46 protein-coding genes and 1 tRNA gene (2 of these 47 running past the window's edge) are annotated in these 57,671 nt (G+C 38.9%); 29 read left to right on the forward strand and 18 right to left on the reverse strand.

Features of this window, described 5'->3' with window-relative positions; all coding sequences use genetic code 11:
- The 14 genes from hemB to B9A18_RS12020 all read left to right on the forward strand — a co-directional run.
- On the forward strand, window positions 1-370 hold the 3' end of the coding sequence (hemB, locus tag B9A18_RS11955; protein WP_084289521.1) for a porphobilinogen synthase. 599 nt of this gene lie to the left of the window's left edge; only the last 370 of its 969 coding nucleotides appear in the window; its start codon lies off the left edge, out of view; its stop codon occupies window positions 368-370.
- A 48-nt stretch (window positions 371-418) separates the two neighbouring features.
- Window positions 419-1,792: a glutamate-1-semialdehyde 2,1-aminomutase gene (hemL, locus tag B9A18_RS11960; RefSeq protein WP_084289522.1), complete on the forward strand. Its 1,374-nt coding sequence runs from the start codon at window positions 419-421 to the stop codon at window positions 1,790-1,792.
- A 35-nt stretch (window positions 1,793-1,827) separates the two neighbouring features.
- Window positions 1,828-2,694: a sensor histidine kinase gene (locus B9A18_RS11965; RefSeq protein ID WP_084289523.1), complete on the forward strand. Its 867-nt coding sequence runs from the start codon at window positions 1,828-1,830 to the stop codon at window positions 2,692-2,694.
- A 2-nt stretch (window positions 2,695-2,696) separates the two neighbouring features.
- Window positions 2,697-3,401, forward strand: coding sequence for a response regulator transcription factor (locus B9A18_RS11970; RefSeq protein ID WP_015809248.1), 705 nt, complete (start codon window positions 2,697-2,699; stop codon window positions 3,399-3,401).
- The gene (locus B9A18_RS11975) at window positions 3,401-3,916 is read left to right on the forward strand and encodes a hypothetical protein (protein WP_084289524.1); all 516 of its coding nucleotides are present in this window, start codon (window positions 3,401-3,403) and stop codon (window positions 3,914-3,916) included. Before B9A18_RS11970 ends, B9A18_RS11975 begins: the two co-directional genes overlap by 1 nt.
- Before the next feature lie 28 nt (window positions 3,917-3,944).
- Window positions 3,945-4,967: a uroporphyrinogen decarboxylase gene (hemE, locus tag B9A18_RS11980; protein ID WP_084289525.1), complete on the forward strand. Its 1,023-nt coding sequence runs from the start codon at window positions 3,945-3,947 to the stop codon at window positions 4,965-4,967.
- Between the two features lie 5 nt (window positions 4,968-4,972).
- Window positions 4,973-5,521 carry a protoporphyrinogen oxidase HemJ gene (hemJ, locus tag B9A18_RS11985; protein ID WP_084289526.1) on the forward strand — a complete coding sequence of 183 codons (549 nt, stop codon included), beginning with the start codon at window positions 4,973-4,975 and terminating at the stop codon, window positions 5,519-5,521.
- A gap of 120 nt (window positions 5,522-5,641) precedes the next feature.
- The gene (locus B9A18_RS11990) at window positions 5,642-6,208 is read left to right on the forward strand and encodes an RNA polymerase sigma factor (RefSeq protein ID WP_084289527.1); all 567 of its coding nucleotides are present in this window, start codon (window positions 5,642-5,644) and stop codon (window positions 6,206-6,208) included.
- Window positions 6,198-6,869 carry a hypothetical protein gene (locus B9A18_RS11995; protein WP_084289528.1) on the forward strand — a complete coding sequence of 224 codons (672 nt, stop codon included), beginning with the start codon at window positions 6,198-6,200 and terminating at the stop codon, window positions 6,867-6,869. Before B9A18_RS11990 ends, B9A18_RS11995 begins: the two co-directional genes overlap by 11 nt.
- An 8-nt stretch (window positions 6,870-6,877) precedes the next feature.
- On the forward strand, window positions 6,878-7,702 hold the full coding sequence (locus B9A18_RS12000) for an outer membrane beta-barrel protein (protein ID WP_084289529.1): 825 nt from the start codon (window positions 6,878-6,880) through the stop codon (window positions 7,700-7,702).
- 28 nt (window positions 7,703-7,730) lie between these two features.
- Window positions 7,731-8,723 (forward strand): ABC transporter ATP-binding protein, encoded by a 993-nt coding sequence (locus tag B9A18_RS12005; protein ID WP_084289530.1) that lies wholly within the window; start codon window positions 7,731-7,733, stop codon window positions 8,721-8,723.
- 162 nt (window positions 8,724-8,885) lie between these two features.
- The gene (locus B9A18_RS12010; RefSeq protein ID WP_084289531.1) at window positions 8,886-11,456 is read left to right on the forward strand and encodes a DUF5686 and carboxypeptidase-like regulatory domain-containing protein; all 2,571 of its coding nucleotides are present in this window, start codon (window positions 8,886-8,888) and stop codon (window positions 11,454-11,456) included.
- Between the two features lie 71 nt (window positions 11,457-11,527).
- On the forward strand, window positions 11,528-11,836 hold the full coding sequence (locus B9A18_RS12015) for a GNAT family N-acetyltransferase (protein ID WP_084289532.1): 309 nt from the start codon (window positions 11,528-11,530) through the stop codon (window positions 11,834-11,836).
- 6 nt (window positions 11,837-11,842) lie between these two features.
- Window positions 11,843-13,003: an exo-beta-N-acetylmuramidase NamZ family protein gene (locus tag B9A18_RS12020; protein WP_084289533.1), complete on the forward strand. Its 1,161-nt coding sequence runs from the start codon at window positions 11,843-11,845 to the stop codon at window positions 13,001-13,003.
- A gap of 142 nt (window positions 13,004-13,145) precedes the next feature.
- Here B9A18_RS12020 and B9A18_RS12025 read toward each other — a convergent pair whose 3' ends face one another.
- The 16 genes from B9A18_RS12025 to atpD form a co-directional block, all read right to left on the reverse strand.
- Entirely contained in the window at window positions 13,146-13,562 is a 417-nt protein-coding gene (locus B9A18_RS12025) for a hypothetical protein (RefSeq protein ID WP_084289534.1), read from the reverse strand.
- A 113-nt stretch (window positions 13,563-13,675) separates the two neighbouring features.
- Window positions 13,676-14,923, reverse strand: coding sequence for a threonine ammonia-lyase IlvA (gene ilvA / locus B9A18_RS12030; protein WP_084289535.1), 1,248 nt, complete (start codon window positions 14,921-14,923; stop codon window positions 13,676-13,678).
- Between the two features lie 82 nt (window positions 14,924-15,005).
- Window positions 15,006-16,064, reverse strand: coding sequence for a 3-isopropylmalate dehydrogenase (leuB, locus tag B9A18_RS12035; protein ID WP_084289536.1), 1,059 nt, complete (start codon window positions 16,062-16,064; stop codon window positions 15,006-15,008).
- Window positions 16,065-16,184: 120 nt separating this feature from the next.
- Entirely contained in the window at window positions 16,185-17,705 is a 1,521-nt protein-coding gene (locus B9A18_RS12040; protein WP_084289537.1) for an alpha-isopropylmalate synthase regulatory domain-containing protein, read from the reverse strand.
- 92 nt (window positions 17,706-17,797) lie between these two features.
- Window positions 17,798-18,394, reverse strand: a complete 597-nt coding sequence (gene leuD, locus B9A18_RS12045) for a 3-isopropylmalate dehydratase small subunit (RefSeq protein WP_084289538.1) — start codon at window positions 18,392-18,394, stop codon at window positions 17,798-17,800.
- A 17-nt stretch (window positions 18,395-18,411) separates the two neighbouring features.
- Window positions 18,412-19,827, reverse strand: a complete 1,416-nt coding sequence (gene leuC, locus B9A18_RS12050) for a 3-isopropylmalate dehydratase large subunit (RefSeq protein ID WP_084289539.1) — start codon at window positions 19,825-19,827, stop codon at window positions 18,412-18,414.
- 39 nt (window positions 19,828-19,866) lie between these two features.
- Complete coding sequence (locus tag B9A18_RS12055) at window positions 19,867-21,030, reverse strand: 2-isopropylmalate synthase (protein ID WP_084289540.1); 1,164 nt, start codon at window positions 21,028-21,030, stop codon at window positions 19,867-19,869.
- 12 nt (window positions 21,031-21,042) lie between these two features.
- On the reverse strand, window positions 21,043-22,536 hold the full coding sequence (locus tag B9A18_RS12060; RefSeq protein WP_084289541.1) for an ATP-binding cassette domain-containing protein: 1,494 nt from the start codon (window positions 22,534-22,536) through the stop codon (window positions 21,043-21,045).
- Window positions 22,537-22,593: 57 nt separating this feature from the next.
- On the reverse strand, window positions 22,594-24,075 hold the full coding sequence (gene ilvC / locus B9A18_RS12065; RefSeq protein ID WP_084289542.1) for a ketol-acid reductoisomerase: 1,482 nt from the start codon (window positions 24,073-24,075) through the stop codon (window positions 22,594-22,596).
- A gap of 34 nt (window positions 24,076-24,109) precedes the next feature.
- Window positions 24,110-24,577, reverse strand: coding sequence for a DinB family protein (locus B9A18_RS12070; protein WP_159452651.1), 468 nt, complete (start codon window positions 24,575-24,577; stop codon window positions 24,110-24,112).
- A gap of 10 nt (window positions 24,578-24,587) precedes the next feature.
- A complete protein-coding gene (gene ilvN / locus B9A18_RS12075) occupies window positions 24,588-25,199 on the reverse strand; it encodes an acetolactate synthase small subunit (protein ID WP_084289544.1) in 612 nt (203 codons plus the stop codon).
- A gap of 9 nt (window positions 25,200-25,208) precedes the next feature.
- Window positions 25,209-26,948: a biosynthetic-type acetolactate synthase large subunit gene (gene ilvB / locus B9A18_RS12080; protein WP_084289545.1), complete on the reverse strand. Its 1,740-nt coding sequence runs from the start codon at window positions 26,946-26,948 to the stop codon at window positions 25,209-25,211.
- Window positions 26,949-26,984: 36 nt separating this feature from the next.
- Window positions 26,985-28,682, reverse strand: coding sequence for a dihydroxy-acid dehydratase (gene ilvD, locus B9A18_RS12085; protein WP_084289546.1), 1,698 nt, complete (start codon window positions 28,680-28,682; stop codon window positions 26,985-26,987).
- Window positions 28,683-28,719: 37 nt separating this feature from the next.
- The gene (locus tag B9A18_RS12090) at window positions 28,720-29,610 is read right to left on the reverse strand and encodes a branched-chain amino acid transaminase (protein ID WP_084289547.1); all 891 of its coding nucleotides are present in this window, start codon (window positions 29,608-29,610) and stop codon (window positions 28,720-28,722) included.
- A 752-nt stretch (window positions 29,611-30,362) separates the two neighbouring features.
- Entirely contained in the window at window positions 30,363-30,605 is a 243-nt protein-coding gene (gene atpC / locus B9A18_RS12100) for an ATP synthase F1 subunit epsilon (protein ID WP_084289549.1), read from the reverse strand.
- A 115-nt stretch (window positions 30,606-30,720) separates the two neighbouring features.
- Window positions 30,721-32,223, reverse strand: a complete 1,503-nt coding sequence (gene atpD, locus B9A18_RS12105; RefSeq protein WP_084289550.1) for a F0F1 ATP synthase subunit beta — start codon at window positions 32,221-32,223, stop codon at window positions 30,721-30,723.
- Window positions 32,224-32,442: 219 nt separating this feature from the next.
- On the opposite strand from atpD, the gene B9A18_RS12110 reads away from it, so the two are divergent.
- The 3 genes from B9A18_RS12110 to B9A18_RS12120 all read left to right on the forward strand — a co-directional run bounded on the left by B9A18_RS12110 (window position 32,443) and on the right by B9A18_RS12120 (window position 34,314).
- On the forward strand, window positions 32,443-33,354 hold the full coding sequence (locus B9A18_RS12110) for an SDR family oxidoreductase (RefSeq protein WP_084289551.1): 912 nt from the start codon (window positions 32,443-32,445) through the stop codon (window positions 33,352-33,354).
- Between the two features lie 322 nt (window positions 33,355-33,676).
- On the forward strand, window positions 33,677-34,141 hold the full coding sequence (locus B9A18_RS12115) for a redoxin domain-containing protein (protein WP_084289552.1): 465 nt from the start codon (window positions 33,677-33,679) through the stop codon (window positions 34,139-34,141).
- 99 nt (window positions 34,142-34,240) lie between these two features.
- A tRNA-Arg gene (locus B9A18_RS12120) sits at window positions 34,241-34,314 on the forward strand.
- Here B9A18_RS12120 and B9A18_RS12125 read toward each other — a convergent pair.
- On the reverse strand, window positions 34,304-34,510 hold the full coding sequence (locus tag B9A18_RS12125; protein WP_084289553.1) for a hypothetical protein: 207 nt from the start codon (window positions 34,508-34,510) through the stop codon (window positions 34,304-34,306). The two genes, B9A18_RS12120 and B9A18_RS12125, sit on opposite strands and share 11 nt — an antisense overlap.
- A gap of 162 nt (window positions 34,511-34,672) precedes the next feature.
- Window positions 34,673-35,695 carry a GntR family transcriptional regulator gene (locus tag B9A18_RS12130; protein ID WP_084289554.1) on the reverse strand — a complete coding sequence of 341 codons (1,023 nt, stop codon included), beginning with the start codon at window positions 35,693-35,695 and terminating at the stop codon, window positions 34,673-34,675.
- Window positions 35,696-35,891: 196 nt separating this feature from the next.
- Between B9A18_RS12130 and murQ the strand changes: the two genes are divergently transcribed.
- From murQ to B9A18_RS12190, 12 genes are all read left to right on the forward strand, one after another.
- Complete coding sequence (murQ, locus tag B9A18_RS12135) at window positions 35,892-36,701, forward strand: N-acetylmuramic acid 6-phosphate etherase (protein ID WP_084289591.1); 810 nt, start codon at window positions 35,892-35,894, stop codon at window positions 36,699-36,701.
- Between the two features lie 10 nt (window positions 36,702-36,711).
- Window positions 36,712-37,974 carry a sugar MFS transporter gene (locus B9A18_RS12140; RefSeq protein ID WP_084289555.1) on the forward strand — a complete coding sequence of 421 codons (1,263 nt, stop codon included), beginning with the start codon at window positions 36,712-36,714 and terminating at the stop codon, window positions 37,972-37,974.
- A 158-nt stretch (window positions 37,975-38,132) separates the two neighbouring features.
- Window positions 38,133-38,729, forward strand: coding sequence for an RNA polymerase sigma factor (locus B9A18_RS12145; RefSeq protein ID WP_084289556.1), 597 nt, complete (start codon window positions 38,133-38,135; stop codon window positions 38,727-38,729).
- 108 nt (window positions 38,730-38,837) lie between these two features.
- Window positions 38,838-40,043 carry a FecR family protein gene (locus B9A18_RS12150; protein WP_084289557.1) on the forward strand — a complete coding sequence of 402 codons (1,206 nt, stop codon included), beginning with the start codon at window positions 38,838-38,840 and terminating at the stop codon, window positions 40,041-40,043.
- 275 nt (window positions 40,044-40,318) lie between these two features.
- Window positions 40,319-43,675, forward strand: coding sequence for a TonB-dependent receptor (locus B9A18_RS12155; RefSeq protein WP_159452652.1), 3,357 nt, complete (start codon window positions 40,319-40,321; stop codon window positions 43,673-43,675).
- 23 nt (window positions 43,676-43,698) lie between these two features.
- Window positions 43,699-45,441, forward strand: a complete 1,743-nt coding sequence (locus B9A18_RS12160; protein ID WP_084289559.1) for a RagB/SusD family nutrient uptake outer membrane protein — start codon at window positions 43,699-43,701, stop codon at window positions 45,439-45,441.
- A 61-nt stretch (window positions 45,442-45,502) separates the two neighbouring features.
- Window positions 45,503-48,046, forward strand: coding sequence for a hypothetical protein (locus B9A18_RS12165; protein ID WP_084289560.1), 2,544 nt, complete (start codon window positions 45,503-45,505; stop codon window positions 48,044-48,046).
- 315 nt (window positions 48,047-48,361) lie between these two features.
- Window positions 48,362-50,638: a hypothetical protein gene (locus B9A18_RS12170; RefSeq protein WP_084289561.1), complete on the forward strand. Its 2,277-nt coding sequence runs from the start codon at window positions 48,362-48,364 to the stop codon at window positions 50,636-50,638.
- A 509-nt stretch (window positions 50,639-51,147) separates the two neighbouring features.
- Window positions 51,148-51,696 carry an RNA polymerase sigma-70 factor gene (locus B9A18_RS12175; RefSeq protein ID WP_084289562.1) on the forward strand — a complete coding sequence of 183 codons (549 nt, stop codon included), beginning with the start codon at window positions 51,148-51,150 and terminating at the stop codon, window positions 51,694-51,696.
- Between the two features lie 57 nt (window positions 51,697-51,753).
- Window positions 51,754-52,692 (forward strand): FecR domain-containing protein, encoded by a 939-nt coding sequence (locus tag B9A18_RS12180; protein ID WP_084289563.1) that lies wholly within the window; start codon window positions 51,754-51,756, stop codon window positions 52,690-52,692.
- A 271-nt stretch (window positions 52,693-52,963) separates the two neighbouring features.
- Window positions 52,964-56,371, forward strand: a complete 3,408-nt coding sequence (locus B9A18_RS12185) for a TonB-dependent receptor (RefSeq protein ID WP_084289564.1) — start codon at window positions 52,964-52,966, stop codon at window positions 56,369-56,371.
- A 12-nt stretch (window positions 56,372-56,383) separates the two neighbouring features.
- Window positions 56,384-57,671 carry the 5' portion of a RagB/SusD family nutrient uptake outer membrane protein gene (locus B9A18_RS12190; protein WP_084289565.1) on the forward strand. It continues 206 nt past the right edge of the window, so 1,288 of the gene's 1,494 nt are visible here — the first part of the coding sequence; it begins with the start codon at window positions 56,384-56,386; the stop codon falls past the right edge of the window.

Here is a 57,671-nt window from a genome sequence, read left to right on the forward strand (position 1 = left end):
ACCATTTAGAGAGGCGGCAGACTGTGCACCGAGTAAAGGTGACAGGAAAGCTTATCAGATGGATTTCAGGAATGGGACTGAGGCTTTAAGAGAAGCATTACTGGATGAAAGTGAAGGCGCAGATGTATTAATGGTGAAGCCAGCTTTGGCTTATCTGGATATTATGCAAAACTTGAAGCAACATACTGATTTGCCTATTGCCTGCTACAATGTATCCGGAGAGTACTCGATGGTAAAGGCAGCTGCGCAAAAAGGCTGGATAGATGAACAAAAAGTGGTGATGGAAACGATGCATGCTTTCGCACGCGCTGGAGCAAGTATCATTACTACCTATCATATTAGGGATATTGTTGAAAAGAATTGGATGTAAGTAGTATCTTGTTGGGAACCACAGGATACACAGAATTGAAATAAGCATATGTTAGAATCTTTAAAAAAAATGTTTTCAGGAAATGAAGGCGATTTACCTGTAAACACAGGCAGTAAACCGGATATTTCCAGAGAGAAGTCGGCAGAACTATACGAAAAGGCTAAAAACTATTTCCCGGGTGGTGTAAACTCACCGGTAAGAGCTTTTAAATCCGTTTATGGAACTCCTCTTTTTATTCAAAAAGGAGATGGTTGCTTTGTATGGGACGCAGACGGCAATCAATTTATAGATTTTTGTGCTAGCTGGGGTCCATTGATCCTGGGTCACAATAATGCAAAGGTTAGGGAAAAGGTTACTGAGGTGATGCAGAACGGCATGAGCTTCGGTGCACCAACAGCATTGGAAAATGAGTTGGCCGAACTGATCATTAAGAATAACAGGTTTGTTGAAAAAATACGCTTTACCAGCTCGGGTACAGAAGCTGTTATGTCTGCTATCAGATTGGCACGCGGATATACCGGCAGGGATAAGATTATTAAATTTGAAGGTTGCTACCATGGCCACACTGATTCACTTCTGGTAAAAGCTGGTTCAGGGCTGGTTACATTTGGTGAAACTTCATCTGCGGGTGTACCTAAGTCTTTTGCCCAGGAGACCATCGTGTTGCCGTTAAATGATACAGAAGCTTTAAAACAGGCTTTCGATCAATTTAAAGATCAGGTAGCTGCGGTTATTATTGAAGGTATTCCGGCAAATAACGGATTGTTGATGCAGGATGCTGCCTATATTGAGTTCTTGCAGGGCATCTGTAAAGAGAATAATGCCTTGTTGATATTTGACGAGGTAATTACCGGTTTCAGATTAGGTTTTGAAGGGGCTGCTGCTCATTATGGTGTTAAACCTGATATTGTTACTTATGGTAAAATTATAGGTGGGGGCTTGCCGGTAGGTATGTATGGTGCTTCTGCTGAAATTATGGGACATATTTCGCCTGATGGGGGAGTTTACCAGGCTGGTACACTTTCCGGTAATCCGGTGGCTATGGCTGCGGGAATTGCTCAGCTTACTGAATTGTTGCGTTCTGGTTTTTATAAGGACCTGAATAATAAAACCAGTGAGTTTGCAGAAAGCATTCAGCGTTTTGCAACTGCTAGAAATTATAAAATAAAGGTATTTTATATAGGTTCAATCTTCTGGATTGCATTTACTGATAAAGATAAAATCCAGACTGCAGCGGATATTGACCACAACAGTATGGAGAAATTTAAAGTGATGCATAGAGAGTTATTGAATAGGGGAATCTATTTAGGTCCTTCGGGATATGAGGTAGGTTTTGTTTCTGCTGCGCATACAAAAATAGAACTTGAAAAAGCTAAAAGGGCCATATTTGACAGCCTTGATGTTGTTTTCAGGAACAAGTAATTAATGGTATATTTATAGGGTAAATACAGGTAATCTTGAAAAAGTCGATCGTTATATTTTATTTCATGCTGCTTTATGCTCTGGTACAATTGATCTCCTGGGGAACACTGGTAGTGAGGTTGGAACCTGCCAGAATGGCAATGGTCATGGGAGAGGGATCAGTGTTTTTATTTTTACTTTGTATAGGTGCTTATTTTTTGCACCGCTCTATAAAAAAAGAAGAACGCTTGCGTGAACAACAACAGAACTTTTTGTTATCTGTTACGCATGAGTTGAAATCTCCATTGGCCGCCATAAAATTGTCTATTCAAACGATCGTAAAGCGCGATCTGGATAAGGCCAGACAAACCTCATTGTTGAGCAATTCACTGAAAGATATTGAACGTTTAGACGATCTGGTAGAAAATATGTTGCTGGCTACCAAGATCGAAAACCGCTCTTATTCGTTTCCTAAGGAACAATTTGACTTTTCTGACCTGGTAACTAAGATTACGGATAGGTTGCAGGTGCATTCATGTGGATGTGAGCAATTGATCACTCCGAAAATCAAACCGGGCATTAAAGTGATGGGCGATCAGTTTGCACTTTCATCAGTAGTGACAAACCTTGTGGAGAATGCCGTGAAGTATTCCGGACCTTGTGCTGATGTTGAGGTTGAGTTAACTGAGAAAGATGGACATGCTTTTTTAAAGGTGTCTGACAAAGGACCTGGTATTCCTGATGCCGAAAAGATGCTTATTTTCGATAAATTTTACCGCGTTGGTGATGAGAATGTCAGAAAATCAAAGGGAACAGGTTTAGGCCTGTTTATTGTTAAGGAAGTATTACAAAGCCACGACGCTGATATCAGCGTTAGAGATAACGTACCGCAAGGTGCTATTTTTGAAATAACATTTAGTTGATTATGCAACAGAAATTAAGAATACTGCTGGTTGAAGATGAAGACCATTTATTAGATGCGATAAAATTAAACCTTGAGCTTGAAGGTTACAAAGTACATGCTGTAAAAGACGGTAAAACGGCCTTAAAGGTTTTTAAGGAAGAACGTTTTAACCTGATCATTCTGGATGTAATGCTTCCTGAAATGGATGGTTTCCAGGTGTGTGAAACCATCAGATTGGAAAATACTGAAGTGCCAATTCTTTTCTTAACTGCTAAAAATACCAGCGAAGACAGAGTTATGGGCCTTAAAAAGGGTGCCGATGATTACCTGGTAAAACCATTCAACCTGGAAGAACTGATTCTAAGGGTAGGTATTCTGGTTAAACGCAGTATGAAAGCTGACGACTTAAAAGAAATAAATTCATATAAAATTGGTGACAAAACCATTTATTTCAATTCATTTGAGTTGAAACAAGATGATGGAGTTATTGTTCCTTTAACCAAAAAGGAGACCATGCTGTTGAAATTGCTGATAGAGCGTAAAAATGAAGCTGTATCGCGTGAGCAGATCCTGGAAACAGTATGGAATTACGACGTTTATCCTTCTACCAGGACAATCGATAACTTTATTTTAACCTTCCGTAAATATTTTGAACCAGATCAGAAAAATCCGGTTTATTTTCATTCGATCAGAGGCGTAGGTTATAAATTCACGGATATTCATTAATGTATAATTCAAAAGGCAGGTATGCCCTGATGATAGTTTTTGCTATCGCCGGTTTGGTGTGCCTTTTTTACGATCAATATCAGCTGGCATTTCTTGCCGGCTTTTTGTTTGCATTTGTGTTATGGAGCCATTTTAAACAAAGCTCTATACTGCTGGCTTCAAAGTATTTTAAAAACGGTGATCATGCACGTGCTGAAAAGCTGTTAAATGAAGTGCCAAATGCAGACAGGTTGGCCAGGAATAGACGTGGCTATTACGAGTTCATGCGTGCCAATATCGCTTTGAAAAAAGAGGATTATGAGGCCGCAGAATTTCACTTTCAAATCGCCAGCCGTTTTCCGCTAGGTGGAAAGAATGATAAAGCTTTTGTTATGATTCATTTGGCTAATCTGGCATTGAGAAAGAAAGATAAGGTGCGTAGCAGTGCCTATCTTGAAAAAGCAAAAGAGCTGGCGCTAACAGCAAAGGCTCAGGATATAATTAGTAAGATAGAGAAAGAAGTAAACAGTTTATAAAAAGAAATAGAGGATAAATTAAGAAGAGATGAACACGTTATTTTTAGATGCAGCATTTTCAAAGCAAACAGAACGTCCACCAGTATGGATGATGCGCCAGGCAGGTCGTTTTATGCCGGAATATTGGGAGATTAAAAACAAATACTCCTTTTTGGAAATGTGCAAAACACCTGAAATTGCTGCTGATGTAACGATGTTGCCGGTTGATTTGTTAGGTATAGACGCTGCTATTTTATTTTCAGATATCCTGGTTACAGGTGAAGCAATGGGTGGTGATCTAAGCTTTACACAAGGTGTTGGTCCGAAATATGCCAATCCTGTGCGTACACTGAAAGATGTGGATGCTTTGGAGGTAGATGTATTGGACAAATTACAATATGTTGCTGATGCGATTAAAGTAATACAACAACGTTTAAATGGAAGTATTCCTCTAATCGGCTTTGCTGGTGCACCATTTACCGTAATGAGTTACCTTGTTGAAGGCGGTTCATCTAAAGATTTTAAATTAACCAAGTTGTTAATGCACAATCAGCCTGAGGTGGCGCATAAATTGTTGGCTAAAATTGCAAAGGTTACTGCTGATTATCTGAATCTGCAAATCGCGGCTGGTGTAAACGCTATTCAAATCTTTGATAGCTGGGCATTGGCTTTATCATGGAACGACTATCAGGAGTTCTCTCACCGTTATATCCAGGAAATTATAGCTAACCTTAACAGAAAAGATATTCCTGTAATTTCTTTCTGTAAAGGAAGTTCTGTATTTGCTCCAATTATGGCTGAAGCTAAGCCGGATGTAATTTCGGTAGATTGGAATGCAGATCTCCTAAATATTAAGAACAGTCTGCCTGCCGGTATTGCTGTACAAGGTAATATGGATCCTCATATTTTGTATGCAGACAAGCCTGTAATTAAGAAAGAGATTCTCAGATTATTTGAGCGCATGCGCGGTCAGGATGGCTTCATTTTTAACTTAGGTCATGGTATTATGCCAGATATTCCTTTTGACAACGTAAAATACGCTGTTGAAGTAATTAAGGACTTTAAATATTAAGCTTAATGGAGAAATACTATTTATACGTCATGTCTGTCCATATCATCTTTGTGGTGAGCTGGATGGCAGGATTGTTTTATAGTGTACGTTTATTCATTTACCATACTGAAGCCGAGGATAGGCCTGAAATTGAACGTAATATCCTGCAAAGGGAATATGAAAAAATAGAGCGTAAACTTTGGCATATCATCACAACGCCTGCAATGGTGCTTACTGTACTTGCCGGCATTGGAATGGTTTGTATCAGACCAGGCTTGCTTCAGGCCCCCTGGTTGCATGTAAAACTAGGTTTTGTTGCGGCATTATTAGTGTATCATTTTATTTGTCAGAATATTATGAAGCAGCTAAAGTATGGCACATGTAAAATCAGTTCATTTCAATTGAGACTTTGGAATGAAGTAGCTACTATACTCCTGGTAGCGATAGTATTTACAGTAGTTTTAAAAAGTGCCGTAGATTGGGTTTATGGGCTTATTGGTTTAATTATTTTTGCTGTTGTGATTATGGTGGCGGTAAAATGGTATAAGCACTATAGGAAAAAGCACGATTGCTAACAAATTCAAATATTATTAGAATAGCTCCTGAATAGGGGCTATTTTTATTTTATAACTTTTTTTTTAACCACGTGCAACCTTTTCAATAATTCCTTCATCTTCTATATACCAAACACACAAATGGAATTGACGCAATATAGTATAGATGAGCTACTAAAGGGATGCAGAGCCGGTAACCGGCAGCTGCAGGAAGCGCTTTACAGGCAGACGGCAGCTAAAATGCTGGCTGTTTGTATGCGCTACACCGGAGACAGAATGGAAGCTGAAGATGCATTGCAGGTTGGTTATGTTAAGGTATTTGAAAAGATAAAGGAGTATCGTGGTGAAGGTGCATTTGAAGGTTGGATAAGGAGAATTATGGTGAATACTGCAATTGAGAGTTACCGTAAAAATATAAGAATGATGAATGTGGTACCCATTGAAGAGGCTTATGATCAACCCTCGACTGGTTTTGATTTTAGCAGATTGGGTATACAGGATTTAATGAAATTGATACAAAAGCTTTCAGATGGATATCGGATCGTATTTAATATGTATGCCATTGAAGGTTACTCTCATAAAGAAATTGCCACAGAACTGGGGATTTCTGAAGGGGCAAGCAAATCACAATTATCAAGGGCAAGAGCTATACTAAAAGCCGAGGTTATAAAAATGGAGGGCATAAATTATGCAACACATGAAGGATAGAGAATTTGATCAGCTGTTTAAGGATAGATTGGAAGACGCAGAGGTACAACCTTCGGCAAATCTATGGGATAAGCTAGAAAAGGAATTAAAGCCCCGTAGAAAGCGTGTATTCCCTATCTATTGGATAGCTGCTGCAGTAGCCGTAATTGTACTGTCAGTGGTTTTAATGGTTCCGGACAGAGAAAAGATCAGACTTCAGGGGACAGTTGCGACTGTAAATGTGGAGTCTTCGTCAGTTGAAGGAAGTCATGATTCTTTATATGCGGATTCAAAAGCGGTGGCGGATATAGAAACAAAAACGTATGAAAGTACGCCATTGATTATCGCGCCGCGTTTAAATGAAGCTACTGCAGAGAAAGAGTTTACTGCAGTGCAACGAAAAGTAGCTGCCTCTCGTCCAGTTGTAAAACAGTCTGATAGCAGTAGGGTAGTAAAGAAACCTACGAGCCTGCCCGGTATTGTTGATCAGGATGTAGTAATAGCAAAGGCGGATGTACATGATGAAATTAATGCAAATGTGATCAAAGAGGTTGATTATGTAGCCGCTAAAGCTGATAGAAGAGCATATAAATTTTTGAAATTTGACACCGATAATGATGAGTCCTCTTTGGTGGGAATTAACCTGGGATTTATAAGATTGAATTTAAAAAGAGATAAATAAACCACGATATGAAGCGAATATTAACAGCAGCACTTTTGGCAAGCGTACTTGGGCTTTGGGGACAAAGCGCATTTGCACAAACGGATACAGTAGAGACTAGCACCACTGATAAGAAAGCAAAGGGTTCTAAAACATTTTCAATGCGTGTTGGAATTGCTGGAAAAGAAATTAGCTGGAGAGATACGACTAAGCGTATAGAAGCTAGTAAAGGTAAGTTTATTGGAGGAATTACCTTTACCCGTATAGATTTAGGGTTTAGCAGGCTGATAGATAATGGTAGTTTTACTTTATCTCCCGAAAACGATTTTTTAGATTATAAGGGAGGTAAAACGAGTACTTTCTCTTTTGATATTGTGCAGTTTGGCTATCGTTTTAATCAGAATTTTAAAATTTATGTGGCGGGTGGTTTTGATTGGACGCATATTCGTTTACGTAAAGATATTACCATTCAGGAGAATACGCCAGAACTTACCTATGTAACCGATGATGTACATTTTTCTAAGAACCGTTTCTCTAGCAGTTATGTTCACATCCCTTTAAACTTTGAATTGAGGACCTCTGAAAATAGTAATGGCAAACGGTTTTATTTTATAGCCGGACCTGAAGTTAGTTTTCTTTTAAACGGTAAGGTTAAACAAATTAGTGAAGAGCGTGGAAAACAAAAGTTTCGTGATGACTACAATTTTCAGGTTTTTAGATATGGTGGGTCGGTAAGATTTGGTTACAATGGTATTGGTTTATTTACTAAGGTTTACTTTAATGATATGTTTGCCAGCAATCCTCAAAAAGGATTGACAAATATGTCATTCGGACTAACTTTTGGATTAAACTAAACCTCATTTTTCTTTTATCTTTGCTGATGTGGAAGAATCAATCATATCTGTAAAGCACTTAACAAAGCAACATCAAGCTGAACAAGCTTCTGGCGTTAGTGATGTTAGTTTTGACATCAAAAAAGGAAATGTTGTTGCTATTCTTGGCGAAAGTGGTAGCGGAAAATCGACCTTGCTAAAATGTATTTATGGCTTATTAAAGGTAGACAGTGGGGAGGTTACTTTTAAAGGGAAACGAATTTTGGGGCCCGATGAACAGTTGATACCTGGCCATAAGGAAATGAAAATGGTTACGCAGGACTTTTCGCTAAACATCTACGCTAAGGTTTACGATAACATAGCTTCCATGCTCTCGAATACCAATGTGCAGGCCAAGCAGGAGAAGACTATGGAAATGATGCGTCATTTGCACATAGAACACCTGAAGGATAAGAAAATTACGCAATTGAGTGGCGGTGAACAGCAACGAGTAGCCATAGCCAGGGCAATGGTGAGTGATACTTCCGTTTTATTGCTTGATGAGCCCTTTAGCCAGGTTGACGCCTTATTGAAAAATCAGTTACGTGCTGATATTAAAAGAATTGCTGCTGAAACAGGTGTTACGGTAATCATGGTTTCTCATGATCCGGCTGATGGATTATTTCTCGCAGATGAATTACTCATTTTAAAAGACGGTAAACTGCTGCAAATAGGTAATCCGGCTTATGTTTATAATCATCCTGAAGCTATTTATACCGCGCAGCTTTTGGGTAATGCCCTGGCACTAAATGCAGCTGATGCGGAGAAACTTGGTTTGGACATAAAAACTGGTACAGCTGTTTTCTATCCTGAATGGGTAGAGCTGAAAAGCTCATGGAATAGCCGTCGCTTTGAAGTAAAGGATGTGTATTATAAAGGCTTTTACGAAGAACTGCTGTTGGAAAGGAATGGAGTAACCATCAGAGCGATCCAATTAAACAGAGGCGAGCATAAAAAGAACGATCATGTTCAAGCCAATATCACGCGTTTTTTAACTTTGTAAAAGGGCAAAAAAGCAATTTTTAGAATCCCTTTTTTCATTTTCGTGTCACAACTTTGATTATATACTATATCCTGACTTTTTTACTTAAATATTCAGAAGTTGAGTATTAACTTTGTCGCGCTTAATCAGTTTAGGCGCTAACAAATTAAAGCAGGGTAGCAGATGTATAAAAAACTTACTCATTCGATAATAGTAAAGTCTATTTTTATGTTCATGATGACGTTGTATGGTTTTTCCGCTTTTGGGCAGAAGACCTCCGTTAAAGGAACTGTTATTGATGCGACCACGAAAGAAACTATTCCATATGCATCTTTTATCATTACCGGCAGTGGTAAAGGTGGAAAAACGGATGTCAATGGACAATATAACATTACCATTGAAGGTAATTATACCCAGCTTAAATTTAGTTATATAGGTTATAAAAGTCAGCTGAGAACCGTTAAGCCTGGTATCGCTCAAACTATTAATGTTCAATTGCAATCAGAAGCGATGCAGATGAATGAGGTTGTGATTAAGGCAGCGAAAAGACCTCCTTATCGCAATAAAAACAATCCCGCTGTAGAACTGATCCGTAATGTAATTGCCAATAAGTCGAAAAATCGTATGGAAAGCTATGATTATGTAGCTTATAAAAAGTATGAAAGGATGTTGTTTTCTATGAGCAACCTTTCAGATAAGTTTAAAAGTAAAAAGATATTCCGCAATTATCAGTTCCTGTTTCAGGAGCAGGATTCTACTAAAATTGGTGGAAAAAACCTATTGCCTGTTTTTCAACAGGAAAAGCTTTCAGAGAACTATTTCCGTAAAAATCCGGAGAAGATGAAAACAGTGGTTATTGCTGATAAACAGGTGAATTTTGATGAAAAGTTTGTGGATAATCAAGGTCTGAGTTCTTATTTCGACAGAATGTATCAGGATATTGATATTTACGACAACAATATTTCTGTAGTCAGCAACCTGTTATTAAGTCCGATAGCTGACGGAGCACCGACCTTCTATAAATTCTTTATTACAGATACCATCAAAACTGAGCAGCCTCAATTGATTGAGCTTTCATTTACACCGAGAGGGAAAATGGACATGTTGTTTGAAGGTAAGCTATACGTAACGATGGATGGAAATTATGCTGTTCAAAACGCATACCTGACCGTTAATAAGTCTATTAATCTGAATTTCGTTCGTGGACTTGAAGCCAAGCTTGAATTTGAACAAAATCCTGATAAGCGTTATCATCTGAGCAAAAGTAATCTGATTGTTGATTTTGGAATCACTAAGAAAAGTGGGACAGGGTTTACAGGCGAGCGTACGGTCACTTTTAAGGATTATACAATTAATCAACCTCCCGTGGATAGCATATACAAGACTGCAGCTCCTTTGGTTGTAGTTCCCGATGCTACTCAGAAATCCGATGAGTTTTGGGCTAGTAACCGTCCTGAAGCGCTTAGTTTGAGTAGTAATAGGGTGTACCATAACTTAGATACCTTGCAGACTATTCCATCTTTTAAAAGAACTTTGGATATTGTTACCTTATTTTTTGCCGGATACAAGGATTTTGGGCCTTTTGAAATGGGTCCCGTAAATACTTTTTACAGTTTCAATAGTGTAGAGGGATTTCGTGCACGTTTGGGCGGTAGGACAACTACTGCGCTAAGTAAACGGTATTATTTCGAAACTTATGCGGCCTATGGTGTTGAAGATAAGAAATGGAAGTACTTTTTAAGTGGAACGTATTCTTTAAACAATAAGTCTATTTACGCTTTTCCGCAAAGTTATGTTCGTGCCAGTTTTCAGCGTGATACCAAGATTCCGGGACAAGAATTACAGTTTGTGCAGGAAGATAATTTCCTTTTATCGTTTAAAAGAGGAGAGAATAACATGATGCTGTATAATGATTTTTACAGAGTGGATTATGTTCGTGAGTTTGAAAACCACTTTTCTTATACTGTAGGTTTGCGCAAATGGAGTCAAACACCGGCCGGATCCTTGTATTTTAATAATTCATCGGAGACTCTTTTTTCAAGAACCAATCAAATTAATACTTCTGAGATTAGTGTAAATTTAAGATATGCTCCGCATGAAAGATTTTATCAGGGGAAGGTTTATCGCACGCCCTTAGTTGACAAATACCCTATATTTAATCTTCGCTATACAGCAGGCTTAAAGGGTGTACTGGGTGGTGAATACAATTACCATAATTTTATGGCGAGCGCCGATAAACGCTTTTATCTTTCGCAATTTGGTTATACCGATGTGACTTTAGAGGGTGGTTATAATGTAGGTAAACTGCCTTTCCCACTATTGTCAATTCATAGGGCCAACCAAACGTATGCATATCAGTTGCAATCTTATAACCTGATGAATTTCCTGGAATTTGTGAGCGATCATTATGCTAGTGTGAATATAGATCAGAATTTCAATGGGTTCTTTTTTAATAAAATCCCATTGATACAACACTTGAAATTAAGAGAGGTGATGTCGTTTAAAGCAATGTACGGCGGCTTACGTAACGAAAATAATCCTAATAAAAACACTGATGCTATGCAATTCGTACGCAACACTGATGGGCAAACAATAACCCATGCCCTGGATAATGGTCCTTATATTGAAGGAAGTGTTGGTGTCGGAAACATCTTTAAAATACTAAGGGTGGATGCTGTAAAACGTTTTAGCTATCTGGACAATCCCGGAGTTTCAGATTGGGGAATACGTGCGAGGGTAAAATTTGATTTTTAATTATTTTATGTTTCTGTGCATTTATTAAGTTAAATTAGGGTGTAAAATTTTCAACCCTAATTTAAGCTACTATGAATGAGGAATATCTGGACATGCCGTTGGTTAAGAATCAGGTGGGTATGCGTTTTGAATTAAAAATAGGTGATTATACCGCGTTTATCGACTATAAAGAACATGGGGAAAAGATCTGGCTCATTCATACCGAAGCTCCTGAAGAATTGAAAGGCAAAGGCGCTGCAACAGCTATAATAGAAAAAGCACTGTCGTATATTAAAGACAATGGTTACAAACTTATTCCATTATGTCCGTTTGTAGCTGCTTATCTGAAAAGACATCCTGATTGGGAAAGGATTCTGGATGAAAGTGCAAAACCTTTTTAGTTTCTAATGGTCAGATTTGGTGCGGATGTTTTGATTGCTCAAAACCCCGACTGGAAGAAACAGCGGATTGCTTTAGTTACCAATACTGCGGCAACAACAAACCAATACGAGCCTGTTAGCCTGGCGCTGTTAAAAGCGGGTTTTAATTTAGTCAAATTGTTCTCACCAGAACATGGATTTAATGCCAAAGGTGCTGATGGAGTTAAAATGCAAGATGGGGTGGACCAGGCAACGCAGTTGCCTGTCATTAGTTTATATGGAGACCATTTTTCACCAACGAAAACCGACTTGCAGGATGTTGATAGGATTATGTTTGACATCCCGGATGTGGGTGTTAGATTTTATACTTATTTATGGACTTTAACTTATGTTTTGCAGGCTAGTGCGGATTATAATAAACCATTAATCATTCTAGACAGACCTAATCCAATTTCAGGGAATTTGGAGCTCTGCGAAGGGCCGATGCTAAATGAACAATATTGTTCGTCTTTTATAGGCAGATGGAATATACCACTAAGACATAGCTGCACTTTAGCTGAACTTGCTCTTTTCTTTAATACGACAAAAAATATCAATGCCGATTTAACGGTTATACAATGTGAGAATTGGGATAGAAATAAATTCCAACCGGAATGGGATATGGATTTCCTGCCTACTTCACCAGCTATCAGGAATATTAACGCAGCCATGCTTTATCCCGGATTAGGTTTACTGGAAGCAACTAATATTAGCGAAGGGAGAGGCACCAGTATGCCATTTGAAATCGCTGCATCACCCTGGATGAATGATCTTGACTTCCTGGAAGAAGAGAAGCCGGATGGTGTCAGGTTAGAAAGTATAAGGCTTAAACCAAATGAGGGAAAGTATGCAAGCCAGGATTGTTTAGGTGTACAGTTTACACTAAAAGAATATGATCATTTCAAATCAGTGTACCATGGACTGCTACTGATTAAGTTAATTAAAGATCATTATCCCGCATACTTTAAATGGTCAACTTACCCTACAAACGTGAATCCTGAGGGTACTGGTCATCTTGATAAATTGTTAGGATTGCCCCAAAGTGAAGCTTTTTTTGAATTGCCTGTGGCAAAATTTAAAGCCACTATGATCAAAGCTTGTGATGCCACTGAATGGCCGGGGATAATAAAGCCTTATTTGCTTTATTAATTTTAAACAATATATGGTGATGTAAACATTAAATAGATGTTAATTGATCTTACATATACAATTGTTTTTTACAACAGTTAAAAAGAAAAGGGTGGCTTCTTATTAAGAAATCACCCTTTTTATCAATTAAAAATCCCTAAACCTAATCAGCATAAAGAGATGGAATCACAACAACTTTAGCCACAATCGCTCTTGTTGGTCTGATTGGTTGGACGTCCTGATTATCGGAACTCTGAATATCAATAGCTACACCTCCATTGAATAGTTCATAGCTATATGCATCAACATTAAATGTGTACGGGAGTTGTATATAGCTGTTTGAATTTATAGGATGAGATAGGTACACTAAAACCCCTTCATCATCAACAGTAATCTGATCAATGGCATTGTGTCTCCATTCATAGGTGTAAGTTAGACCGTCTTGACTCAATACCCATTGATTAGGTTGGATCGTAAAATTGTACGTTCTGTTTGGAGTATCCTGGATAATAGTGTCCTTCTTGCACGATACCAGGCCCAGCGTGGCTGTACATAAGAGTAAGATTATAAATTTTTTCATGTGTTTGTGTGTTTGCAATATTATAGCAAATTTATTGCCACAATATAACGTTCTATATCTTTACTTATTTTGTAATTAAAATGTTATCCAGAATTTCATTCTATAAAATAAAACTAAACCAAATATTCAAATAAAGTCTGGTCGTTATTGAGTTCAATAATCTCGAACTTATATTCCTTCATCCGCTCTACTAAGGATTCATAATCGGCACGGTTAGCCAATTCAATACCTACCAATGCAGGACCGCTTTCTTTATTGGTTTTTTTGATGAATTCAAAACGGGTAATATCATCTTGAGGTCCCAGAACATTATTCACAAATAATTTCAGTGCACCTGGTCTTTGTGGAAAACGAACAATGAAATAGTGCTTCAAACCTTCATACAGCAAGGATTTCTCTTTGATCTCCTGCATGCGTTCAATATCGTTGTTCCCACCACTTATCACACAAACTACCTTTTTGCCCTTTATTTTATCTTTATACGCATCAAGTACGGCTACTGATAATGCACCTGCCGGTTCAACAACAATGGCGTCCTCATTGTATAGTTTTAAGATGGTGGTACAAACTTTTCCTTCGGCAACCAATAACACATCATCCAAAACCTTTGTGCAGATCTCGTAAGTTAGCTTGCCTACACATTTTACAGAAGCGCCATCTACAAAACGATTGATTTCAGGTAAAGTAATCGGACCGCCATGCTCAAATGCTTTTAGCATAGAGGGAGCGCCCTCAGGCTCAACACCTGCAAGTAATATGCCTGGCTTTTCACCTTTTAAATAGCTACCAACGCCGGCCGAAAGTCCGCCACCGCCAATGGGCATAATTACAACCTCAACATCAGGTAAGTCTTCTAATATCTCTACGCCAACTGTGCCCTGACCTTCAATGATACTGTAATTATCAAATGGAGGGATAAAGGTCATGTTATGTTTTTGTGTATAAGCCAATGCTTCTTTAAGACAATCGTCAAAAGTATCACCTACTAAAACAAGCTCTACACTACCATTTCCAAACATTTCTGTTTGTTTTACCTTTTGTTTTGGGGTAATCTCAGGCATAAATATTACTCCTTTTGTGCCTAGCTTATCGCAAGAAAAAGCAACGCCCTGAGCATGGTTACCCGCGCTTGCGCAAACAATCCCTCTGCTTAATTCTTCCTGGCTTAATTGGCTGATCATATTGTATGCACCACGTAGCTTGTAGGAACGTACAATTTGCAAATCTTCACGTTTCAGGTATATTTCGCAATCGTATTTTTCAGAAAGCTTCGAATTGAAGATTAGTGGGGTATGTTTAACAACATTTTCCAATCGCTGCGATGCAGCTTTGGAATTTAGTTTAGAATTGAAGTCAGTCATTTTTTTATGAAAAATAGAACCGCCACCCGAATAACAGATGGCGGTTTTTTCTGTTTACCCAAATATAGGGTAAAACAAAGAATTATATGTTATTAGCTAACCAGTCGCCAACTTCACTTGTTTTGTAAGCTTTGTTTTTTCCTGATAAATCTTCAGTTACAATGCCTTCTGCAAGAGATTTGTTTACCACCGTTCTGATCAGTTCTGCTTCTTCTTTTAATCCGAAAGCATCTTCAAACATCATGGCTGCCGACAATACAGTAGCCAAAGGATTTGCAATGTCTTTACCTGCTGCTTGTGGATAAGAACCGTGAATCGGCTCAAACAACGAAGTATGAACACCAATTGAGGCAGATGGCATCAAGCCCATAGAACCCGAAATTACAGACGCCTCATCAGTTAAAATATCACCAAACAAGTTTTCTGTAATCATTACATCATAAGAGTTTGGCCATTGTACCAAACGCATAGCTACAGCATCAACAAATTCATAGCTAACTGTAACTTCTGGATAGTCTTTTTCCATATCCTGTACAGTTTCTCTCCACAAACGTGAAGTTTCCAAAACGTTTGCTTTATCTACGCAGCAAAGTCTTTTACTACGTGTCATCGCCATTTCGAAACCTAATTTAGCTAAGCGTTGTACTTCTTCTCTTGTATAAGTACAAGTGTCAAAAGCAGTGTTGCCATTGTCTTTTCTTCCTCTTTCGCCGAAATAAATACCACCTGTTAATTCGCGTAGAATAATCAGATCCGTACCTTCAATACGCTCTCTTTTTAACGGTGAGTTGTCAATTAATGAAGGGAATGTAAATGTTGGACGAACATTTGCAAATAAGCCTAATTTCTGACGCATTTTCAATAAGCCTTGCTCAGGACGAACAGTAGCTTTTGGATCATTGTCAAAACGTGGGTGTCCGATTGCTCCAAAAAGAACAGCATCAGCAGCCATACAAATTTCATGCGTTGAATCAGGGTAAGGCTCGCCAACCTCATCTATAGCAGCTGCACCGGTTAATCCAGCTGTCCAGGTAATTTCATGGTTAAATTTCTTTGCTACTGCATTTGATACTTTAACAGCCTGGTCAATAACCTCTGGCCCAATTCCATCTCCTGCTAATAGAGCAATATTAAGTTTCATCTTTTATTTTGTTTTTAAGTTGTCAGTAGGAGCCTTCTATGATTTTAATCCTGTCAGGTTCTTATATTTCGTAATGGTATTTAATTCTAATTAATCGTGTTTTTGCTGTTAATGCTCAGCCTAAATAATGTTTAACATTTTCTGGGTAGCCTTAATTGCGCAAACTGTTTGGTCTGAATCCAGACCCCTGGTGATAAATATCTTCATGTTATCCGTTTCCCAGGTAATGATTGTTTCACACAAAGCATCCGAGTTACTGCCCGGTGCTATCCTTACTGCATAGTCAATCAGCTTTGGCAAGCTTCTTTCCTTCTTGTTGTAAACTTTAGTCAGTGCATTCATAAAAGCATCAAACTGACCGTCACCTTGTGCGTTCTCTTCAAACTTTTCTCCCTCAATTACGACAGAGATTGTAGCAGATGGGCGTAAACCCATAGAGTTCATCAATACGTAAGATTCAACAACAACTTTCTCTTCGTAAAGATTGCTATCCAACACATCAGAAATGATATATGGCAGATCCTCTTTAGTTACCGTTTCTTTTTTGTCGCCCAATTCAATAACCCTTTGGGTAACTTTCTTAAGATCGGCATCATTTAGCTTTAAACCCAATTCCTGCAGGTTTTTTTCAATATTAGCTTTGCCTGAAGTTTTTCCAAGGGCATAGCTACGTTTTCTGCCAAAACGTTCTGGAAGCAGGTCATTAAAGTATAAATTGTTTTTGTTGTCACCATCAGCATGGATTCCAGCAGTTTGGGTAAACACGTGGTCGCCAACAATTGGTTTGTTAGAAGGAATTCTAACTCCAGAAAATGTTTCTACCAGCTTACTCACCTTGTAAATTGACGACTCTTTAATTTGTACATCAACTTCAGCGGCAAAATCTTTAATTACGGCAACAGCGCTGGCCATTGCTGCATTTCCTGCTCTTTCACCCATACCGTTTACTGTTAAGTGTAAACCGCTGATACCACATTTTACTGCTTCCAGAACATTAGCCGTGCCCAGGTCGTAATCATTATGCGCATGGAAATCAAAATGAACCTCTGGGTATTTTGATTTAATATCAGTAATGAATTTAGCAGTTTCACCAGGTGTTAAAATGCCAAGTGTATCCGGCAATAATATCCTTTTTATAGCTTGTGTAGCTAAAAAGTCTAACATCTGGTAAACATACTCAGGAGAGTTGCGCATGCCATTACTCCAATCTTCTAAATAAACATTGGTGGCAATATTGTTACTGCCTGCAAGGTCTATAACATGTTTAATCTCTGCAAAATGTTGTTCAGGCGTTTTTTTAAGTTGATGTGTTAAATGGTTTAATGAACCTTTGGTCAATAAGTTCTGCACTTTAACACCCGCATTTATCATCCAGTCGATAGAAACACCATTGTCCACAAAAGACAATACTTCTATACGATCTGCATATCCATTAGTCTCAGCCCAGCTAAGAATAGATTTTACAGCCTGGAACTCTCCATCAGATACACGTGCAGAAGCAATTTCAACCCTGTCTACATGAAGTTCTTCTAATAATAATTGGGTTATGGTTAACTTTTCTGAAATGGAAAACGACACACCGGATGTTTGTTCACCATCACGAAGTGTAGTATCCATTATTTCTATTTTCCTTCTTTCCATGTATCGGGTCTAGTGTTGGTTTCTGGTTGGTTCTATGGTTGATCAGGCAAAATTGAAGGACTACCTCAGTTTTGCCTGATGTTTTTTATATCCTAAAGCGGAAGGTGCAATGCAAACTCCTCAATTTCAGGTTTAATGCTTTGCAGATAATCGATGTCATCAAAGCCGTTCAACATATTGTCCTTTTTGTAAGGGCTGATTTCGAAAGTTTCTTTTTCTCCGGTTGCTAAAAGTGTAATCGTTTGCTCAGGTAAGTTTACTTCCAATTCTGTATTCGGATCTGCCTGAATTGCAGCAAAGATCTTCTCAGAAAATTCAGGACTAACCTGTACTGGTAATACGCCAATATTTAAGCAGTTGTTTCTAAAAATATCAGCAAAGAAGCTAGATACTACGCATCTGAATCCGTAATCATAAACAGCCCATGCAGCATGCTCTCTGGATGAACCCGAACCGAAATTCTTGCCACCAACAAGTATTTTACCACTGTAAATTGGATTGTTTAATACGAAATCTGCTTTAGGTGTATTGTCAGGATTGTATCTCCAGTCGCGGAAAAGGTTATCACCAAATCCAACGCGTTCTGTCGCTTTTAAAAAGCGTGCAGGAATCAATTGGTCGGTATCCACGTTTTCTATTGGAAGTGGAACCGCAGTGCTTTTAAGTATATTAAATTTATCGTAAGCCATTTTAATCTTTTTTTGTGTTAGACAAGTTCTTTAATGCTCTCTATTAATGTTCTAGGGTCTGTAACTACACCTGTAACAGCAGCAGCAGCAGCAACTAGCGGACTGGCAAGCATGGTTCTTGAACCAGGACCTTGTCTTCCTTCAAAGTTTCTGTTCGAAGTACTTACTGCATATTTTCCTGCAGGTATTTTATCGTCGTTCATGGCTAAACAAGCAGAACAACCAGGCTGGCGTAAAGTAAAGCCGGCTTCAGTTAAAATATCCAATAAACCTTCTTCTTTAATTTGTGCCTCAACAATATGAGATCCGGGAACTAACCAAACGGTAACACCATCAGCTTTATGTCTGCCTTTAACAATAGATGTAAATGCTCTGAAATCCTCAATACGACCATTGGTACAGCTACCCACAAAAACGAAATCAACTTTCTTACCAATCATCGAATCTCCTTCATGGAAGCCCATGTAACCCAATGACTTTGCATAAGTTGCAGCACCACCTTCTACCTGGTCGGCATTCGGGATTTCATGAGAAATACCCATACCCATTCCAGGGTTAGTACCGTAAGTAATCATTGGCTCAATGGTTGAACCATCGAAAGTTAATTCTTTATCAAAAACTGCATCAGCATCAGTTTTTAAGGTTTTGTAATAAGCTAATGCTTTATCCCATGCTTCACCTTTAGGGCTAAACTCGCGACCTTTAACATAGTTGATGGTTGTTTCATCCGGAGCGATCATACCACCACGGGCACCCATTTCAATACTTAAATTACAAACCGTCATACGGCCTTCCATAGTCATGTTTTCGAAAACATCACCAGCATATTCAACAAAATATCCCGTTGCGCCAGAAGTAGTCAATTGCGATATAATGAACAAAGCAACGTCTTTAGGCGTAACACCTACACCTAATTTGCCGTTCACGTTAATACGCATTTTCTTAGGCTTTGGCTGCATGATACATTGTGTAGAAAGCACCATTTCAACCTCAGAAGTACCGATACCAAAAGCGATAGCACCAAAAGCACCGTGAGTAGAAGTATGTGAGTCGCCACAAACAATAGTAGCACCAGGTTGTGTAATACCATACTCAGGACCAACAACGTGAACGATACCATTTTTTTGGTGACCTAAGCCCCAGTGACTGATACCATATTCATTAGAGTTCGACTCCAATGCTTTTAACTGGTTTGCAGAAAGCGGATCTGCAACCGGTAAATGTTGGTTAATTGTTGGTGTGTTGTGATCTGCCGTAGCAAATGTACGCTCAGGGTATAATACTTTAATTCCTCTGCTTTTTAAACCTAAAAAGGCAACAGGGCTGGTTACTTCGTGAATAAGATGGCGATCAATAAAAAGCACATCAGGGCCACCTTCTATCTTACGTACTACGTGAGTGTCCCACACCTTATCAAATAATGTCTTGCTCATTTTTTTCTGTTTTATAAATTTCTTTCTTTTAAAAAATGGTTAGGCTAATTGTTGTTTAGCCATCATCGATAAAAGATCCTGGTCATTAATATCTAATTTACTATCTGCTACGGTAAGGAAACGGTGATAAACCTCGCCCAATTCCTCTTTGCTTAAATTAAAGCCTAAGCGCTCCAAATGGAACTTTAACGCATGTCTTCCGCTACGTGCGGTAAGCACAATACTTGCGTCAGGGAAACCAACATCTTCCGGACGTATAATTTCATAGTTCTCACGGTTTTTCAAGAAACCATCCTGGTGTATACCAGAACTATGTGCAAAGGCGTTGCTACCAACAATAGCCTTATTAGGCTGTACCGGCATACGCATCTGTGAGCTTACCATGCGGCTTAACTCATAAAAGTTCTTCGTATTGATATTGGTATGCAAACCTAAAGCCTGGTGTGTTTTTAAGATCATCACAACCTCTTCAATAGAAGTATTACCTGCACGCTCACCAATACCGTTAATTGTACCTTCAATCTGGCGGGCACCATTTTGTAATCCTGCAATCGAGTTTGCTGTAGCTAAGCCTAAATCGTTATGGCAATGCACAGATATAATAGCCTGATCAATGTTTTTTACATTCTCTTTCAAAAACTTGATCTTGCTTCCATACTGATCTGGTAAGCAATAACCGTTAGTATCAGGTATGTTCACTACAGTAGCACCTGCAGCAATAACCGCTTCTACCATTTGAGCAAGGAAGTGCACATCGGCACGACCGGCATCTTCTGCATAGAATTCGATATCCTCTACAAACTGTTTAGCATATTTAACCGCTTCAACGGCCCTTGCAAGGATATCCTCACGGGTACTGTTAAATTTGTGTTTAATGTGCATATCTGACGAACCAATACCTGTATGGATACGTGGACGTTTCGCATATTTTAATGCAGCAACAGCTGAATCAATATCGCCTTTATTTGCGCGGGTAAGTGCGCATATGATTGGCTCAGATACAGCTTTAGAAAGTTCTACAACACTTTGGAAATCGCCTGGACTCGAGATAGGGAAGCCTGCTTCAATAACATCTACGCCAAGCGCTTCCAGTTCTTTAGCAATTTCTATCTTCTCTGGGGTCGTCAATTGGCAACCCGGCACTTGTTCTCCATCACGTAAGGTGGTGTCAAACACATAAACTCTATTCGGATCGTGTAACATAATTCTTAGTGTTTAGTTATATTCAAAATTTTCAACGCTCTCAAAACGTTCTATTGTGGTTCCTACGGATTTTACTGCACCGTTTTCTAATAAAATTCTATGCTCAATACAGTTAGGTAATTGCGATTCAAAGTGGCCAACATAGATTAATGTTGTTCCATTTTTGCACAATTCATCTACCAGTCTGTTAAAATGTTTTGTTTGTTGCTGGTCTAAACCCTGACAAGGCTCATCCAGTATCAATAGTTCCGGGTTTTTTACAATCGTTCTGGCTAACAACGCCAGTCGTTGTTTACCCAAAGGCAGCTCGTTCATCAGCGTGTTCTTGTACTCATCCAAGCCGAAATAGCTGATCAATTCATCTGTCTGTGCTTTTTTCGAATATCCTGGATCACAGAACAAGCCCGAGCTATCATAAAATCCTGAAACAATACTTTGCCATACGGTTGCCGAAGGATCAAAATACCAATGCAACTCCGGTGATATTAAGCCAATACGCTCTTTAATCTCCCAGATGCTCTCGCCACTACCTCTTTTATTTCCAAACAAATGGAAATTATTGGCATATGCCTGAGGGTGATCACCACAAATTAAGCTCAACAAAGTTGATTTGCCTGAACCATTATGGCCTTGCAGTACCCATTTTTCTCCAGTCTTAACTTCCCAATTGATGTTTTTTAACACGTGTTTTTCACCATAGCTAATGTTTACATCAATCATTCTGATGATTTCTGAGTAAGAAGGGGTAGGAGCTGCTTCCGTTAAAAATGTTGGAACTGCTTTATCAGATACCTCTATTTCATTCCAGCTGCGTTCATCAGCTGAAACTTCAACTAACTTACCTTCCTTAATTTCCGCATTGCGATTGATGCAAGAAGGTAATTCTGTTTCATTGCTGATTAAAATCAACTGTGTTCCAGCATTAGAAACTTCTTCCAATAAGGTGTTTAAATTTTTACGTGAAAGGGTATCCAAGCCATTGTAGGGAAGATCTAATATTAATAACTGTGGCTTTAACCATAAGGCTTTAACCAACTGTAATTTTTTATGTTCTCCGCTGGATAATTGGATAAGGGTGGAATCTTTTAATTCCGAAAAACCTAAGGCAGCTAAAATGCTTTCCACTTCGTTAAGCTGAAGGGCGTGTTTCTTGCCAAAGCTTTCCAACTCTGCTTTTACAGTGGCTGTGGTTTCGGCCGACTGCTTATTGTAACGTTGCTGGTAATAGAAATTAGATTGTCCTTCTAAATCTTTAAACTGAAACCAGTTTGCTACATAATGTACTGTTGCCGGTAAATCGCTGTCTGGATTAAACGCAATTTCAATATTACCGTAACTATGGGGAAGACCTGCAATAGCCTTCGCCAATGAAGTTTTGCCACTTCCACTTGTGCCACATATTAACCAATGCTCATACCTGTTTATTGTCCAGTTCAAACCTTGAAACACAGGTTTGTGCTGGTACTTTAAGCTGAGATTGGCGATATGGACGACGGGTTTTGACATTTTGTTTTTTTATAAGTCGCTGCATCTATTAATAATGCAGCGACTTTATTTTAATAATTATGCTGTTTTGATTGTTTTCATTGCGGTCATTGCTTTTCTTAATTCAGCACCAACAACTTCAACCTGATGTGAACGAAGTACTTCATTTATTGCAATCAGTGTTCTGTTGTCAACACCACCATCTTTACCTTCATTAAAGTTTTTACCTACTAAATCAGTATCAACTTTAGTCATGAAGTCAGCCAATAATGGTTTACAAGCCTGATCAAATAAATAGCAACCATATTCTGCAGTATCAGAGATCACACGGTTCATTTCGAATAATTTCTTACGCGCAATGGTGTTAGCGATCAATGGAGTTTCGTGTAACGACTCATAGTAAGCAGACTCAGGTTTGATACCTGCCTGTACCATAGTTTCGAACGCCAATTCAACACCAGCTCTCACAAAAGCTACCATTAAAGTGTAGTTGTCGAAGTATTCTTGCTCAGCAATTTTAACGTCACCGGCAGGAGTTTTCTCAAAAGCAGTTTCACCTGTTTCTGCGCGCCATGCCAATAAGTTTTTATCACCATTTGCCCAGTCTGCCATCATCGTGCTGCTAAACTCACCACTCATGATATCATCCTGATGTTTTTGGAACAACGGACGCATGATGTCTTTCAATTCTTCAGAAATCTCAAAAGCTTTAACTTTTGCAGGATTGCTCAATCTGTCCATCATGCCGCTTACACCACCATGTTTAAGGGCTTCAGTAATTACCTCAACACCATATTGAACCAATTTAGAAGCGTAACCAGCATCAATTCCTTTTTCAACCATTTTATCGAAAGAAAGGATAGAGCCTGTTTGCAATAATCCGCAAAGGATAGTTTGCTCGCCCATTAAATCAGATTTTACTTCAGCAACAAAAGATGATTTTAAAACACCAGCTCTGTGGCCACCAGTTCCAACACAGTAAGCTTTAGCTTGTGCTAAACCTTTCCCATCAGGATCATTTTCAGGGTGTACAGCAATTAGGGTAGGTACACCAAATCCTCTTACGTATTCAGCTCTTACTTCACTACCAGGGCATTTTGGCGCAACCATGATTACGGTAATGTCCTTACGGATCTGCATGCCTTCTTCAACAATGTTGAAACCATGAGAATATAATAAAGTAGCGCCTTTTTTCATCAAAGGCATCACTGCATTTACAACTGAAGTATGTTGTTTATCAGGAGTAAGGTTAATCACAACATCAGCATTTGGAATTAATTCTTCATAAGTGCCTACAGTAAAGTTGTTTTCTGTAGCATTTTTCCATGAATCTCTTTTGCCTTCAATAGCCTCCTTACGCAGAGCATAAGAAACATCTAAACCACTATCTCTTAAGTTTAAACCCTGGTTAAGGCCTTGTGCACCGCAACCAACAATTACCAGTTTTTTTCCTTTCAAGACATTTACGCCGTCCAGAAATTCAGCGCTATCCATGAAATCGCAAACGCCTAATTGGTTAAGTTGTTCTCTAAGAGGTAATGTGTTAAAATAATTTGACATCTTTTTTATAGTTTTTTGATTATTTAAGGTTCTTTTATTTATTGTTATTGATCACTTTTTTAAGTGTCGATGCAATTCCATAATGCAAGGCATCATGTACTACAAAGAATTGAACAGCCTCAGCATTACTTTTTACTTCTACACCGTAAGCGGTCGTGAAAGCATTGTAGTCCAGAAACTTGTTATTCTTCAAGTCTTCCTCGAGCTGATCGATAGTACTGCGCATCAATTCCTTTAGTGTGTTTATTTCTTCGGCATCAATAAACTTTTCAGGTTTGGTTCCTTTTGTGTAAGGCAATATATATTGCTTGTCAATTACAGGCTGAACATTTGCCAGTCGGTAGCATAAACCTTGCTGACTAGAAACGATATGTCCGAAGTTCCAGATGATGTTGTTGTTAAAACCTGCCGGAATTTCGTTCAGTTCTTCAACAGTTGATGTTTCGATCAGCTTGATGAAGTTTTCTCTCGTTTGTCTTGTAATATTTAAAAGGTATTCCATCTTAAAAGTGTTACATGCTAAATACATTCTTTTCTTTATCCAGGTATTCGTTTTCAATGACATCATGTCCCGGATCTTTGCGCTCAAACTCTCTGAGTTTAGCGTTAAATCCTTCACTGTCTTTGATGATCGCTACCCTTGCACTTCTGACAAATTCAATCAATCCGTAAGGCTGTAAAACTTCAATCAGTTTATCCGTTTCTTCTCTGTGCCCAGTAGCTTCAAACACGGTATAATCTTTACGGATCACTACCGCACGAGCACCATACTCGCGAAGCAATCGCTCTACTGGAGCACGTTCTGCAACGATATCGGTCGGTACTTTGTAAAGCGCAAGTTCCTGCCAGATGATATCCTCATTGGTATTGTAGTATACTTTCAATACTTCAATTTGTTTTTCTATCTGACGGCAAAGTTTACGTACCACTTCTTCTGTTTCGTGTATCACGATGTTGAAGCGGTGAATGTGTTCAATCTCAGAAGGAGAGGTGTTTAGGCTTTCTATATTTATTTTTCTTCTCGAAAATATAATGGCAATACGATTCAATATACCAATCTGATTTTCAGTGTATGCGGTTATCGTAAATTCCTGTTTTCCGGTTAATTCTGTATCCTGGCTCATGATCTTTAATTATTTAAGTCTGATTTCACTTACACTGCTACCTTGAGGAACCATCGGGAATACGTTGTGCTCCTGGGCAACCATTACTTCTAAAAGGTATGAACCTTTGTGGTTAAGCATATCTGTTAATGCACCAACCAGTTCATCACGTTCAGAGATCTTTCTTCCGGCGATGTAATACGAATCAGCAAGTTTTACAAAATCCGGACTGGTGATGTCAACAAATGAGTAACGCTTATCGTGGAACAATTGCTGCCACTGACGAACCATGCCCAGGAATCTGTTGTTCAAGATCATGATCTTCACGTCAACGCCACTCTGCATAATGGTACCTAACTCTTGTAAGGTCATCTGGAAACCTCCATCACCGATTACAGCAACCACTGTACGGTCTGGAGCACCAAATTTAGCACCAATAGCTGCTGGTAAACCAAAGCCCATTGTTCCTAAACCACCGCTGGTAATGTTGCTTCTGGTGTGGTTAAACTTAGCATAGCGACAAGTCACCATTTGGTGCTGACCAACGTCGGTTACAACAACAGCTTCACCTTTAGTTAACTCATTTAATTGGTTGATTACCTCACCCATAGTTAATTCTCCGGTTCCCGGATGTAACTCATTTTGAATGACAACTTCCTGCTCTGTTTTATCAAAAGCTCTGAATTCTGCTAACCATTCTGGATGTGTTTTTTCTTCTACCAAGGCAGTTAAAAGCGGTAAAGTCTCTTTGCAATCTCCCCAAACAGGAACATCAGCTTTTACGTTTTTATCAATTTCAGCAGGGTCAATATCCAAATGGATCACTTTAGCTTGTTTGGCATACTTATCTAAACGACCGGTTACGCGGTCATCAAAACGCATACCTATGGCAATCAATACATCGCAAGCATTGGTTTGTACGTTAGGACCGTAGTTACCATGCATACCCAACATCCCAACGTTTAATGGATGATCAGTTGCAATCGCACCTGCACCTAAAATTGTCCATGCTGCAGGAATTCCTGTTTTTTCTACGAAGGCTTTAAATTCTTGCTCAGCATATCCAAGCGAAACTCCCTGACCAAATAATATAAAAGGTTTTTTTGCTGAATTGATCAACTCGGCAGCCTTTTGGATATACTCTTTTCTGATCAGTGGTTTTGGACGATAGCTACGAACATGGTCACAAGGGGTATAACCTTCATAGTCGAACATTTGCAACTGGGCATTCTTTGTGATATCGATCAATACCGGACCTGGTCTGCCGCTACGTGCAATATAAAAAGCCTTAGCCAATACACTTGGGATCTCGGTAGCATCAGTAATCTGATAGTTCCATTTGGTTACGGGAGTAGTGATATTGATCACGTCAGTTTCCTGGAAAGCATCAGTTCCTAATAAATGCGCATAAACCTGTCCGGTAATGCAAACCATTGGCGTACTGTCTATCTGAGCATCAGCTAAACCGGTAACCAGGTTCGTTGCTCCGGGACCGCTGGTGGCAAATACAACACCAACTTTTCCTGAGGTACGGGCATAACCCTGACCTGCGTGTGTACCACCTTGTTCGTGGCGCACCAAAATATGTTTTAATTTATCTTTATAATCGTATAACGCATCATAAATAGGCATAATCGCACCGCCTGGGTAACCAAAGATGGTATCGGTACCTTCTGCAATTAATCCTTCCAATAAAGCTACCGAACCCGAAACGTTGATCGTCTTCTTTGGTTCTGTTAAGGTGGTTGTTTCCTCTTGTGCTGTATCCATTGTTTTATTTTTAGGTAATGAGGTTTTTAAATTGGTTTAATCAGTGTAGGCATCAGTAACACAGCCTTCACTGGCATCGCTTACTTGTTTAAGGTATTTGTAGAGTACTCCTTTGGTGACGGGTGGTGGCAACTGTGTCCAAACCGCTCGGCGGGTAGCCAGTTGCTCATCCGTAAGGTGAACATCTATAGAGTTATTCACTGCATCAATGGTGATGACGTCGTCGTCATGTACCAAGGCAATGTTTCCGCCATCCCAAGCTTCAGGTGTGATGTGACCAACTACAAAACCGTGTGTTCCACCAGAGAAACGTCCGTCTGTAATCAATGCTACCGATTTGCCTAAGCCTGCGCCAATAATCAATGAAGTAGGTTTCAACATCTCCGGCATACCAGGCGCTCCTTTAGGACCAACCTGTCTGATTACCACTACATCTCCGCTTTTCACTCTTCCACTCTGGATACCGGCCATAAGAGATTTCTCTCCATCAAATACACGTGCCGGACCGGTGAATTTCTCACCTTCTTTACCACTGATTTTCGCTACAGAACCTTTTGGCGCGAGGTTACCATAAAGCATTTGCAGGTGACCAGTTTCTTTGATCGGGTTTTCTACAGGGAAAATGATTTTTTGAGTATCAAAATCCAGGTCGATTGCTTCTGCAACATTTTCCGCTAAAGTTTTACCGGTAACGGTTAAACAATCACCATGGATCAATCCAACTTTTAATAAATATTTTAATACAGCCGGTACACCACCAATCTCATGCAGATCTTCCATTAAGTAAGTTCCGCTTGGTTTTAAATCGCCTAATACCGGAGTACTATCGCTAACTCTTTGGAAATCTTCCAATTTTAAGCTCAAACCAACTGATTTAGCCATTGCAATTAAGTGCAATACCGCATTGGTAGAACCACCTAATACGATAACGGTTACAATTGCATTGTGAAATGCTTTGTCGGTCATGATATCAGAAGGAAGGATGTTTTTTTCTAACAGAATGCGGATATATTTTCCGGCATCTGTACATTCTTTCTTTTTCTCGTCGCTTGTGGCAGGATAAGAGGAACTGTAAGGTAAACTCATACCCAAAGCCTCAATTGCCGAAGCCATAGTATTTGCAGTATACATACCGCCACATGAACCGGCTCCCGGACAAGCGTTTTTGATTACCCCCTGGAAATCTTCTTCTTCTAAATTACCTGCTAATTTTTGGCCTAAAGCTTCAAAAGCAGATACTATATTTAATGAGGCACCTTTATATTTTCCGGAGTGGATACTTCCACCGTATACCATGATAGACGGGCGGTTTAAACGGCCCATTGCCATGATCGATCCGGGCATGTTTTTATCGCAGCCAGGAACGGTAATCAAACCATCATAATATTGTCCACCACAAATGGTTTCAATAGAATCTGCGATTACATCTCTGGATACCAATGAGTAACGCATGCCGTCTGTACCGTTAGACATACCATCACTTACGCCGATGGTACCAAAGGTTAAACCAACCATATCATTGTTCCAGACACCTTCTTTTACAATTTGAGCCAGATCATTTAAGTGCATATTGCAGGTATTTCCATCATATCCCATGCTGGCAATACCGACCTGCGCTTTATCCATATCTGCTTTGGTCAATCCAATTCCGTACAACATCGCCTGTGCAGCTGGTTGTGTAGGGTCTTGTGTAAAAGTTTTACTGTAACGGTTAATTTCTGGTGTTTGTGACATAATATGTGGTTAGGTCGTTTTTTTTAAGTGTGTTTTATTATATGATTACTTCGTAGTTCTGTTTTTCTAAAACCAGGCATTTATAAGTACGTTGTATAGTTGCACCAATGGTATCTACCCATCTTATTGGGAATTTATATTCATCGATTGAAGCTATTCCGGCAATTTCAGAAGCAGTACCACAGAAAAAGGCACTGTCGGCATGTTTCAAGTCAGTTACCGTTAAATGTTTTTCTATTACTTCAATATCCAGAATCCGGCATAGTTCTATTACGGTAGCACGGGTAATGCCTGGTAAAATGTTTCCTAATGGAGGAGTAAACAATTTTCCATTCTTTTCTATAAATACATTGGCACCAGGAGCTTCTGCAATATTCTGGTTCATGTCCAATAATAATGCTTCATCAAAACCTTTGCTTTTAGCTTCGGTTGTGGCCAATATAGAATTTACATAGTTACCGCTGACTTTAGCCTCTATTTGTGTCGATTTAGGGTTTGGTCTTTCGTAACTTGAAATGCAAACTTTTAACTGTTCATTTCCAAGGTAAGCTCCCCATTCCCATGCGCAGATCATGATGGATGGTTTGGTTCCCCCAATCAGCGACATGTTAGGCGAACAAAAGATTAGCGGTCTGATGTAAGCATTTTTCAAATTGTTTAATTCCAGCAACCTATAGGTTTGTTTGATCAGGTCATTTACATCCCAATTGAAGGGGATATGAACCAATTCGGCCGAACGCTTTAAACGTTCGAAATGTTCACGGGCTTTAAAAACCCTGGTACCATTATGCGTGTTGTATGCTCTTATTCCTTCAAATACAGCATAGCCATAATGTAATGACTGCCCGTAAATATCTGCAGTCGTGTTAGTTGCTTTTTGAAACTGGCCGTTTAAATAAAGCACTGTATTTGAATTGAAATATTGCATTTGGTTCTAGGTATGTTTTGTTAGGTATTTTTCCATTAAAAAAGCGCCACTTTTGGGGGGCGCTTGCGTATATTTTTTTATTAAATACTCATTTACAGCGCCTTATCCTTCTGAAGAATCAGAAGAAGAATAATGTTAATAATGACATTAAATAAGACGGTAATTGAACGGTTCATCTTTCTCTTTATTTGTTGTTGCTTTATAAATCCAATTTAGTAGTTGCTATCTAAAGTTCCAATAGCTGCTGAAAAATAATTGAAAAAAAATATAATTTTGATTTATTTTAAATATACAGATTTTAATTTGCTAAAACCATACTTATTGGTATGTTGATTGGTTGTTGCTATACCAAATATGATTTCGGTATTCGGTATAGGCTTTATGCTTGCATTGTAATTTTGAGTAATTTCTTCCTAAAACTGAGTGAGAGGCTAAAAAACTTGATCAAAATCATGTTTTTATTGGTTATCACATTTATGTTTAAGATGCTGAATTTTTCATTAGTATATATTTTCTTTTTAAAGGTTATGAAGCTATCATAAGCATATTTTTCACGTAGCATTGATTGATTCTTGCGTTCAAGAACTCGCAAGCTCGGTTCATTGCTGTTTGTAAGCGGTATGCTTATGATGGTTTCAGTAGCATACTTCGCAGCTTCTTCGGGCTCAGGATGACGAAGCGCTAAAAAATATCAGCTCATAAAAAAAGCCCTTTGAATTTTCAAAGGGCTTTCAATATTGTATGATAAAATATTAAGCAACCCCTTCGGCCAAAACAATAATTTTGTTTTTTAAGACCTCAACCACACCACCTTTAATAATAAAGGTATTATCGCCGGTTTTGCTTTTAATAATTACGGGGCCATCCTCCAAAGTAGAAATAATAGGAGCATGGTCGTGCAAAATCTGGAACGAGCCCATAGTTCCCGGTACAGTAACCGCAGTTACTTCGCCTTCAAAAACTTTCTTGTCTGGTGTTAATATTTCTAGTGTCATTGTTGTTCGTACTTTGGTATCCTTAATCAGATTTAAGTATTTAGTGTTTATACCTGGTATTTAGGCAATTTGCGGGATGCATTTTGCCTAAATATCAAGTGCTAACAGCTAATTACTAATTAGCTTCAGCTAATAATTTTTTACCTTTTTCGATTGCTTCTTCGATGCTACCTACAAGGTTAAATGCAGCTTCAGGGTATTCATCAACTTCACCATCCATGATCATGTTAAATCCTTTGATAGTATCTTTGATGTCAACCAATACACCTTTTAATCCTGTAAATTGCTCCGCAACGTGGAAAGGTTGAGATAAGAAACGTTGAACACGACGAGCGCGTGATACAACCAATTTATCTTCCTCAGATAACTCGTCCATACCTAAGATGGCGATGATATCCTGAAGTTCTTTATAACGTTGTAAAGTTTCTTTTACGCGTTGAGCAGTATTGTAGTGTTCATCACCTAAAACAGCAGGAGAAAGGATACGTGAAGTAGAATCCAATGGATCTACTGCAGGATAGATACCTAACTCAGCGATTTTACGAGATAATACAGTTGTTGCATCTAAGTGGGCAAATGTTGTTGCCGGAGCCGGGTCAGTTAAATCATCCGCAGGTACATATACAGCTTGAACAGATGTAATTGAACCGCGTTTAGTTGAAGTAATACGCTCTTGCATTAAACCCATCTCAGTTGCCAAAGTTGGCTGGTAACCTACCGCTGAAGGCATACGACCTAATAGTGCCGATACCTCAGAACCTGCCTGAGTGAAACGGAAGATGTTGTCAACGAAGAAAAGGATGTCTTTTCCAGCGCCTTCGCCATCACCATCACGGAAATATTCAGCAACAGTTAATCCTGATAAGGCAACACGTGCACGCGCACCAGGAGGCTCGTTCATTTGACCGAACACCAATGTAGCTTTAGATTCTTTTAATTTATGAGTATCAACTTTACTCAAATCCCATCCACCTTTTTCCATTGAATGTAGGAATTCGTCACCATAGTTGATTACACCTGACTCGATAAACTCACGTAAAAGGTCATTACCTTCACGAGTACGCTCACCAACACCAGCGAATACAGATAAACCAGCATATGCTTTCGCGATGTTGTTTACCAATTCCATAATCAATACGGTTTTACCAACACCCGCACCACCGAACAATCCGATTTTACCACCTTTAGCGTAAGGCTCTAATAAGTCGATTACTTTAATACCTGTAAAAAGTACTTCAGTTTCAGTTGATAGATCCTCAAATCTTGGAGGAGCATTGTGAATTGGTCTACCGTCAGTTTTATCAACTGCGTTGATGCCGTCAATAGCTTCACCAACAACATTGAATAAACGACCTTTAATCTGATCGCCAACAGGCATTTTGATAGGAGCTCCAGTGTCCAATGCTTTCATTCCACGAACTAAACCATCGGTAGAGTCCATAGCGATTGCACGAATGCGGTCTTCACCAAGATGTTGTTGAACTTCTAAAACGACCTTCTGTCCGTTTTCTTTTTCAATCTCTAATGCAGAGAAAATTTGAGGTAAATGAGCATCGTCAGCAAAACTCACGTCAACTACCGGTCCTATAATCTGCGCTATTTTTCCAATGTTAGGCATATATTGTTTTGGGTAAAATTATAAATATCAAATTGTTAAAGGCCCTTTTATAAGCCTACAATTCGGTTTGCAAAGTTAAAATTTTTATACAAGAATTGTATATATAAATAAAAAGTTTTTCAACAGTTTTTTAAATGGTATTTTAGCAGATATAAAAGCAGTGCGAAAATTAACGTTTTACGGGGCTTTATAGTTGTAAATAAAGACATTAACATTCTTATGAGAACAATACTAGTAACAGGCAGCAACGGACTTTTAGGTCAGAAATTAACAGAGCGATTACTGGAAACCAAGCAGTTTAATTTAATAGCTACTTCAAAAGGGGAGAATCGTTATCCTGTTCAGGAGGGTTATACCTACGCTGAAATGGATATTCTTGATCCTGATAATGTGCGTAGTGTTGTTGAAAAATACCAGCCTGATGCTATTATCCACACGGCAGCAATGACCAATGTGGATACTTGCGAAGCGCAAAAGGAATTGGCTTACGAATTAAACGTAACTGCAGTTAAAACATTGGTGTCACTTTGTGAACAACATAACATACAGCTGGTTCACTTGTCTACCGATTTTATATTCGATGGGGCTCATGGTCCGTACGACGAACTGGCAGCTCCTAATCCATTAAGTTATTATGGCGTTACAAAGCTTGAAGCGGAAGAAGTAATTAAAACCTCTAAGTGCCGTTGGGCTATATTACGAACCATTCTGGTGTATGGTATTGTAAGTGATATGAGCCGGAGCAATATTGTATTATGGGCAAAGGGGGCGCTTGAAAAGGGAGATCCGATCAATGTTGTAAATGATCAGTGGCGAATGCCTACCCTGGCCGAAGATTTGGCTGATTGTTGTTTGCTTGCTGTTGAAAAAGGCGCTCATGGTGTTTACAATGTTTCGGGCAAGGATATGATGAGTATTTCAGAATTAGTAGGCCGTGTAGCAGACTTTTGGCACTTGGATAGAAGTCTGACTCATGAGATCAGTTCTGAAAGTTTAAACCAATCTGCAAAAAGGCCGGTTCGTACTGGCTTTATATTAGATAAGACAATTGCTGATCTGGGTTATAATCCTCGTAGTTTTGAAGAAGGCCTGGCGATTGTTGATCAACAATTGAGACTGCGCTTAGCTTAAGTTCAGTTATCCTTAATAGTAAATCCAGCTTAAATGAAAAGCATGTATATGGTAAATCCAGCTTTTTACGGTAAAACATGGACCTGACATGGACTAGACATGGACTTACCATGGACTTGCTATAGGGAGTTATACCGGAATGTGCTGTCTATCATGTTGTTATTGCTTAAATTTAAATGTTTTTTTGACAAATATGATCGTTTTTTTTGTTAAATCTGTTTTCTCTACAAAATCTGTTTTATTTTTTTGGTCTTGAGTAAACTGTCTATAATTATTTAAGTTTGGGAAGATAATTAATAGTACACCTAATAAATATATTGATATGGCCTTACAAGTTGGCGACAAAGCCCCAGATTTTACATTGTTCAATTCAGAGTTGAAAGAAGTTTCATTAGCTGATTATAAAGGAAAGAAACTCGTAGTTCATTTCTTCCCAATGGCTTTTACAGGCGTATGCACAGCACAACTGTGTACAATGAGAGATAGCTTTGGTTATTATGAAGGAATGAATGCACATGTTGTAGGTATTTCTGTGGATTCACCTTTTACTTTGGCAAAATTCAAAGAAGAACAATCGTATCAGTTCCCTTTACTTTCTGATTTTAATAAAGAAACCTCTCAGGCATTTGGTGCTTTTTATGAAGATTTCGTATTTAATCTGAAAGGAGTTTCTAAAAGAGCAGCTTTTGTGATTAATGAAGAAGGAAAAGTTATTCATTCTGAAGTTTTAGATGTAGCGACGGATATGCCTGATTTTGATGCAATTAAACGCTCAGTTGAAGCTTAAACTTAGTTTTGCAAGGTAGGGATTTGAAAAAAAATGAAAATAATATTTGTATATTCAATTTCAAATACTACTTTTGCAGTCCGTTAACGAAACGGAAATGCATTTGTAGCTCAATTGGATAGAGCATCTCACTACGGATGAGAAGGTTTGGGGTTCGAATCCCTACAAGTGCACTTTAGAGGATTCAGTATTATTAGTAATATTGAATCCTCTTTTTTTGTACCATAAATTGCTGGTAATCTGATAGATAAGATTTACGGCTTCATTGATTTTGGGGGTTCGATGGTTTCCGTCGATAAAAGTCCACTTTTCATAAAATATCGAACCCATCATCTGGCGTTTTCCAACAACATCTGCGTTCAGATACATTAAATCTAGTTTTTTTAGGTTTTCGCTGCAAACTTCTCCAGAATATACACGTTAAGTACTTTAAACGCGATTTTATGCAGCGCTACTGCGAAACCAAATCTCATTTGGGAATCTGGAGTGATTGGTAGAGCTCAAGTATCCACTAGAGGTGCAGAATCTGGATCAAAATGAATTTCTATCAATGATCAAGAATGGGTTTTCTAAGCTTTCTCTTTTGTTTTTGATAATCATATTTGCCATATCTGTCCCCATTTTTACGAAGTCACTTGTGATGGTGGTTATTCCCTCGGCAATTACACTTTTTAAAGGAGTCTCATTGTAGGATACCACTCCAATATCTCTTCCTAAACTCCAATTGTTAGATTTTGATTTTTGAATTAAACGGACAAGATCGTTGTCATCCGTAGTAATATAGAGGTCATGTTTCCTGAATTTGAAATTTTCTGTATCCCTTACGACTTCAGTTGACAGTTTGTACTCTTTGACAAAACTTTCGAATCCGGTGATTATTTCGTACGATCTGGAATTACTGGAAAACAAAAGTACAACCCTTTTATACTTTTCTATCCTTATGATATGGGTTTTAAGAAGGTTATAGATGTCTTTCTCATAGTTTTGGCAAACAAACGGGTACTTAGCACCAAAATCTTTCATTCCTGCATCGAGCAGATATAGTTTTTTTTGATCCAGCTGCATTAGTATCCGCTCTGTTTGTTTGTGTATTTCTGGCATAATTACAAAGGTATTGTAATGAGCAGCATGATTACTAATCAGGGTTTCAAAGACTTTAATGTTATGGTGATGAAAATAAATATCCACAGTAGCACTACCCTTTATTTGTTTCACGAATGCATTATATAAGATTTCCCTGTAAGGGTTAAATGTGCTCATCAGCAAAAAAATGTTTTTGTCTGCAGGTAGACTTGATTTCGTGACAAAATATCCTTTTCCTGGTATTGAATCTATGATGCCTGCGTTGCGCAGTTCGCCAAATGCTTTAAATATCGACCCGCGGGCAATTGAAAAATCAGCAGCTATAGAATTCACAGAAGGGAGCATGTCTCCCAATTTCAATTTACCTGATGAAATAGATTCCCGAACAGATTGCATAATCTGTTTATAAATAGGTAAAGAGTTGCTGTTGTTGATTGTGATAACAGAGGTATTACCAGGTATGTTTTCCATTGTTCAGTCTAGATTGTCAATAACAAGCTTTAAGATTATTTTCCAAAGGTAAATGTTGTTTTATGATCTGGTGCATGCTAGTCTATCTTTTTTAAAGAATAATTATTGAGCTATTGTTTTTGAAGTTACAATAATTTATTTCTATACTTGATGTATGAACCAGTATGAACCAGTTCATTATTATAAAGTATACTATATGAATTTAGATAAGGTTACAGAAATGTCCTCTTTTTACAGACACTTAGAAAAAATGACAACTACAGAAATACTCAACAACATTAACCATGAAGATGAAGGCGTGCCGGCTGCTGTAAGAAAAGTGATTCCAGTAGTGGGATTACTTGTGGATTTGATTAAGGAGAAAATGAGTATCGGTGGTCGATTGTTTTATATTGGAGCAGGTACCAGTGGACGACTTGGTGTGCTGGATGCAAGTGAATGTCCTCCAACTTTCGGAGTTGCAGCTGATCAGGTGATCGGTATCATGGCTGGAGGAGATGAGGCACTCAGATTTGGGATAGAAGATGCTGAAGATGTAGAAGAGTTGGGATGGCAGGATCTTCAGAAATATCAGGTAAGTGAAAAGGATGTGGTAATAGGTATTGCTGCAAGTGGAACTACTCCTTATGTGATCGGCGCTTTAAAGGAGTCAAGAAGAAATGGGATTACCACTGGTTGTATTGTATGTAATACCAATTCCCCTGTAGCTCAACATGCCGACTTCCCAATTGAAGTAACTGTAGGACCTGAATTTCTAACGGGAAGTACGAGAATGAAAAGTGGGACTGCCCAAAAGCTAATTCTTAATATGATCTCTACTGCGGTGATGATCAGAATTGGCCTTATCCAAGACAACAAAATGGTGAACATGCAAATTAGTAATAAAAAGCTGATAGACAGAGGTACTAAGATGCTGATGGAGAAAGCAGGTATCATTGATTATGATAAAGCAAAAGCTATTTTACTGGAATATGGCAGCGTTTCTCAGGCTTTAAGGAAAATATAAATCATTGGTTATGACAGAGAAGGATATTTCTATTAGTCTGCGGCTAAGTAGAGGGTATGCAAGGCCAATCACAATCATTGGTGGGTTTTTCTTTATCTTCGGGTTTTTAACCTGGGTAAATGGAACCTTGATCCCTTACCTCAGGATCGCCTGTGAATTGGAGGAATGGCAAGCCTACCTGGTAGCTTTTGCATTTTACATTTCCTATACTATAATGGCCATTCCATCCGGTAAACTGCTTCAGCGCACGGGAATGATTAATGGGATGCGCATAGGGCTTGTTGTCATGGCATTTGGATGTGCGCTGTTTATTCCGGCTGCTTTAATGCGGTTGTATCCAATCTTTTTAACCGGGCTATTTATTGTAGGGGCAGGAATGACCTTACTGCAAACTGCTGTAAATCCATATATAACTCTGCTTGGACCACCGGATCGGGCTGCTCAGCGGATTAGTTTAATGGGAATCTGTAATAAATTTGCAGGCGTAATTGCGCCAATTGTCCTTAGTTCGATTATTCTGAGCAACGCTGATTCATTAATGGCAGAACTTCAAACGCTGAGCCCTAGTCAGAAATCATTGAGACTGGACGACTTGGCTTATGAAGTGGTTTTGCCGTATTGCGGATTAACAGTCATTTTACTGATCATAGCATATGCTTTAAAATATGCCCATTTACCCGAGCTTCAGGTGGAAAGCTCATCCGATATAACAGCGGAAAAGTCTGTGACTCATCAACAAACGCTTAATTTCCCATTAGGCTTTATGGCGATTTTTTGTACGGTAGGTGTAGAGGTTATTGCAGGAGATACCATCAGCAATTATGGTCTCTATCATCATTTAAGCTTGGATGTGGCTAAGGGTCTTACCTCGTACACGCTTGCTGCGATGATGTTTGGTTATGTGCTGGGCTCTGTATTTATACCTAAGTTTATTAGTCAGGAAAGTGCATTTCTTTATTCGAATATATTAGCCATTATGTTAGCCTTTCTGGTCATTTTCTTACCTGGCACACTGTCTTTAGTTTGCCTTGCCTTGCTTGGTTTTGCCAACGCACTATTATGGCCGGCAATATGGCCACAGGCTTTAAGAGGTTTAAAGGGCAAAACTTTGAGTCGTGCATCAGCAATTCTCATTATGGGCATTGCCGGAGGTGCTATTCTGCCGTTGATTTATGGGTGGATTGCACACCATAGCAATAATCAGGTAGCTTATCTGGTAATTATCCCCTGCTATGTGTTTAATATTTATTATTGGCTTTATGGGAAAAGATGACTAGTGAGAGAAGTAAAACGCTTCCACTAATCGCCTCATTCCGAAATGCCGTCACCAGCAATCCCGGAATCTTTTTGTTAAAATAATTTGATCGTATCTGGATAATATGTAACTATGTGTAAACAATCATAGACTGTTGCAAAAACAAAGGGATATTAATGAAATCTGTTCATATTGAGGATAATCCAATGCTGTTACGTGAATTCCTGTCGGGGAGCGAGCAAGCCTTTGATCAGGTTTTTACTTGTTATTATCCTTTATTATGTGTGTATGCTAATCGTATACTACCTCAGCCTGAAATAGGGCAAGACTTCGTACAGGAAAGTCTTATTGCTGTATGGAATCGCAGAGCAGATTTTGATAGTTTTTCCAAAATCAAAGCATTTCTTTATACCTGTGTCCGTAACGCATGTTTCAAGCAATTAGAAAAAGAGAAGGTAAAGAGCAAGTACGAATCTTCATTAGGTTCGAATGAACCGATGGATGATCAAAGTATCCTTAAAGACATCATTCATGCTGAGGTGATCAGCAGAATTTTCGCACAGGTAGATACTTTGCCCGAACAATGCCGTAAGGTTATTTATATGACCTTCAAGGAGGACAAAAAGCCAAAAGAAATTTCGGATGAACTAGGGATTACTGTAAGTACGGTAAATAGCCAAAAGATGAGGGGTCTTAATTTATTAAAACGGAAACTATCCGAAAGTGATTATCTGATTATTGCACTTATCCTATTTCCAGGAATTGGGTTTTAATATCTTCTCCGCTAATTCCCCTCGAGTTATTTTTTAAAAAAAAATAAATTCTTTGGACAAATCGAATAGGCATCCGGTTATATACACAATTGATGAAATATATAAACGATGGAGCTCCCAAATATAAATAACAATAGTCGCATTGCAGATCTAATTAGCGGGTATCTTTTTAATGATCTCAATGGTAGCGAACTGAAAGAGTTGGAGCAATGGATTGAGGCCTCCATTGAAAATAAAGAGCTATTTGAAAGTGTTCTTGATGAATCCAGTTTGGAAAATCAGGGACGTATCTATGCTGCTGCAAATGTGGGTTTGGCTTTGATCAATATTAAACAGCAATTGTCGTTTGTTGAAATGTCTGAAATAAATACGCATAGAAAGATTAAACTACTTTGGGTACGTATTTCAGTTGCCGCCTCCATATTGCTGATCTGTACAATTGGAGTCCATTATTTAACCAATTCTAGGATCTCAGGTTCATCCAAGGACTTAGCTAAGCAAAATGAAATTAATCCAGGGAGCAATAAAGCAACTTTAACCCTGGCGAATGGAAAAAAAATCATTTTATCGGCAGCTGTAAAAGGAGAGCTTGCTCATGAAGCTGGAGTTGTAATTACGAAAGCTGACGATGGAATGTTAGTTTATGAAATTAAAGCTCAAAATGAACGGGATAATCATAAAATGAATACCCTTTCGACTGCAAATGGGGAGCAGTATCAAGTAAATTTGCCTGATGGAACAAAAGTTTGGTTAAATGCAGCTACATCATTAAAATATCCTACTTCTTTTAGTGGGACTAGGAAACGTGAGGTTGAATTAAGTGGAGAAGCTTATTTTGAGGTGGCTAAAGATAAGGCTCATCCTTTTATTGTTACAACGAACCGACAGTCTGTGGAAGTACTGGGTACTCACTTCAATGTCAGCAGCTATTCGGATGAATCAATCACAAAAACTACATTGTTGGAAGGATCTGTAAAAATCAATGGTAGTATTCAACTCAGACCAGGCGAACAAGGTATACTAGCAGAATCGGCTGCCTTAGTCGTTCGTAAAGTGGATACAGAAAATTCTGTTGCCTGGAAAAATGGTCTCTTTATTTTCGACAATGAAGTGCTAAAAACTGCTATGAATAAAATAGCCCGCTGGTATGATGTAGAAGTTCAGTATCAGGACCGTAATCTTGAACTTTTAACTGTTGGAGGTAGTATCTCGAGATTTGATAAAATTTCGGAAGTTTTGAGTCTGTTCGAAAAAGCCGGCAGCATGCAATTTACTATAAAGGGGAGAACGATAATCATTAGTAATAAAAAATAAACCTGAAGACTCACACGATGATGGAACTTCATTAATTAACCAAATAAACTAAACCAACCAAATGAAAAAACCTGAAAAAGTGCCTTAGTGCAAGATTAGAGCGGTGATTATATAAAGAATCAGGAGCGTAGCAAGCGCTCCTGATTTAAATATCTGATTAAACCGAAAACGAGTGTTGAATTCCTTTTTTAATCTAAACAGAAAACCAAATGTATAAAAATTACACCAATAATGTATGTTGGCCTGACCGACTATTACCAAAAATCCTATTGATTATGAAACTAACAATGGTTTTATTGATAGCGACCATTATGCAGGTAAGTGCAACTGGCTTTGCACAAAAAATAACCCTTAAACAAAATGATATTTCTCTGGTTCAGCTTTTTAACGCGATTAGAAAGCAAACTGGCTATAATGTGCTTTGGATAGGGATTGATGCTGGAAACTTCAAGAGAATTAACGTCGATTTTAATAATGTGCCTTTAAATGAGGTTCTAAAAAAATCTTTCGAAAATCAACCTTTAGTTTATGAAATCGAAAATAGAACAGTCATTGTGACAAAAAACAAAAGAGATTTCGTTAATAATAATAAAGATGCTTATGTCGATATCGACATTCGTGGTAGAGTTGTAGATGCAGAAGGAAAACCTCTTCCTGGTGCATCTGTGAAGGTCAAAAGTATCGGAAAGGCTGTAATTACCGATATAGATGGAAGCTTTCAATTGAAAGGAATTGATGAAGGAGCGATACTGGAGATTTCTTTTGTAGGGTATGTAGGTGTAGAAATAAAGGCAAGTAAAGATTTAGGGAATATTGTTTTAAAGCTAAGTGACGCCAAATTGGATGAAATAGTGGTGGTTGGCTATGGTAAACAGAAAAAAACTAACCTTACCAGCGCCATTACTGTAGTAAATACAGAGCGACTTGAAAATCGTTCTATCCCAAAATTGTCTACCGGACTTCAGGGGTTAACTCCTGGAGTTAACATCCGTCAGCAAACAGGAAGGCCCGGATATGCGGCTTCTACCTTTGATATCCGGGGAGCTTCAATGGGAACCTTTTCAAGTAATCCACCTCTGGTGCTTATTGATGGCATTGTAGATGACATTAATAATGTAAATCCTAATGATGTGGATCAAATTTCTATATTGAAGGATGCTGCAGCTGCATCCATTTATGGTTCCCGCTCAACCGGTGGGGTAGTACTTATCACTACCAAAAGAGGTTCTTCTGGTGCTCCAACTGTTAGTTTTTCCAGTATACTAGGTTTTCAAAATAGACCACTTAACAATTATAAATTGTTAAATACGGCCGAGTGGATGAGAGCCAACAATGAGGCTGCGCATTTAGATGGGTCGCCTGATGTTTTTTCAGCAACGGATATTGCAAAATATGATAACAGCACGGATACTCAATTCCCGGTAAACTCGCAATGGGCAGACTGGATTAAGAAATCCGCCATTCAGCAAAATCATAACATCAATATTAAAGGGGGGACTGAAAAACTCAATTTTTATGGTTCTGCAGGTTATGTTAAGCAGGGAGGCTTTGTCGCCAATGATGATTATCGCAAGATGAATTTTTTACTGAACCTGAATTATAAAGCCACATCAAGGCTAGAGATCAGTACCAATGTTTCCTACATCAAGGAAGATGTAACTCGACCTGCCACTGGGATTGGTGATACGTATGCTATTTTAAGAAATTCATTGATGACTATACCTACTACACCTTTTCGGTTAGCTAACGGGGATTATAATAATGCTACCATGTGGGGAAACAATCCGGCATATTTGATAGAGAATGGTGGTAATGGGTTATATGATTATGATTTGTTGAGGATGGGGCTGACCGCAAAATATAAAATTATTGAGGGCCTTTCGCTGAGGTATACCACAGCTGCCAATATGAATTTTAGTGCGTTTAATAATATAAATAAAAAGATACCGTACAGGAATAATGACGGGGTGATTTATGGGTACAACATTGCAGATGTGAGTGTATCTGAATCCTGGTCAAAATCACTTTACCTTAATAATCAGCTTATGCTGGATTATAACAAACAATGGAAAGAGCATACCCTTACCATGATGGCAGGCGTAACATCGGAGGATCAGCGTGCAGATAATATTTCGGCATCGGCAACACAGTTTCCAAATAATGAAATACGTGAAGTTGCTGGTACCACAGGTACAGGTAACCAGATTAGCGGCAGTTCTTCGGCAACGGACTGGTCCATCGCTTCAGTAATAGGGCGGTTAAATTATGCATATAAAAATAAATACCTGCTTGAAACCAGTCTGCGTTATGACGGTTCTTCCCGTTTTTCTCCAAACAGGAGATGGGGATTGTTTCCTTCCGTGTCAGCTGGGTGGAGGCTTGTTGAAGAAAACTTTCTTCGGAACGTGAATTTTCTGAGCGATCTTAAATTACGTGCTTCCTGGGGAGAATTGGGTAATCAAGGCACATCTCTTTATCCTTTTGCTCAAAATGTTTCTACTGCAGGAAGATATGCTTTTGGAAACAGTCTTACAGCTGTAGCCACATTAGGTGCTCCTGCATATCTTGGGCTCACATGGGAAAAGAAAAAGACTACAAATATCGGACTGGATTTTGGCTTCTTTAAAAACAGGCTTTCCGGCTCGTTTGATTATTTTTATGACAGGACCAGGGGTATCATAGGCAGTCCCACAGTACCTTCAACTTTTGGAGCAAGTGCCCCTGTACAGAATACTTATGTGATTAATAACAGGGGGTTTGAGTTTGATATTAAATGGAGCGACAAAATCGGTAGCATAAAATATTTCGTTGGGTTTAATTTATCCGACTCAAGAGATGAAGTAATCAGCCTTGGAGGGATTGGAACTACTGATTCCCGCTTTGGCAATGGTCTGGTACAACTAAGTGGCAGCAGTTATTTGCATGAAGGTGAAGCGCGCAATCACTTCTACCTGTATAAAACGAACGGTTTATTTGTAGACCAGAATGAAATTAATAACCATGCCTTCATATCCTCATTGACGAGGCCTGGTGACATTAGTTTTACAGATATAAATGGTGATGGGAAACTAACACCAGCCGATATGGTAGGTGATAAAAGAACCAGTACACCACATTATTTCTACGGCTTCAATATGGGCTTAGAATTTAAAGGTTTTGATCTGTCCGCAGTGATTAGTGGAGTTGGTCAACGCTGGGATTTCCGGAACAATGGGGGTACATATCTTACGGGTGTAAGGGCTAGTTTGGCGATAATGCAAGGAAATTATGACAACCGCTGGACGGAAGCGAATCCCAATAAATGGGCGGATCAACCCAGGTTAACTCAAAATAATTGGATTGCGAATTCTTATTCTACATTAGTTAGTGCGCCTAATGAATATCATTTGAGAAACTTTGCTTATTTGCGAGTAAAGAACCTACAGTTGGGATACACCCTGCCTGTTGCATTTACAAAAGGATTAGCACTTTCAAAAGTAAGGCTAAATACTACCATGGAAAATGTATTCACTCTTACACCAGGTTACAAAGAAAATATCGATCCGGAATCAGTCTTGAATTTTACTTCTGACGGATCAGCTTTTTTTGGTCAACCAAGGGTTATCAGCTTTGGTTTATCAGTTACGTTTTAATTTAATTTAAAAATCATAAGACAATGAAAAAGTTATTCTATATTGTCATTTCAGTCATTCTTTTATTTGCACCAGGATGTAAGAAATATTTAGACAGAGCTCCTTTAAATAATGTTACCGTTAGTACTTTTTTTCAGACAGAATCGGATATTAAACAATTTGTAGACGGCTTATACTCCAGTATGGTACCCAATATGAATACTCCTAATTTTGATTTCTGTTCTGACCTGAATGCTTTAAGTCCAGCGAGGGGAGATGCAGCTTTTACCGATCTTTCTCTAGGAAGCTTTAATTCGACTTCCGGCAGTATTTCCTTTTACTGGGATTACAGTTCAATTAGAAATGCCTATATTTTCTTTGATAAGGTGAAGAATATACCAATGACAGAGGAAGCCAGGCGATTGTATACCGGTTCGGTGAATTACTTGTTAGCTTATCGTTATTTCATGATGTTCAGAGCTTACGAGAATGTACCTATTGTAAGAGAAGTGTTGGAGGTTAATAAGTCAGATATAGGATCGTCACCCAAAGAAGAGGTGTTTGCTGAAGCCTTAAAACAGGTGAATGATGCTGTAGCCAATCTACCTTCTTTAGGCCCTGTTAATCGGGAGCGTGGAAGGCTAACTAAACTTGCTGCATTAACATTAAAAGCTGATCTGCTTTTGTATACTGCTTCCCGTTATAAAGAAGCTGTTACCGGTGCAAACTATCAGGTAGCGGCTGATGCTGCGCTTGCTGCAATAACAGAAGCGGATGCAAAAGGCTATGGCCTTGCAACAAGTTATCCAAAACTTTTTATAGCCGCCAATCAGGCAGCTGCTGATGCACAAAAGGAAATAATATTAGAGTTTGTAAGGTTACAAAATATTGCAACAGGAAGTTCGAGTAATTATAACTGGCGCCCAAGGCACGATGGAATAGGAATTGCCTCTTTTCTTGGTACGCAAGAACTGGTGGATATGTACGAAAGCACGAATGGCAAGCCTATTAATAAAAGCAGTTTATATGATCCTCTGCACCCTTTTGCCAACAGGGATCCAAGGTTAACACATACAATTCTTTATCCTGGTAATGTTGCAACGACTATTGATGCAAGTGATACATGGATATCCAATACTCTTGATCCTGTAGCTAATAACAGGGATTACATGCTTTCTACCTTCAACCCCAGAGATGCGTCGGTTTCGGGCTATATCAATATCAAATACTGGGATAGAGATCCGGTAGCTGGAGGGTATGGCAGTTACATCGTGTATCGTTACGCCGAATTGTTGTTAATGTACGCAGAAGCAAAGAATGAAGCATCCGGACCCGATGAAAAGGTTTATGAAGCCATCTCAAAAGTTCGGAACCGGGTGAGCATGCCTTTGGTAAATGCTTCAACACATCCCTCCAAAGCCGATGTAAGAGCATTGGTGCGTAATGAAAGAGTGGTAGAATTAGTCGGAGAAGGAAAGCGCTATTGGGATGTGAGAAGATGGGGTATCGGCGAACAGGTTCAGAATAAACCATTTTATTCCATGCATATTTCTAGATTTAATGCCGATGGATCCTTCGCTGGATACCAGGATAAAATATATGTAAGAACTAGTTTAACCAACTCTTCAACAGAGGCATTATTTGATATACCTAGCGGTGCAACCGGTGGAAGGTTAATGACAACTGGCGTGTTTAACAGTGCCAAGTATTATGTATGGCCAATACCGCAAAGTGCTTTAAACAGCAGCTATACCGGTTCGTTAAAGCAGCATTCGCTCTGGAAATAAATTTTGTATTAATAGTCACAGTATTTTACCCCAGCTATAATAGTCGGATAACGATGTTAAAATGAAATATTTCTTTTTATTTGCCGCCATTTTTTTAGGAACCATGGAGTTGCGCGCCCAGAAAGATTTACGCGCTATAGATGGGGCGTCGGCTAACACAATGGTTGATATTCAAAAGATTAATGATCCAGCGAAAGAATGGTGTTATTCACCAAAATCAACAACGGTCATAGGAGTACCTTTTATGCCTCAGCCAATCCAGGTTACTTATGACGGTGCAATAGTTACCAAAGATGCCGAACTCTGTTTTTTTTATGGAGAAGACTATAAGCCTTTTATGGGAAGACAGAAAACTTTTTATGAAGGGTGGATACCACTCGTCCAGTTTGATTTTACAGATAAGGGTTTGAAGTATGAAACCGAAATGTTTAGTTCTGAAATAGTAGGAGCGGGAGCAGCCAACACCATTCAGTATGTCCAGGTAAAAGTAACAAATACTTCTGACCGTGCTATGAAAGCGATTGTATCGGCTGCGACACGATATGCTGGTATTGACCATAGAATATCTTCACATAAGGGGCCTGTTGGGGCAGATGTTTTATTTGAAAGCAAGAACAATGCGTGGTGGAGAGATGGAAAGTTGATTTATGCTTATCCAGATAAGGTAGTTTTACAATCTATTCCAGGAGAGGTATATAAGGGAAGTTTTAAGGCGGGTTCATTGAACCTTGATGCTTCTGCCGCCGCGGGAATGGCTACTTCCGAGAAGTTGCTCCGCCCTGGGCAAACTGTTGAATTTGTGTATTGGATGCCAGCTTACCCGCTTGATAAGGTAAAGGATTCGGCACTTGTGAAGAATTTTTATCAAAGTTCTTTCAAAAAGCAAAGGACATCAACCATTGCCTATTGGAAAGCTCTGATTGGAAAAGGAGGATCATTGTATGTGCCAGAAAAAAGGGTAAGAGACAGTTACAAGGCAAGTCTGGTTCATCTTATACTGGCTACGCGCAATCAGAAAACCAAAAGACAGGGAAGTGGACTGCCCTATGATGATCTTTTTCTTATTGACTATGTTGACATGAGAAGATTATATGATGTGGCTGGATTGCCAGAATTTGTTGCCCCGAATGTACAGTGGCTGAAAGACCTTCAAACTAAAGACGGTTACCTCCAAGATCCGGTGCTTACACATGGAGAAGACATCATGGCTTCGCATGGGCAGGCACTGGTTAGCATGGCCAATCATGTAATTTATACCAGGGATACGGCCTACGCCCGAAGCGTATATCCAAATATTCAAAAAGCCGTGCAGTGGATGTTAGACAAACATACAAAAGACCTATATGGTTTGATGCCCCCTTCTTTACCTTACGATGCAGAAATGATCAAAGGTTATTACACAAGCCATAATTTGTATTGTTTACTTGCACTTCGTGATGCCATACGTGTTGCCAGAATACTTGAGGAAAAGGCGGATGTTGAGAAATGGCTGAAGTTTCACGAGGGGTACAAAGAAAATATTCTTACCGCAATTGACGTGAGTACCAGGTATACCGGTGGATATGTGCCGACAGGCTTGTATCATTTTATAACTGGGGAAAAAGCAAGAAAGGGTTTTGCGGAATATCGAACGGATCAGGACTGGGAGAATAACCTCTTGGTATATCCCACCGAGGTGCTTAAGCCCTCAGATAAAAGAGTAATTGCTACTGTTGATACGATTCGGAAAAAGAAATATCGGGAGGGAATAATGACATACCGTAATGGGATGCACCTGCATCAATATGAAACGGTTAATCAGGCTCATCAGTATTTAATATTGAATGATCAGCGCCAAACGCTTCTGGATATGTATCATATACTGCTTCATAATGGATCTACACACGAAGGTTTTGAAAACATGGTTGAACCTTGGGCAAATATGGATCCCTGGCCAATTCCTGCCCCACATGCCTGGGCAGCAGCTAAAACTGGGTTACTTTTAAGGAACATGCTTTTACTGGAGTACGGTGGCGAAGCAGGGATCCGCGACAATGAACGAAATCTTTATCTTTTTTCTGTCCTTTCTCCTTCATGGGTACGTACAGGGGAACATGTGGGTGTAACCAATGCCTTAACAGAAATGGGGAAAATAAATGCTGATATGAAGTTTACAGAGCAGGGTGCAACTGTTAGCATTAAAAGTAATTTTCATACACCTCCCGGCAGTATTAAAATCGCAATACCTTATTTTGTAGAGCTGAAACAGGTAAAAACAAACGCTAAAATATACAAGGAGAAGAATGGATACATGGTTTTTTCACCAGATGTGACGGAAATTAATATTTCATGGATCTATAAACCAGATACTCAGAAAGATAATTTCCAACAAATACTACTTTCATACCGTAGAGAAAATAATCTGGACTGGACTGACAAAGAAAACCCTGTAATCATAAAAGGTAGTAATGGCTTTTTAGCAGAAGATGAAAAGCGAATCCCGGCGGCGCCGCTAAGTTTTTCGTTGGTAAAGCAGGCTTTTTTACAAGAATATCAAAGAAGATTTGATCAATATATTAAAGCGGGTAAACAACCAGTTATAATAATGCCACAGCCGGCAAAGTAGATGCCGTAACCAAACCCAGTTTTTTTAAAAAATTGGGTTTGGTTATAAATTCGATTAAAATAGCCTTAGAGGCTAACAACATGAATAATACAGTTTTGGTTAATCCCCGATTTAACACTTTAATCCTGTGTGAATTTCTGTTGAACCTAAATAATTGCCTCAAAATAAAGAGTGCGACGGTTCTACTGATCCAATACAAACATAGTCGCTTTTTAGTTCGTCTTGAAAGGATAAGCTGGATAAAGTATCAATCAGAATGCTTTAAAGATGAACTAACCTTAGATAAAAACACACAACTGAAATAAGAAATCCATTATGAAATTAAACTTCATTAAAATTATAATTGCCTTTATTGTGACGACAATTCCAATATCGGTTTTTGCACAGTACAATTTTAGCACCGATTACTTTAAAATCCAGATCAGTAACAAAGGTTGGATCACTAGTATGAAAAACATCACGGTTAAGCCTAATCGCGAGTTTAGCCCTACAGATAAACCCTCGCCAGTGATGAGTTTATATGATAGTAAAAAGAACGTTTACTATCAGCCAACCAGCGCAACCTTTACCAAAGCCAGCCAGACAATGGTACTGAAATATCCGAATGGTTCTGTTGCCAAAATCAGTATCGTACCCAAAAAGAAATATTTTAAACTAACGCTACAATCGCTCTCACCACGTAATGGGATCGATGTTATCCAGTGGGGGAATTACCATACCAGCATTACCAATCTAATGGGTGAAATTATAGGTGTTGCCCGTGATACCAGCAAAACGGTTAACTACGCAATTGGCATACTTGCCTTGAACGACAAGACCTTAAGTGGATTAGCTGAAACTGTTGGCGATGCGGCTCCTTTTCAATACATCATACATACGCCAGATGCCAAGCGTTTTCCTTTGCCTAAAAACCTTCACGAAGGACAAATTTTTACACTGGGTGGAGATGGTATCAGTGATGTTGCTTTTTATGCACATAAGGAACCATGGTATAGGATTCTGCTTGGTAATGCAGCCTTAGTAGACAAAAAAGGCCAAATATCTATTGCTTATCAGTCAAGAGACAGGTCTTTTGAAAGAGAAATCAATTTCTCACTTATGCCGCTTATGGCAGCCAATAAACCAAACCACATACAAGTGCAACCACTGCCGTTAGATTATATCGGATCATCTGTAGCCTTATGGGGAAGTCCAGACAGCACAGCTTTGATGGATGTGATTCAAAAAATTGTTTTGGCGGAAAAGCTCCCTCATCCAACCATTAACGGAAAGTGGATAAAAGATCCTACTGCTTTTGTCCCTGACGCCCTTACCAGTGGTAATTTAAACGATAGCATTATCTCTTATACATCAAGATTAGGTTTTAAAACAATAAGCTTATATGATCAAGGCTTTTTAAAAGCTGATCGCGGTAATAATGGTTATATTGACGGAAAGAATTTTGAGAAAAAACCAATAAAACTAACAGCCGGAAATGTTTCGCATAAGGAGTTTTCAGAGATGGCCGCTAAACAAGGTATTACTATTGGTAGAACCACAATTACTAGTGCTTTAGCTCAGGGCACCATGGATGTCAGTCCAACGCCGAGCGATAGTTTGTGTTATCAGCAAAAACGTTTACTGGTAAAAAGTATCAATGCAACAGATACGGTCATTTTTGTTAACGATCCAATGTATCTTGAAGAAATTGCCAGTTGGGAAGGTCATTGTGCCGACTTAAATATGATCAAAATTGGTAAAGAACTTATCCATTATATGGGTGTTTCGAAAGAGAAACCGTACCGGCTTTTAAATGTGAAGCGAGGATACTGGAAGACTACACCATCAAATCATGCTAACAGAGATACGATTTATAAACTTCAGGTTACAGTTAACTACGGTTACGATGGGCTTATCCCGAATATGCAATTGCAAGACAAGATAGCTGAGCACTTTGCTGAGATTTGTAAAATCAATGGCTTTGCTTATTACGATTTTGATGGACAAGAATTTTTGTTCAATAATGGACACGGCTATTATTCGACCAAACGTTTCTTTCATAAAATGTTCGAAAAAGCAACGCAATTAGGCGTTCCATATATTCGTATCACAGGTGCTACTTTATCTGAAGGATCCTGGCATTATCAAAGCATTTGGAATGCTGGCGGTGGAAAGAACATGTACGATGCTGAAACCCGTGAATGGGGCAGTACAACCAGTCAGGGAAAGGATCTTCGTGATGTAACTTATGCTAACTATTTTCCTGTAGGAATGGGTGGTAATTTTCCTATCAATTCAAAATCTAAAGTTGAAGAATATGAGCATATACAAGCCATTTCTGTAGGGGTTGGTACAACATACAGTTTGAAACTAAATCAAAAGGATGTTGAAAGTTGTCCTCAAAAAGATGCTATTTTTAAAGCAATAAGAACATGGGAAGATGCCAGAGCTGCCAATGCGTTTCCAAAATTGGTGAAAAATCAGCTTTCAGATCCTGCGCAATCATTTCATTTGGAAAGTATTGATGCCAATAATTGGAATTTATACAAGACAAATAGAGATGGTTCGAACAAAAAAATGTTTGTGAAATTAAAAAGAGCTGTCGGGTATTAGTGGTGATTACGAGACCGCAAGGCCTTATTCGTCGATAGCTTTAATTAAAGTTTATTTTGCATTTTGGCGCCAAATGGATGAACCGTATAGATAAGAGTATGTCACGTCGTGAAAAAAGTTGACTAGTGAAGGAAGAAGATCGAGTTTTGAAGTATAATTAATAGATGTTACTCTTAATGGAGTGTACATTTCATGGGAAAAGGATGGAAGTGCCTTCAATATGATCTATATTAAGGATTGCTATTACAAAACAGTATGTCTATGTTTACGCTCAGAAGATAGTAAGTTAATGTTTTCAAACGTCTCCATCTTTGGCAATGACACCAAAGGTTTCAATCGGGTGAAACGCTTGATAAAAACATTATTTAACACTGAGTATTATTATGTTACATAAAATTGCTACATTTCAAGACATTTTGCAAGTAGCCATTTTGAAGATCTGACAAAATAATTTGGGGAATTTTGTCAGGATAAAAAGAGAAGTCTTTGCAAGAGTCCTTAATTACATAATGGAAATCCTGAAACAAAGCTTTGCTCAATTATTTAAAAATTATCATCATCGATCGGTTTTGTTTGCGAAATCTTTTGTACGTCTAGATGAAGTTGCAGAAGATATTGCATCGGATGCTTTATGTATATTATGGGAACGGATGAAGAAGGAAGAGGTGTTGTCTGTGAAGAGTTTCTTGTTTCGGGTCATTAAAAATAAATCGCTGGATTATCTCAAACATCAGAAGGTAACGCGTAAAGTAATAGAATCAATTGAAGATTGGGAGAGTAGAGATTTGCAGCTGCGCATCGATACCCTCGAAAGCATGCATGAGGATGAGATGCTCACTAAAGAAATTACTGAGATTGCCCATCGAACATTGCAGGCGCTTCCGGAAAAGACGCGTCAGGTTTTTTTAATGAGTCGTCAGGAAAATCTTTCCGGTAAAGAAATTGCCCAACAATTGGATATATCCGTAAAAGGGGTAGAATATCATATGTCTAAAGCATTGAAAGTACTTTCAGTAAATCTGAAAGATTACTTAAGTGTTTTCTTATTTTTCTTTTAATCTGGCTAGGGAAGTGCGTTCTTCAATCGTCTTATATTTTACGAAACTATCTTATTTATGGAAAAACTATTGTTAAAATACATCGGTGGTCACGCCTCGGATGAGGAAAGACGGAAGGTACTTGAATGGATTGAGGCAGACCCTACTCATAAAAAGGAATATGAATCCCTCCAGAAAGCTTATGTTGTGTCGGTCTGGGAGGATATAGAAGAAGAAAAGGCATCAGCAGCACCTCGTAAAAATAAGATGATCAGACTCTCCTGGCTTCGTGCGGCTGCTGCTATATTGTTGGTAAGCTTGTTATGGAATGTGAGATCACTTATATGGAAGGGAAAATCAGCCTTAGAAGAAGAGAAGATTGGTATGCAAACCGTTCATGTGCCCGCCGGACAACGTGTTGAGCTGATTTTGCAAGATGGCACGAAGGTTTGGCTAAACGCCAACAGTACCTTCCGTTTTCCGAGCAGGTTCGATGCCGAAAAAAGAGAAGTTTATCTGAATGGAGAAGGTCGTTTGAATGTGGTGCATAACGACCACTTGCCATTTATTGTGAAAACTGAGAACTATTCCGTAAAAGTGTTGGGGACAGACTTTAACGTCAAGGCCTACGGGATTGACAACTTTGAAACCGCTTTGATGAGTGGGCGTGTAGAAGTCGAAAGTACGAAAGGTAAGAAATTTATGCTCTATCCGAATCAAAAAGTGGTAGAAGAGCACGGAAACTTAAAAGTCTATACGATAGGTAGTATGGACCCCTACCGCTGGAGGGAAGGTCTATTGTGTTTCGAAAACGAGTCTGTAGAAAGTCTGTTTCAAAAAGTGGAAATCTATTACCAAATTAAAATTACGAACAAGAACAAAAAGTTGGCGAGTAGGAGATACACAGGGAAATTCTGGATGGATGATGGTGTGGAGCATATGCTAAGGGTTTTGCAATTGAACAATGATTTTACTTACGTGCGTAATTTTGAAACTAACGAATATGTAATTCATTAGAAATTTCTTTTTGAGAAATGTTTGAAATAACTAAGATACTTATCTGGTAGTGTGTTTTTTTGACGCTGGGGTACTGAAAATAAAAATTATAGAAAACGGCTAGGGATCATCTTCACTCAATCGTCTTATGTATAGTTAACCAAATATAAACTTAACATATGATGCCTATGACGCAAATAACCACTAGAACGACTTTCAAAAAGGAGAGTTTGATTCTCTCCACTGTTATTATCTATAGCTTTGACCAACCAAAACCAAATAATGTACTTGTATGAAAAATGTAAACTTAAAAAACATTTTGAAATTTATAAAAATAGCCAAATATGTCGCTTTTGTGATGGCGCTTACAATAGCGGGTACACAGGTGTCGGCGCAAACCAAATCTGTTTCGATAAATACGAATGCGATTTCGATTAAGGAAGCTCTCATCAAGATTGAAAAGCAAACCAATTACCTCTTTGTTTATGATAATACCGTTATCAATTTAAACAAATCAGTCCCAGCTCATTTTAAAAGTGAAAAGCTGGAAACAGTTTTGAACGAACTATTCAAAGAAACAAATATCCGTTATGTGATCGAGGACCGGAATATAATTTTAATACGAAAGGGAACGGATCTCGGTCAGACACCGCAACGACAGATTCAAGTGAGTGGGCGAGTTCTAGATAAAGAAGGTAAACCTTTGCCTGGGGTGTCTGTTGGTGAAAAGGGAACGAAGAACAATAAGTCCACCGGTCCAGATGGCCAGTATAGCATCAATGTGAAGTCAACAGCGACACTCATATTCTCGCATATAAGTTATGAGCCGGTTGTCAGAGAGGTCAACGGGCAATCTGCGATCAACATAGTCTTAAAGAATGAAGTAAAAGATCTGGATGAAGTGGTTGTCATTGGTTATGGAGCAGTGAAGAAAGGCGACTTGACCGGTGCTATCAGTCAGATTAAATCTAAAGATTTACCGCAGACCGGAAATCTATCATTAGGTCAAATGATGTCGGGTAAAGCTCCGGGTTTGCAGGTATCTCAGACCAGCGCACAACCTGGAGCTGGAGTATGGATACAGATCAGGGGAAACGCTTCAGGCGGGGCCGGTAATTCAGGTCCGCTGTATGTCATTGATGGCTACCCTATTTCTGTCGAAAATATGGAGCCAGGTGGCGGGAAGTATAGTTCGGGAAGTAAATCCCCTTTGAATAACTTAAATCCTGGGGATATTGAATCGATTGAAATTTTGAAGGATGCGGCGGCGACAGCTATCTACGGTGCCCGTGCAGCTAACGGTGTTGTTTTAATCACCACAAAGCGGGGTAAAAATGGAGAACGTTCTACAGTTCAATATTCAGGATCCATGTCAACGCAAAAAAAAGTTAAACAAATAGTGATGTTAAATGCTCAGGATTTTATGATGGAGACCAATAGGGTTATTTATGAGAGTTGGTTATCCAACAATAAGATAAAACCCTATGGAAATATAGACCCTGCATCTGTGACCAACTCTTATATGCCTAAGTATTCTGCACAAGATATTGCTAATGCACAAACAACGGATTGGTTAGGTGCAGTAGAAAGAGATGGGGTTATTGCTCAACACAACTTGTCTTTAAGAGGAGGGACGGAACAAACATCTTATTATGTCTCTGGAAGTATTTTTGATCAACAGGGAGTGATTAAGAATAATGGAATTAAACGTTATTCCAGCCGGGCAAACTTTGATCATAAATTGGGGAAATATATAAAAACCGGCATTAATCTAAATGTCAGCCATGTTAATAATGCAAATGTGGCACTGAGCAATGGCCAGAATGAGCATGCGGGAATAATTAGAGCAGCGATGAGTTCTAATCCCTCCCTTCCTATTTACGATAAGGAGGGAAAGTTTATGCTAGACTCGAATTTGCCCTTTTTACCGAATGCGGTTTCTTTGCTGGAGGTAAGCGATGAAAATATAATCAATGGATTGTTGGGCAATTTTTATTTGACGGTAACGCCTGTTGAGGGATTATATATAAAAATGAATGCAGGTTTTCAGCAGGAAAAAGGAGAGCGAAATACATACATGCCTAAAACGACATTATATGGACTTAAGGAAGGTGGCCAAGCTACTAAGTCGTTTTTGAATCGTTCAAACGAATTGTTTGATGTAACGGCTTCTTATATCAAAACCATTGCGGATAAACATGTTCTATCAGCAATGGCGGGATATTCTTACCAACATTTTGCAACAGATGGCATTGATGCCGGAAATAGCCGTTTTATTACCGATGCGTTTAAATGGAATAATTTGGGTGCAGGTGAAAACATCAAACCAAGAGTTGGCTCCTATGGTAACGAAGAAATCCTTGGCTCGGTGTTTTCTCGTTTAAACTATAATTACGATGGCCGTTATTTGGTTTCGGCTACTATACGTGGAGATGCCTCTTCAAAATTTGCGGAAAATCATAAATGGGGATATTTTCCTTCTGTAGCTATCGCCTGGCGCATGATAAACGAGAGCTTCATGAAAGAACAGAAAGTGATATCCGACTTGAAATGGCGGATTAGCTTAGGTCAGACTGGTAATTCCAATATTGGGAGTAATTCATTGGCACTTTATTCAACAGGATATAATTATATTTTCGGTGATCAGTCTTCTGTCGGTGTAGCCCAGAGCCAATTGGCTAACCCTAATTTGAAATGGGAAACCACAACAGAACTCAATCTGGGGCTTGATTTCGGATTTTTCAAAAACAGGATAACCGGGTCTATGGAGTTTTTTACCCGCCGTGTTTCTGATTTGCTTGACACGAAGGTGCTAATGCAGTATAATCCAATTAATACAGTTATGGCGAATATTGGCGCAAAAGGCAGTAAAGGTTTTGAATTAGGAATTAATTCCCGCAACCTGATTGGTGACCTTCGGTGGTCTACGGATTTTACATTTTCATTATATCGTGACCGTTGGTTAGAAAGGAACCCCCAGTGGAAGAAAGCTATTTATGAAAATGAAAAAGACATGTTAAATCCTTATTATATTTATTTATCTGACGGATTGGTGCAGCCTTCCGACATAAATCCGGATGGAACATCAAAGCTTCCGCATATGCCAAATGCTAAACCTGGTATGATTAAATACAAGGATGTGAATGGACGTGGGACGAACGGGGAGTTGGTGGTCGGTGCAGATGGAAAGCTGGATGATGCGGATATTGTTTATCTCGGCACAAGAACATCCAAATTTCATCTTGGCTTCGGAAATACTTTTGAATATAAGAGTTTTGACCTGAATGTTTTCTTCTATGGTTATTTCGGGAGGAAACTGGAACCACCTGCATATCTAGGTTATGTAAATGGTTCTGATGCATTAAAAAGTGGATCGAATATGGCTGAGGCAGTAAAAAATCGTTGGACTCATGATAATCCAAATGGGAAGTACCCGACTAGCATCTCTAATCCATACGAGAGAGGTTCTGATTTTTGGTTAGAAAATGCAGACTTCTTACGGTGTAAAAATATAACGTTAGGATATACATTACCCAAGATAAAACGCCTGGATAAAATTGTACAAAGTCTTCGAGTTTATACAGACATACAGAATCCGTTTGTGATTACAAAATATAGCGGTGTAGATCCGGAAATGGATGGCATGGCAGCCTATCCGACTCAATTAACTGTTTCTTTTGGTGTAAACGTAACTTTTTAATAATCATAGAAAATGAAAAGATTTTGGCATAATAAACTGGTATACATCCTAATGTGTATTTTGGTGTTAGGGACATCTTCCTGTTTGAAAAATTTAGATCCTATTATAAAAGATAAAATTATACCGGATAATTATTTCAAAAATGAAGATGATGCGCGGGCAGCTGTGACTGCGATTTATAACCCAATGCTTGGACAAGGTGGAATATTTAATTGTTGGATAGAAACCTATCTGATGTTGTCAAATTTAACAGCCGACGATATGGGGATACGTCGTTCTGATTTAGAGGTTGTGGAGAAATTCATGTGGAATTCGACAACGAATGCTTTGACAAAACATTATCCTGACTGGATCAAACATGTAAGCCGCGCCACTCTTCTGATGGACGATTTACAGCGGACAACAATGAATGAAAGACGGAAGAAAGAACTTATAGCTGAAGTACAATGTGCGCGTGGGCAATATATGTTCTTTTTATATGATTTTTATGGTACAGCCGGCGTAGTGACAGATCCGGCAATTTTGCGGAATCCAGAAAATGAAGTTATCCTGGAAAGGATGTCGAAAGGAAATTTTGTAAATCTGATAGAGAAAGATTTGAAGGAATCTGCCGCCGTATTGCCTGAAAGATATGCTGGGCCTGATTTTGGACGTTTCACTAAAGGGACAGCTTATGCTATATTGGTAAAGCTTTACTTGCAGGAAAAACGTTGGAATGATGCTGAAAATGCTTGCCGGGAAATATTAAAACTTGGATACTCCCTGCAACCCTCTTATGCTTCTGTTTTTTCTGTGGAGAATGAGAAAAACAACGAAATCATTTGGGCTATCCCCTGCCTTTCTGAAGGGGGAGATGGTAATACCTGGATGACACACGTTGCCCCTCCTAATTATCCCTTGAAAAATACGCTGATACAGAGATGGAATGTGCATAACACGCCCTGGCGCTTTTATGATAAATATGAAAAAGGAGACGACCGGCTTAAGTCCTTGATTGGAGCGTTTAAATACTTACCAGCAGGAGCAATTGATTCTGTGTTGGCAACCCGTAACAATTACGAACATTTGAAGAACGGAGCTATTCCATTCAAATATCCGGAAGATCCGAAGCAAACATCTGAAAGGGCAGGAAACGATAAAGTGATTTACCGGTATTCGGATGTCCTTTTGGAATTGGCGGAAGCTATTAATGAACAAAATGGCCCAAATGCAGAAGCCATTGGCTATGTAGAGCAAATACGTAAGCGTGTCGGTCTACCCAATTCTATCCCGGCATCTGCGATTGCCGGCAAAGAAGCAT

Source organism: Pedobacter nyackensis, from assembly GCF_900176505.1.
Classification (GTDB): Bacteria; Bacteroidota; Bacteroidia; order Sphingobacteriales; family Sphingobacteriaceae; genus Pedobacter; species Pedobacter nyackensis.

Excerpts from the sequence above, each read along its gene's own strand:
- hemL (WP_084289522.1), top strand. The coding sequence starts at position 419 with ATGTTAGAATCTTTAAAAAAAATGTTTTCAGGAAATGAAGGCGATTTA.
- B9A18_RS11970 (WP_015809248.1), top strand. The coding sequence starts at position 2,697 with ATGCAACAGAAATTAAGAATACTGCTGGTTGAAGATGAAGACCATTTA.
- B9A18_RS11975 (WP_084289524.1), top strand. The coding sequence starts at position 3,401 with ATGTATAATTCAAAAGGCAGGTATGCCCTGATGATAGTTTTTGCTATC.
- hemE (WP_084289525.1), top strand. The coding sequence starts at position 3,945 with ATGAACACGTTATTTTTAGATGCAGCATTTTCAAAGCAAACAGAACGT.
- hemJ (WP_084289526.1), top strand. The coding sequence starts at position 4,973 with ATGGAGAAATACTATTTATACGTCATGTCTGTCCATATCATCTTTGTG.
- B9A18_RS11990 (WP_084289527.1), top strand. The coding sequence starts at position 5,642 with ATGGAATTGACGCAATATAGTATAGATGAGCTACTAAAGGGATGCAGA.
- B9A18_RS11995 (WP_084289528.1), top strand. The coding sequence starts at position 6,198 with ATGAAGGATAGAGAATTTGATCAGCTGTTTAAGGATAGATTGGAAGAC.
- B9A18_RS12000 (WP_084289529.1), top strand. The coding sequence starts at position 6,878 with ATGAAGCGAATATTAACAGCAGCACTTTTGGCAAGCGTACTTGGGCTT.
- B9A18_RS12010 (WP_084289531.1), top strand. The coding sequence starts at position 8,886 with ATGTATAAAAAACTTACTCATTCGATAATAGTAAAGTCTATTTTTATG.
- B9A18_RS12015 (WP_084289532.1), top strand. The coding sequence starts at position 11,528 with ATGAATGAGGAATATCTGGACATGCCGTTGGTTAAGAATCAGGTGGGT.
- B9A18_RS12020 (WP_084289533.1), top strand. The coding sequence starts at position 11,843 with ATGGTCAGATTTGGTGCGGATGTTTTGATTGCTCAAAACCCCGACTGG.
- B9A18_RS12025 (WP_084289534.1), bottom strand. The coding sequence starts at position 13,562 with ATGAAAAAATTTATAATCTTACTCTTATGTACAGCCACGCTGGGCCTG.
- ilvA (WP_084289535.1), bottom strand. The coding sequence starts at position 14,923 with ATGACTGACTTCAATTCTAAACTAAATTCCAAAGCTGCATCGCAGCGA.
- leuB (WP_084289536.1), bottom strand. The coding sequence starts at position 16,064 with ATGAAACTTAATATTGCTCTATTAGCAGGAGATGGAATTGGGCCAGAG.
- B9A18_RS12040 (WP_084289537.1), bottom strand. The coding sequence starts at position 17,705 with ATGGAAAGAAGGAAAATAGAAATAATGGATACTACACTTCGTGATGGT.
- leuD (WP_084289538.1), bottom strand. The coding sequence starts at position 18,394 with ATGGCTTACGATAAATTTAATATACTTAAAAGCACTGCGGTTCCACTT.
- leuC (WP_084289539.1), bottom strand. The coding sequence starts at position 19,827 with ATGAGCAAGACATTATTTGATAAGGTGTGGGACACTCACGTAGTACGT.
- B9A18_RS12055 (WP_084289540.1), bottom strand. The coding sequence starts at position 21,030 with ATGTTACACGATCCGAATAGAGTTTATGTGTTTGACACCACCTTACGT.
- B9A18_RS12060 (WP_084289541.1), bottom strand. The coding sequence starts at position 22,536 with ATGTCAAAACCCGTCGTCCATATCGCCAATCTCAGCTTAAAGTACCAG.
- ilvC (WP_084289542.1), bottom strand. The coding sequence starts at position 24,075 with ATGTCAAATTATTTTAACACATTACCTCTTAGAGAACAACTTAACCAA.
- B9A18_RS12070 (WP_159452651.1), bottom strand. The coding sequence starts at position 24,577 with ATGGAATACCTTTTAAATATTACAAGACAAACGAGAGAAAACTTCATC.
- ilvN (WP_084289544.1), bottom strand. The coding sequence starts at position 25,199 with ATGAGCCAGGATACAGAATTAACCGGAAAACAGGAATTTACGATAACC.
- ilvB (WP_084289545.1), bottom strand. The coding sequence starts at position 26,948 with ATGGATACAGCACAAGAGGAAACAACCACCTTAACAGAACCAAAGAAG.
- ilvD (WP_084289546.1), bottom strand. The coding sequence starts at position 28,682 with ATGTCACAAACACCAGAAATTAACCGTTACAGTAAAACTTTTACACAA.
- B9A18_RS12090 (WP_084289547.1), bottom strand. The coding sequence starts at position 29,610 with ATGCAATATTTCAATTCAAATACAGTGCTTTATTTAAACGGCCAGTTT.
- atpC (WP_084289549.1), bottom strand. The coding sequence starts at position 30,605 with ATGACACTAGAAATATTAACACCAGACAAGAAAGTTTTTGAAGGCGAA.
- atpD (WP_084289550.1), bottom strand. The coding sequence starts at position 32,223 with ATGCCTAACATTGGAAAAATAGCGCAGATTATAGGACCGGTAGTTGAC.
- B9A18_RS12110 (WP_084289551.1), top strand. The coding sequence starts at position 32,443 with ATGAGAACAATACTAGTAACAGGCAGCAACGGACTTTTAGGTCAGAAA.
- B9A18_RS12115 (WP_084289552.1), top strand. The coding sequence starts at position 33,677 with ATGGCCTTACAAGTTGGCGACAAAGCCCCAGATTTTACATTGTTCAAT.
- B9A18_RS12125 (WP_084289553.1), bottom strand. The coding sequence starts at position 34,510 with ATGTATCTGAACGCAGATGTTGTTGGAAAACGCCAGATGATGGGTTCG.
- B9A18_RS12130 (WP_084289554.1), bottom strand. The coding sequence starts at position 35,695 with ATGGAAAACATACCTGGTAATACCTCTGTTATCACAATCAACAACAGC.
- murQ (WP_084289591.1), top strand. The coding sequence starts at position 35,892 with ATGAATTTAGATAAGGTTACAGAAATGTCCTCTTTTTACAGACACTTA.
- B9A18_RS12140 (WP_084289555.1), top strand. The coding sequence starts at position 36,712 with ATGACAGAGAAGGATATTTCTATTAGTCTGCGGCTAAGTAGAGGGTAT.
- B9A18_RS12145 (WP_084289556.1), top strand. The coding sequence starts at position 38,133 with ATGAAATCTGTTCATATTGAGGATAATCCAATGCTGTTACGTGAATTC.
- B9A18_RS12150 (WP_084289557.1), top strand. The coding sequence starts at position 38,838 with ATGGAGCTCCCAAATATAAATAACAATAGTCGCATTGCAGATCTAATT.
- B9A18_RS12155 (WP_159452652.1), top strand. The coding sequence starts at position 40,319 with ATGAAACTAACAATGGTTTTATTGATAGCGACCATTATGCAGGTAAGT.
- B9A18_RS12160 (WP_084289559.1), top strand. The coding sequence starts at position 43,699 with ATGAAAAAGTTATTCTATATTGTCATTTCAGTCATTCTTTTATTTGCA.
- B9A18_RS12165 (WP_084289560.1), top strand. The coding sequence starts at position 45,503 with ATGAAATATTTCTTTTTATTTGCCGCCATTTTTTTAGGAACCATGGAG.
- B9A18_RS12170 (WP_084289561.1), top strand. The coding sequence starts at position 48,362 with ATGAAATTAAACTTCATTAAAATTATAATTGCCTTTATTGTGACGACA.
- B9A18_RS12175 (WP_084289562.1), top strand. The coding sequence starts at position 51,148 with ATGGAAATCCTGAAACAAAGCTTTGCTCAATTATTTAAAAATTATCAT.
- B9A18_RS12180 (WP_084289563.1), top strand. The coding sequence starts at position 51,754 with ATGGAAAAACTATTGTTAAAATACATCGGTGGTCACGCCTCGGATGAG.
- B9A18_RS12185 (WP_084289564.1), top strand. The coding sequence starts at position 52,964 with ATGAAAAATGTAAACTTAAAAAACATTTTGAAATTTATAAAAATAGCC.